This is a genomic window from Streptomyces sp. NPDC001843 (genome assembly GCF_042891955.1).
GTDB lineage: Bacteria > Actinomycetota > Actinomycetes > Streptomycetales > Streptomycetaceae > Streptomyces.
Window position 1 is genome coordinate 1 of the sequence record NZ_JBIATQ010000027.1, and the last position, 57,671, is coordinate 57,671.

Annotated in this window: 44 protein-coding genes (1 of these 44 running past the window's edge); 14 read left to right on the forward strand and 30 right to left on the reverse strand. The window is 69.6% G+C overall.

All coding sequences use genetic code 11. The features are described from left to right. Window positions 1-295: 295 nt before the first annotated feature. From ACFYZQ_RS38795 to thyX, 3 genes are all read right to left on the reverse strand, one after another. The gene (locus tag ACFYZQ_RS38795) at window positions 296-1,981 is read right to left on the reverse strand and encodes a ribonuclease J (RefSeq protein WP_389158695.1); all 1,686 of its coding nucleotides are present in this window, start codon (window positions 1,979-1,981) and stop codon (window positions 296-298) included. A gap of 166 nt (window positions 1,982-2,147) precedes the next feature. Further along, window positions 2,148-3,047 (reverse strand): 4-hydroxy-tetrahydrodipicolinate synthase, encoded by a 900-nt coding sequence (gene dapA / locus ACFYZQ_RS38800; RefSeq protein ID WP_389158698.1) that lies wholly within the window; start codon window positions 3,045-3,047, stop codon window positions 2,148-2,150. Window positions 3,048-3,265: 218 nt separating this feature from the next. Beyond that, a complete protein-coding gene (thyX, locus tag ACFYZQ_RS38805; protein WP_389158701.1) occupies window positions 3,266-4,006 on the reverse strand; it encodes an FAD-dependent thymidylate synthase in 741 nt (246 codons plus the stop codon). A 210-nt stretch (window positions 4,007-4,216) separates the two neighbouring features. Here thyX and ACFYZQ_RS38810 point away from each other — a divergent pair, with 210 nt between their 5' ends. Continuing rightward, on the forward strand, window positions 4,217-4,453 hold the full coding sequence (locus tag ACFYZQ_RS38810) for a hypothetical protein (protein ID WP_389158704.1): 237 nt from the start codon (window positions 4,217-4,219) through the stop codon (window positions 4,451-4,453). 90 nt (window positions 4,454-4,543) lie between these two features. Further along, window positions 4,544-5,098, forward strand: a complete 555-nt coding sequence (locus ACFYZQ_RS38815; protein ID WP_389158707.1) for a hypothetical protein — start codon at window positions 4,544-4,546, stop codon at window positions 5,096-5,098. 79 nt (window positions 5,099-5,177) lie between these two features. Here the strand turns inward: ACFYZQ_RS38815 and ACFYZQ_RS38820 are convergent, their stop codons facing one another. The 5 genes from ACFYZQ_RS38820 to rpsO all read right to left on the reverse strand — a co-directional run bounded on the left by ACFYZQ_RS38820 (window position 5,178) and on the right by rpsO (window position 10,671). Then, complete coding sequence (locus ACFYZQ_RS38820; protein ID WP_389158709.1) at window positions 5,178-5,630, reverse strand: hypothetical protein; 453 nt, start codon at window positions 5,628-5,630, stop codon at window positions 5,178-5,180. A 16-nt stretch (window positions 5,631-5,646) separates the two neighbouring features. Further along, window positions 5,647-6,399, reverse strand: coding sequence for a 4-hydroxy-tetrahydrodipicolinate reductase (dapB, locus tag ACFYZQ_RS38825; protein WP_389158712.1), 753 nt, complete (start codon window positions 6,397-6,399; stop codon window positions 5,647-5,649). A 36-nt stretch (window positions 6,400-6,435) separates the two neighbouring features. Beyond that, window positions 6,436-7,815, reverse strand: a complete 1,380-nt coding sequence (locus tag ACFYZQ_RS38830) for a M16 family metallopeptidase (protein ID WP_389158715.1) — start codon at window positions 7,813-7,815, stop codon at window positions 6,436-6,438. Continuing rightward, complete coding sequence (locus tag ACFYZQ_RS38835; protein ID WP_389158718.1) at window positions 7,812-10,046, reverse strand: polyribonucleotide nucleotidyltransferase; 2,235 nt, start codon at window positions 10,044-10,046, stop codon at window positions 7,812-7,814. Before ACFYZQ_RS38835 ends, ACFYZQ_RS38830 begins: the two co-directional genes overlap by 4 nt. A 337-nt stretch (window positions 10,047-10,383) precedes the next feature. After that, complete coding sequence (gene rpsO, locus ACFYZQ_RS38840; protein ID WP_133047446.1) at window positions 10,384-10,671, reverse strand: 30S ribosomal protein S15; 288 nt, start codon at window positions 10,669-10,671, stop codon at window positions 10,384-10,386. A gap of 359 nt (window positions 10,672-11,030) precedes the next feature. Between rpsO and ACFYZQ_RS38845 the strand changes: the two genes are divergently transcribed. Beyond that, on the forward strand, window positions 11,031-11,321 hold the full coding sequence (locus ACFYZQ_RS38845) for a DUF397 domain-containing protein (RefSeq protein ID WP_389158721.1): 291 nt from the start codon (window positions 11,031-11,033) through the stop codon (window positions 11,319-11,321). Window positions 11,322-11,388: 67 nt separating this feature from the next. Here the strand turns inward: ACFYZQ_RS38845 and eccD are convergent, their stop codons facing one another. Beyond that, on the reverse strand, window positions 11,389-12,894 hold the full coding sequence (gene eccD, locus ACFYZQ_RS38850; protein WP_389158724.1) for a type VII secretion integral membrane protein EccD: 1,506 nt from the start codon (window positions 12,892-12,894) through the stop codon (window positions 11,389-11,391). A 334-nt stretch (window positions 12,895-13,228) separates the two neighbouring features. On the opposite strand from eccD, the gene eccCa reads away from it, so the two are divergent. Then, window positions 13,229-17,203, forward strand: coding sequence for a type VII secretion protein EccCa (gene eccCa, locus ACFYZQ_RS38855; protein ID WP_389158727.1), 3,975 nt, complete (start codon window positions 13,229-13,231; stop codon window positions 17,201-17,203). A 69-nt stretch (window positions 17,204-17,272) separates the two neighbouring features. Here the strand turns inward: eccCa and ACFYZQ_RS38860 are convergent, their stop codons facing one another. The 7 genes from ACFYZQ_RS38860 to ACFYZQ_RS38890 form a co-directional block, all read right to left on the reverse strand. Then, window positions 17,273-19,348 carry a protein kinase gene (locus tag ACFYZQ_RS38860; RefSeq protein WP_389158730.1) on the reverse strand — a complete coding sequence of 692 codons (2,076 nt, stop codon included), beginning with the start codon at window positions 19,346-19,348 and terminating at the stop codon, window positions 17,273-17,275. Window positions 19,349-19,388: 40 nt separating this feature from the next. Then, complete coding sequence (locus ACFYZQ_RS38865; RefSeq protein WP_389158733.1) at window positions 19,389-21,599, reverse strand: protein kinase; 2,211 nt, start codon at window positions 21,597-21,599, stop codon at window positions 19,389-19,391. 10 nt (window positions 21,600-21,609) lie between these two features. Further along, window positions 21,610-22,554: a serine/threonine protein kinase gene (locus ACFYZQ_RS38870; protein ID WP_389158832.1), complete on the reverse strand. Its 945-nt coding sequence runs from the start codon at window positions 22,552-22,554 to the stop codon at window positions 21,610-21,612. 197 nt (window positions 22,555-22,751) lie between these two features. Further along, on the reverse strand, window positions 22,752-23,051 hold the full coding sequence (locus tag ACFYZQ_RS38875) for a WXG100 family type VII secretion target (protein WP_389158736.1): 300 nt from the start codon (window positions 23,049-23,051) through the stop codon (window positions 22,752-22,754). 96 nt (window positions 23,052-23,147) lie between these two features. Further along, complete coding sequence (locus ACFYZQ_RS38880; RefSeq protein ID WP_389158739.1) at window positions 23,148-23,492, reverse strand: WXG100 family type VII secretion target; 345 nt, start codon at window positions 23,490-23,492, stop codon at window positions 23,148-23,150. A 130-nt stretch (window positions 23,493-23,622) separates the two neighbouring features. Then, window positions 23,623-24,924: a S8 family serine peptidase gene (locus tag ACFYZQ_RS38885; protein ID WP_389158742.1), complete on the reverse strand. Its 1,302-nt coding sequence runs from the start codon at window positions 24,922-24,924 to the stop codon at window positions 23,623-23,625. Window positions 24,925-26,733: 1,809 nt separating this feature from the next. After that, window positions 26,734-27,165 carry a hypothetical protein gene (locus tag ACFYZQ_RS38890; protein ID WP_389158745.1) on the reverse strand — a complete coding sequence of 144 codons (432 nt, stop codon included), beginning with the start codon at window positions 27,163-27,165 and terminating at the stop codon, window positions 26,734-26,736. A 788-nt stretch (window positions 27,166-27,953) separates the two neighbouring features. On the opposite strand from ACFYZQ_RS38890, the gene ACFYZQ_RS38895 reads away from it, so the two are divergent. The 4 genes from ACFYZQ_RS38895 to ACFYZQ_RS38910 all read left to right on the forward strand — a co-directional run bounded on the left by ACFYZQ_RS38895 (window position 27,954) and on the right by ACFYZQ_RS38910 (window position 32,550). After that, window positions 27,954-28,406 carry a hypothetical protein gene (locus ACFYZQ_RS38895; protein ID WP_389158748.1) on the forward strand — a complete coding sequence of 151 codons (453 nt, stop codon included), beginning with the start codon at window positions 27,954-27,956 and terminating at the stop codon, window positions 28,404-28,406. A 3-nt stretch (window positions 28,407-28,409) separates the two neighbouring features. Beyond that, window positions 28,410-30,695, forward strand: a complete 2,286-nt coding sequence (locus ACFYZQ_RS38900; RefSeq protein ID WP_389158750.1) for a hypothetical protein — start codon at window positions 28,410-28,412, stop codon at window positions 30,693-30,695. 213 nt (window positions 30,696-30,908) lie between these two features. Next, entirely contained in the window at window positions 30,909-31,406 is a 498-nt protein-coding gene (locus tag ACFYZQ_RS38905) for a hypothetical protein (RefSeq protein ID WP_389158753.1), read from the forward strand. Between the two features lie 427 nt (window positions 31,407-31,833). Then, the gene (locus tag ACFYZQ_RS38910) at window positions 31,834-32,550 is read left to right on the forward strand and encodes a hypothetical protein (RefSeq protein ID WP_389158755.1); all 717 of its coding nucleotides are present in this window, start codon (window positions 31,834-31,836) and stop codon (window positions 32,548-32,550) included. 71 nt (window positions 32,551-32,621) lie between these two features. Here ACFYZQ_RS38910 and ACFYZQ_RS38915 read toward each other — a convergent pair whose 3' ends face one another. The 3 genes from ACFYZQ_RS38915 to ACFYZQ_RS38925 all read right to left on the reverse strand — a co-directional run bounded on the left by ACFYZQ_RS38915 (window position 32,622) and on the right by ACFYZQ_RS38925 (window position 34,724). After that, a complete protein-coding gene (locus ACFYZQ_RS38915; RefSeq protein ID WP_389158758.1) occupies window positions 32,622-33,137 on the reverse strand; it encodes a hypothetical protein in 516 nt (171 codons plus the stop codon). 32 nt (window positions 33,138-33,169) lie between these two features. Next, window positions 33,170-34,441 (reverse strand): putative T7SS-secreted protein, encoded by a 1,272-nt coding sequence (locus tag ACFYZQ_RS38920; RefSeq protein WP_389158761.1) that lies wholly within the window; start codon window positions 34,439-34,441, stop codon window positions 33,170-33,172. Window positions 34,442-34,508: 67 nt separating this feature from the next. Then, on the reverse strand, window positions 34,509-34,724 hold the full coding sequence (locus tag ACFYZQ_RS38925; protein ID WP_389158764.1) for a hypothetical protein: 216 nt from the start codon (window positions 34,722-34,724) through the stop codon (window positions 34,509-34,511). A gap of 432 nt (window positions 34,725-35,156) precedes the next feature. On the opposite strand from ACFYZQ_RS38925, the gene ACFYZQ_RS38930 reads away from it, so the two are divergent. Then, window positions 35,157-35,513 carry a DUF4333 domain-containing protein gene (locus ACFYZQ_RS38930; protein WP_389158767.1) on the forward strand — a complete coding sequence of 119 codons (357 nt, stop codon included), beginning with the start codon at window positions 35,157-35,159 and terminating at the stop codon, window positions 35,511-35,513. Between the two features lie 198 nt (window positions 35,514-35,711). Then, on the forward strand, window positions 35,712-36,224 hold the full coding sequence (locus ACFYZQ_RS38935) for a hypothetical protein (RefSeq protein ID WP_389158769.1): 513 nt from the start codon (window positions 35,712-35,714) through the stop codon (window positions 36,222-36,224). Between the two features lie 291 nt (window positions 36,225-36,515). Here ACFYZQ_RS38935 and mycP read toward each other — a convergent pair whose 3' ends face one another. Next, a complete protein-coding gene (gene mycP, locus ACFYZQ_RS38940; protein WP_389158772.1) occupies window positions 36,516-37,805 on the reverse strand; it encodes a type VII secretion-associated serine protease mycosin in 1,290 nt (429 codons plus the stop codon). Between the two features lie 25 nt (window positions 37,806-37,830). After that, entirely contained in the window at window positions 37,831-39,354 is a 1,524-nt protein-coding gene (gene eccB / locus ACFYZQ_RS38945) for a type VII secretion protein EccB (protein WP_389158775.1), read from the reverse strand. A 204-nt stretch (window positions 39,355-39,558) separates the two neighbouring features. Here eccB and eccE point away from each other — a divergent pair, with 204 nt between their 5' ends. The 3 genes from eccE to ACFYZQ_RS38960 all read left to right on the forward strand — a co-directional run bounded on the left by eccE (window position 39,559) and on the right by ACFYZQ_RS38960 (window position 45,052). Further along, on the forward strand, window positions 39,559-40,929 hold the full coding sequence (eccE, locus tag ACFYZQ_RS38950) for a type VII secretion protein EccE (protein ID WP_389158778.1): 1,371 nt from the start codon (window positions 39,559-39,561) through the stop codon (window positions 40,927-40,929). Beyond that, window positions 40,929-41,678: a hypothetical protein gene (locus ACFYZQ_RS38955; protein WP_389158781.1), complete on the forward strand. Its 750-nt coding sequence runs from the start codon at window positions 40,929-40,931 to the stop codon at window positions 41,676-41,678. Before eccE ends, ACFYZQ_RS38955 begins: the two co-directional genes overlap by 1 nt. Window positions 41,679-41,980: 302 nt before the next feature. Further along, the gene (locus ACFYZQ_RS38960) at window positions 41,981-45,052 is read left to right on the forward strand and encodes an SCO5717 family growth-regulating ATPase (RefSeq protein WP_389158784.1); all 3,072 of its coding nucleotides are present in this window, start codon (window positions 41,981-41,983) and stop codon (window positions 45,050-45,052) included. A gap of 77 nt (window positions 45,053-45,129) precedes the next feature. Here the strand turns inward: ACFYZQ_RS38960 and ACFYZQ_RS38965 are convergent, their stop codons facing one another. From ACFYZQ_RS38965 to rimP, 9 genes are all read right to left on the reverse strand, one after another. Further along, window positions 45,130-46,077, reverse strand: a complete 948-nt coding sequence (locus ACFYZQ_RS38965; RefSeq protein WP_389158787.1) for a bifunctional riboflavin kinase/FAD synthetase — start codon at window positions 46,075-46,077, stop codon at window positions 45,130-45,132. A 120-nt stretch (window positions 46,078-46,197) separates the two neighbouring features. Continuing rightward, a complete protein-coding gene (locus tag ACFYZQ_RS38970) occupies window positions 46,198-49,659 on the reverse strand; it encodes a trypsin-like peptidase domain-containing protein (protein ID WP_389158790.1) in 3,462 nt (1,153 codons plus the stop codon). 245 nt (window positions 49,660-49,904) lie between these two features. After that, window positions 49,905-50,810 carry a tRNA pseudouridine(55) synthase TruB gene (gene truB, locus ACFYZQ_RS38975; protein WP_389158793.1) on the reverse strand — a complete coding sequence of 302 codons (906 nt, stop codon included), beginning with the start codon at window positions 50,808-50,810 and terminating at the stop codon, window positions 49,905-49,907. Continuing rightward, a complete protein-coding gene (gene rbfA / locus ACFYZQ_RS38980) occupies window positions 50,807-51,259 on the reverse strand; it encodes a 30S ribosome-binding factor RbfA (RefSeq protein WP_388805089.1) in 453 nt (150 codons plus the stop codon). Before rbfA ends, truB begins: the two co-directional genes overlap by 4 nt. A 40-nt stretch (window positions 51,260-51,299) precedes the next feature. Continuing rightward, window positions 51,300-51,593: a DUF503 domain-containing protein gene (locus ACFYZQ_RS38985; protein ID WP_389158795.1), complete on the reverse strand. Its 294-nt coding sequence runs from the start codon at window positions 51,591-51,593 to the stop codon at window positions 51,300-51,302. 284 nt (window positions 51,594-51,877) lie between these two features. Continuing rightward, a complete protein-coding gene (gene infB, locus ACFYZQ_RS38990) occupies window positions 51,878-54,964 on the reverse strand; it encodes a translation initiation factor IF-2 (protein ID WP_389158798.1) in 3,087 nt (1,028 codons plus the stop codon). Window positions 54,965-55,109: 145 nt separating this feature from the next. After that, window positions 55,110-55,406, reverse strand: coding sequence for a YlxR family protein (locus tag ACFYZQ_RS38995; protein ID WP_389158801.1), 297 nt, complete (start codon window positions 55,404-55,406; stop codon window positions 55,110-55,112). 102 nt (window positions 55,407-55,508) lie between these two features. After that, entirely contained in the window at window positions 55,509-56,495 is a 987-nt protein-coding gene (gene nusA / locus ACFYZQ_RS39000; RefSeq protein WP_389158804.1) for a transcription termination factor NusA, read from the reverse strand. A gap of 2 nt (window positions 56,496-56,497) precedes the next feature. Beyond that, complete coding sequence (rimP, locus tag ACFYZQ_RS39005; RefSeq protein WP_389158807.1) at window positions 56,498-56,995, reverse strand: ribosome maturation factor RimP; 498 nt, start codon at window positions 56,993-56,995, stop codon at window positions 56,498-56,500. A gap of 278 nt (window positions 56,996-57,273) precedes the next feature. Here rimP and ACFYZQ_RS39010 point away from each other — a divergent pair, with 278 nt between their 5' ends. Continuing rightward, window positions 57,274-57,671 carry the 5' portion of a hypothetical protein gene (locus tag ACFYZQ_RS39010; protein ID WP_389158811.1) on the forward strand. Its footprint extends 145 nt past the window's final position, so only the first 398 of its 543 coding nucleotides appear in the window; its start codon is at window positions 57,274-57,276; the stop codon falls past the right edge of the window.

Below are 57,671 nucleotides of genomic sequence, written 5' to 3' on the forward strand. Positions count from 1 at the left end.
TTCCTCCGGGCGCTTCCCTTCGGTCTTGCGTTTCCGACTCTATCAGATCTTTTCTCGATCCGATTTCCTCGGTGCTTTCCAGGTTTCCCGCTCTCGCGGTTTCCCTTTCCGGCGGATCCGACTTTATCAGAAGTTCCGAGTCGGATTTTCCGCCCGGCCCGGGAGACCGACATGCAGCGCATGAAGCACTTGGGTTCCCGATCGGGCGGAGCCGTAAACGTACTGGAGCGGGGTGCCTCGATGCAAATCGAGGCACCCCGGTCCGGGTTCACGCCTACGAGGGGTCGTACGCGGGTCAGACCTCCACGACGACGGGCAGGATCATCGGCCTGCGGCGATACGTGTCCGAGACCCACTTGCCGAGAGTCCGGCGGACGAGCTGCTGGAGCTGGTGGGGCTCCACGACACCGTCCTGGGCGGACCGCTCGAGCACTTCCGTGATCCTGGGGACGACGTCCGCGAAGGCGGAGTCCTCGATGCCGGAACCGCGGGCCTGGATGTGCGGGCCGCCGGTGATCTTTCCGGTGGACGAGTCCATGACGACGAAGACCGAGATGATGCCCTCGTCGCCGAGGATCTTCCGGTCCTTCAAGGCCGGCTCGCCCACGTCACCGACGGAGAGGCCGTCGACGTACACGTAACCGGCCTGGACCTTGCCGGAGATCTTCGCCTTGCCCTCGACGAGATCGACGACGACGCCGTCCTCGGCGATCACGATCCGGTCGTGCGGGACTCCGGTGAGGGCGCCCAGCTCGGCGTTGGCCCGCAGGTGGCGCCATTCGCCGTGCACCGGCATCAGGTTCTTGGGCCGGCAGATGTTGTAGAAGTACAGCAGCTCGCCCGCGGAGGCGTGGCCGGAAACGTGCACCTTGGCGTTGCCCTTGTGGACGACGTTCGCGCCCCAGCGGGTCAGGCCGTTGATCACGCGGTACACCGCGTTCTCGTTCCCGGGGATCAGCGACGACGCCAGGATGACGGTGTCACCCTCCACGATCCTGATCTGGTGGTCGCGGTTGGCCATGCGGGAGAGCGCGGCCATCGGCTCGCCCTGGGAGCCCGTGCAGACCAAAACCACCTCGTGGTCCGGGAGGTCGTCGAGCGTCCTGACGTCGACCACCAGACCCGGCGGCACCTTGAGGTAGCCCAGGTCCCGGGCGATGCCCATGTTGCGGACCATCGAGCGGCCGACGAAGGCGACCCGGCGGCCGTACTCGTGCGCCGCGTCCAGAATCTGCTGGATGCGGTGGACGTGGCTGGCGAAGCTCGCCACGATGATCCGCTTGCGGGCGCCCGCGAAGACCTGGCGCAGGACGTTGGAGATGTCCCGCTCGGGCGGGACGAACCCCGGGACCTCGGCGTTCGTCGAGTCGGCGAGGAGGAGGTCGATGCCCTCCTCGCTCAGCCGCGCGAACGCGTGCAGGTCGGTCAGACGGTTGTCCAGCGGGAGCTGGTCCATCTTGAAGTCGCCGGTGTGGACCACCATGCCGGCGGGTGTGCGGATGGCGACGGCCAGCGCGTCGGGGATGGAGTGGTTGACCGCGACGAACTCGCAGTCGAAGGGACCGATGCGCTCCCGGTTCCCCTCCGCCACCTCGAGGGTGTACGGACGGATGCGGTGCTCCTGGAGCTTGGCCTCGATGAGCGCGAGGGTCAGCTTGGAGCCGATCAGCGGGATGTCCGGCTTCTCGCGGAGGAGGAAGGGGACGCCGCCGATGTGGTCCTCGTGGCCGTGCGTGAGGACGATGCCCTCGATGTCGTCGAGGCGGTCTCTGATGGACGAGAAGTCCGGCAGGATCAGGTCGATTCCGGGCTGCTCCTCCTCGGGGAAGAGCACTCCGCAGTCGACGATCAACAGACGGCCGCCGTACTCGAAGACCGTCATGTTCCGGCCGATCTCGCCGAGGCCGCCGAGCGGGGTGACCCGCAGGCCGCCTTCGGGGAGCAGTGGGGGCGGACCCAGTTCAGGATGCGGATGACTCAAAAGACCCTCCTCACCACGCGCGCCACGTACCGGTGGGGCACGTGGCGCGCATGACGTTCGTGCAGAAGCAGTTGTCGTTGTGGAATGCGGGCACCGGTGGCCCGCTCATTCAGTTGGTGTTCAGTTGTGGAGCCCTGGTGCGCGGCGGGCCGCGCGAAGTCTGTTGTCAGAGCTGTACCCCGCCGGCAGCAAGATCGATCTTGAGCTGGGCGACCTCTTCCGGTGTGAGCTCGACCATGGGGGCGCGCAGTGGTCCGGCGGGCAGGCCCTGGAGCGCGAGCGCCGCCTTGGTGGTCATGACGCCCTGCGTGCGGAACATGCCGGTGTACACCGGGAGCAGCTTCTGATGGATCTCGGTCGCCTTCTGGACGTCACCGGCGACGAAGGCCTCCACGAGGGCCCGCAGGTCGGGTGTGACCACGTGGCCGACCACCGAGACGAAGCCGACCGCGCCCACGGAGAGCAGCGGCAGGTTGAGCATGTCGTCGCCGGAGTACCAGGCGAGGCCGGACTGGGCGATGGCCCAGCTGGCGCGGCCGAGGTCGCCCTTGGCGTCCTTGTTGGCGACGATTCTCGGGTGCTCGGCGAGGCGGACGAGTGTCTCGGTGTTGATGGGGACGCCGCTGCGGCCGGGGATGTCGTACAGCATGACCGGCAGCTCGGCGGCGTCGGCGACGGCCTTGAAGTGCCGGTACAGGCCCTCCTGAGGGGGCTTGTTGTAGTACGGGGTGACGACCAGCAGGCCGTGGGCGCCCACCTGCTCGGCGGCGCGGGCCAGCTCGATGCTGTGGCGGGTGTCGTTGGTGCCGACACCGGCCACGACGTGGGCACGGTCGCCGACCGCCTCCAGTACGGCTCGTACGAGGTCCGTTTTCTCCGCGTCGCTGGTGGTGGGGGACTCGCCGGTGGTGCCGTTGATGATCAGGCCGTCGTTGCCTGCGTCCACCAGATGCGAGGCGAGCCGCTGCGCGCCGTCGAGGTCGAGTGCGCCGTCCGCCGTGAAGGGCGTGACCATGGCGGTGAGGACCCGCCCGAAGGGGGTCTGCGGAGTGGAGGTCGGAGCCATGGCTTACACGCTACTCGCTGCTCAGTGAGTGGTCTGCCCACGGGGTACCGGAGAAGTCCGGACAAATATGGAACCCGGCACTGCCTGCTCGGGGGTTCAAGCAGTGCCGGGTCCGTTCGATCAGGCTAGATGAACTTCTCCAAATGCCGCAATACGGACACTTCGCTGGGCTGGCCGTACATCTGTGTCGGACCAGGGCCTGTCCGACGGATCAGGCCCTAGGGGGCCACCCGTCCGTTGGCGTTGAAGGCGGCGTAAGTGAGCGGCATGAGCTTGGCCCACTCGGCCTCCATCCGTTCGCCGACCATCTCGATCTCCCGCTGCGGGAAGGACGGCACCTTGGCCAGCTCGTGCTGGGTGCGCAGGCCGAGGAAGTGCATCAGGGAGCGGGCGTTGCATGTGGCGTACATGGAGGAGAACAGGCCGACGGGGAGGACCGAACGGGCCACCTCGCGGGCGACGCCGGCGGCGAGCATCTCCTGGTAGGCCTCGTAGGCCTGCCGGTAGGAGTCCTCCATGACGCGGCCGACCAGCTCCTGCTGCGCCTGGGTGCCCTCGACGAAGACGTACTTGCCGGGGCGGCCCTGCTGGACGAGCTTGCGGGACTCGTCGGGGACGTAGAAGACCGGCTGCAGCTCGCGGTAGCGGCCGCTCTCCTCGTTGTACGACCAGCCCACCCGGTGCCGCATGAACTCGCGGAAGACGAAGATCGGGGCGCTGATGAAGAACGTCATCGAGTTGTGCTCGAAGGGGCTGCCGTGCCGGTCCCTCATGAGGTAGTTGATCAGGCCCTTCGAGCGCTCCGGGTCCTTGTTCAGCTCGTCCAGGGACTGCTCGCCGGCCGTGGAGACACGGGCGGCGAACAGCACGTCCGCGTCGGACGCGGCGTGCTTGACCAGCTCGACGGTCACGTCACTGCGGAAACTCGGCTTGAGGTCGTCGGAGGGGGTGTCGGTCACGGCTCGGAGGGTCCTTCCCATTACTTCTGTCGGGCGGCGCCCACTCTACGGCCCGGCACTGACATCGGGGCGTTCGGTGCCCGGACGCGACTTTTCGGTGAAGTTCTGTGAATCCGGGGCAAGCGGGCACCTTCTGGGGGACCCGTGCGTCTGTGCTCTAAGAGACATCCGTTCGACCCAAGATTCGACCCAAGAGGAGATGCGACCCCGATGTTCCGTCGGCGCGAGCCCGTACCCTTCGCCTTCCTCGCCGAAGCCGACAGTTTCCGCAGTAACGTGGCGCCCCCGGCCCCTGAGCGGGCCTCCGCCGGCCAGATAGCCGGGCGCTGGCTGCTGGCCCTGACCATCATCGCGGGGCTGGTGGGCTCCCTGGTCATCGGCATGCCGGCGCTGTCGACCCCGACCGCCACGCAGACCCAGCAGTCACAGGCGTCGCAGGGGCACTGACCCTTCCGGACCCCCTCGGGTGGTGGGCAGGGACACAGGCGGATAGCCTCACCGGGCACAGCTTGTGCATGGATTGAGTGAGGACCAGCCATGCCCCTGCCCTTCCTGACGGTCGACCGCACCTTCGAGGCGGCATCCGACAGCGCGCTGCCGTACGACGACCGCGAGCGCTGGCGACGGCCCTACCGGCCCGGCCCGTGGCGCGTGGCCGTGGCGGCGCTGTGCCTGATGCTCGCCTCGTTCGTGCTCTTCGCCGCGGTCCTCATCGCCCTGACGGGCTCGGCGTCCTCCGCCGGGACGGTCTTCGCCATCGCGCTGGTGATCATCGTCGGCGCCCTGCGGCTGCTGCGCATGGGTGTGTGGGTGAGCGGGCGTGGGGTGCGACAGGTGGGCTTCTTGCACACGCGCACGGTTCCCTGGGAGCGGGTCGTCACGGTGCGCACGTTGCAGCAGCCGGTGCGCTGGCTGGGGCTGCCGCGCACGGTGCAGGGGCAGGCGCTGACCCTCGTACGCAGGGATCGCGGCGCACAGGACGCGCCGCCGCTGCTGACCACGCACGGCCTGGACTTCCTCGCCCGGGTCTCCGCCTTCGACCGGGCGGCGGGCGCGGTGCAGGTGTGGGCGGCGGAGTACGCGCGGGGCTGACCTGCTGGTTCCGAGGAACAACGTGAAGGGGGCCGGTCCGCAGCGGTGCGGACCGGCCCCCTTCGCGTCGGCGTACGGCTCAGACCTGGACGGCTTTGCCGTCGTGCAGGGCGATCGCCCGTTGCATCGCCTTGCGGGCGCGCGGGGTGTCGCGGGCGTCGTGGTAGGCGACGGCGAGGCGGAACCAGCTGCGCCAGTCGTCGGGGGCCGCCTCCGTCTCGGCCTTGCGCTTGGCGAAGACCTCGTCGGCAGAGTCGCGGTCGATGCGGCCGCCGGGGGTGCGCTTCAGCTCGTCGACGGGCAGCCCGCCCTCGGCGTCGAGTTCGGCGGCGAGCTGGTTGGCCTTGCGGACGAACTGGGTGTTCTTCCACAGGAACCACAGGCCGATCACCGGCAGGATCAGGACCGCGACCCCGAAGGTGACGGTGAGGACCGTGCCGGACTGGATGAGCATGACGCCGCGGCTGCCGACCAGGACGAAGTAGAAGACCAGGACGGCGGCCGTGACGGTGTAGGAGATCTTCGCGCGCATGTCGGCAGGCCCCGTGTCACCCGAGGTCCAGGAAGTGCTCCAGGCCGAAGGTCAGGCCCGGAGTGGTGACCACGCGGCGCACGCCGAGCAGGATGCCCGGCATGAAGCTGCTGTGGTGGAGGGAGTCGTGGCGGATGGTGAGGGTCTCCCCCTCGCCGCCCAGCAGCACCTCCTGGTGGGCCAGCAGACCGCGCAGGCGGACGGCGTGCACGGGGACACCGTCCACATTCGCCCCGCGGGCGCCGTCCAGGGCGGTCGCCGTGGCGTCCGGAGCCGGCGCGGTGCCGGCCTGGCGGCGGGCCTCGGCGATGAGCTGGGCGGTGCGGGTGGCGGTGCCGCTGGGGGCGTCCACCTTCTTCGGGTGGTGCAGCTCGACGACCTCGACGGACTCGAAGTACGGCGCGGCGATCTGCGCGAACTTCATCGTCAGCACGGCCCCGATGGAGAAGTTCGGCGCGATGAGCACGCCGGTCTCCGGGGACTGGGCCAGCCGCTCCGTCAGCCGGGCGACGCGGTCGTCGGTCCAGCCCGTCGTACCGACGACCGCGTGGATGCCGTGGCGCACGCAGAAGTCGAGGTTGTCCATCACCGAGGCCGGGGTGGTCAGCTCGACCGCGACCTGGGCTCCGGTCTCCGCCAGGGTCTCCAGCTTGTCGCCCCGGCCGAGGGCGGCGACCAGCTCCATGTCCTCGGCGGCCTCGACGGCCCGTACCGCCTCGGAACCGATGCGTCCCTTGGCTCCGAGGACCGCCACACGCAGCTTGCTCATGTCTGTTGCTTCCTTAGCGAGGGATGGCGGAGGGATTCACGCCACGGCTTCGTGCAGCCGTGCGGCCTGCTTGTCCTTCAGCGGGCCGATGACCGACAGCGACGGGCGCTGTCCCAGGATGTCGCGCGCCACCGCGCGTACCTCGTCCGGGGTGACCGCCGCTATGTGGGCCAGCATGTCGTCGACGGACATCTGCTCGCCCCAGCACAGCTCGCTCTTGCCGATACGGTTCATCAGCGCGCCGGTGTCCTCGAGGCCGAGGACCGTGGAGCCCTGCAGCTGGCCGATGGCGCGGCCGATCTCGTCGTCGGACAGACCGTGCCCGGCCACGTGGTCGAGTTCGTCCCGGCAGATCTTCAGCACGTCGTGCACCTGGCTCGGGCGGCAGCCCGCGTACACGCCGAACAGGCCGCAGTCGGCGAAGCCGGAGGTGTACGAGTACACGCTGTAGGCCAGGCCGCGCTTCTCGCGGACCTCCTGGAACAGGCGGGAGGACATGCCGCCGCCGAGTGCCGCGTTCAGTACCCCCATGGCCCAGCGACGGTCGTCCGTGCGGGCGATGCCGGGCATGCCGAGGACGACGTGCGCCTGCTCGGTCTTGCGGCTGAGCAGCTCGAGGCGGCCCGCTGTGCGGAGGCCGCGCCGGCCACCCCGGGGGGCGACGGGAGTGGCGCTGTCGCCGTTGAAGGCGCCCGCCTTCTCGAAGGCGGCGCGGACCTGTCGTACGACCTTGTTGTGGTCGACGTTTCCGGCGCACGCGACCACGAGGTGGGTGGGGTCGTAGTGCTTCTTGTAGAAGCGGCGGATGCGGTCGGCGGTGAGGGCGTTGACCGTGTCGACCGTGCCGAGGACGGGACGGCCGAGGGGGTTGTCGCCGAACATCGTGTGCGCGAACAGGTCGTGCACGCAGTCGCCCGGGTCGTCCTCGGTCATGGCGATCTCTTCGAGGATCGCGCCGCGCTCGACGTTGACGTCCTCTTCGAGGATCAGCGAGCCGGTCAGCATGTCGCAGACCACGTCTATGGCGAGCGGCAGGTCGGTGTCGAGCACGCGCGCGTAGTAGCACGTGTACTCCTTCGCCGTGAACGCGTTCATCTCGCCGCCGACGGCGTCGATGGCGGCGGAGATGTCCAGGGCGGAGCGGCGCTGCGTGCCCTTGAAGAGCAAGTGCTCCAGGTAGTGCGTGGCGCCGTTCAGGGACGGCGTCTCGTCGCGGGAGCCGACGTGCGCCCAGATGCCGAAGGTGGCGGAGCGGACGGAGGGCAGGGTCTCGGTGACGATGCGCAGGCCACCGGGGAGGGTGGTCTTGCGGACCGTGCCGATGCCGCTGGTGCCCTTGATGAGGGTTTGGGTACGGGCGACGGCCCGCGCCTCGGAAGAGGTGCGGGCCGTCGCCTTGGAGCTACGGGACGTCACTGCTCGGCGTCGTCCTTCTTCGTCTCGGAGCCGCTGTCGGCGGCGTCTTCCTCGCCCTCGATCACCGGAACGAGGGAGAGCTTGCCGCGGGAGTCGATCTCGGCGATCTCGACCTGGACCTTCTGGCCCACACCGAGGACGTCCTCGACGTTCTCCACGCGCTTGCCGCCGGCGAGCTTGCGGATCTGCGAGATGTGCAGCAGACCGTCCTTGCCGGGCAGCAGGGAGACGAACGCGCCGAAGGTGGTCGTCTTGACGACCGTACCCAGGTAGCGCTCGCCGACCTCGGGCATCGTCGGGTTGGCGATGCCGTTGATCGTGGCGCGGGCGGCCTCGGCGGCCGGGCCGTCGGAGGCGCCGATGTAGATCGTGCCGTCGTCCTCGATGGTGATCTCGGCGCCGGTGTCCTCCTGGATCTGGTTGATCATCTTGCCCTTGGGGCCGATGACCTCACCGATCTTGTCGACCGGGATCTTCACGGTGATGATCCGCGGCGCGTTCGGGGACATCTCGTCCGGCTTGTCGATCGCTTCCATCATCACGTCGAGGATGTGGAGACGGGCGTCGCGGGCCTGCTTCAGCGCCGCGGCCAGGACGGAGGCCGGGATGCCGTCCAGCTTGGTGTCGAGCTGGAGGGCGGTCACGAAGTCCTTCGTGCCGGCGACCTTGAAGTCCATGTCGCCGAAGGCGTCCTCGGCACCGAGGATGTCGGTGAGGGTGACGTAGTGCGTCTCGCCCTCGATCTCCTGGGAGATCAGGCCCATGGCGATGCCGGCGACCGGGGCCTTCAGGGGCACACCGGCGTTCAGCAGCGACATGGTGGAGGCGCAGACCGAGCCCATGGACGTCGAGCCGTTGGAGCTCAGCGCCTCGGAGACCTGGCGGATCGCGTAGGGGAACTCCTCGCGCGTCGGCAGCACCGGCACGAGGGCGCGCTCGGCGAGGGCGCCGTGGCCGATCTCGCGGCGCTTCGGGGAACCGACGCGGCCGGTCTCGCCGGTGGAGTACGGCGGGAAGTTGTAGTTGTGCATGTAGCGCTTGCGGGTCACCGGGGAGAGGGTGTCCAGCTGCTGCTCCATGCGGAGCATGTTGAGGGTGGTGACGCCCAGGATCTGGGTCTCGCCACGCTCGAACACCGCGGAGCCGTGCACCCGCGGGATGGCCTCGACCTCGGCGGCCAGCGTGCGGATGTCGGTGACACCGCGGCCGTCGATGCGCTTCTTCTCCTTGATGACGCGCTCACGCACCAGGGCCTTGGTCAGGGAGCGGTACGCGGCGGAGATTTCCTTCTCTCGGCCCTCGAACTCCGGCAGGAGCTTCTCGGCGGCGAGCTGCTTGACGCGGTCCAGCTCGCTCTCGCGCTCCTGCTTGCCCGCGATGGTGAGCGCCTGGGCGAGCTCGGGACGGACCGCGGCCGTCAGGGCCTCGAAGACGTCGTCCTGGTAGTCCAGGAAGATCGGGAACTCGCCGGTCGGCTTGGCGGCCTTGGACGCGAGGTCGGCCTGGGCCCGGCACAGCACCTTGATGAAGGGCTTCGCGGCCTCCAGACCGGCGGCGACGACCTCCTCGGTGGGCGCCTCGGCGCCGCCCTCGACCAGCTTGATGGTCTTCTCGGTGGCCTCGGCCTCGACCATCATGATCGCGACGTCGCCGTCCTCCAGGACGCGGCCGGCGACCACCATGTCGAAGGCGGCGTCCTCGAGCTCGGTGTGCGTCGGGAACGCCACCCACTGGCCGCGGATCAGCGCGACGCGGACGCCGCCGATCGGACCGGAGAAGGGCAGACCGGCCAGCTGGGTGGACGCGGAAGCGGCGTTGATCGCCACGACGTCGTACAGGTGGTCGGGGTTGAGCGCCATGATCGTGGCGACGACCTGGATCTCGTTGCGCAGGCCCTTCTTGAAGGACGGGCGCAGCGGACGGTCGATCAGACGGCAGGTGAGGATCGCGTCCTCGCTCGGCCGGCCCTCACGGCGGAAGAAGGAACCGGGGATCTTCCCGGCCGCGTACATGCGCTCCTCGACGTCGACCGTCAGCGGGAAGAAGTCGAGCTGGTCCTTGGGGTTCTTGGAGGCGGTGGTGGCCGACAGCACCATGGTGTCGTCGTCCAGGTACGCCACGGCGGAGCCGGCGGCCTGCTTGGCCAGGCGGCCCGTCTCGAAGCGGATGGTGCGGGTGCCGAAGGCGCCGTTGTCGATGACGGCCTCGGCGTAGTGGGTCTCGTTCTCCACTAGCGTCTTCTCCTCGTCTTCGTCCCTCCTCGCCCGTGTGGCGGGGGGACGGTGGCGGAAAAGCGCTCCGTCTGGTGCGGGCCGGTCTTCGATCGAAGCACCCGGGGCTCCCCCCGGGGGCCACTACCGAGGACCGGCGGCGGCGCGGTGCGCTTCTCCATTTCGTTGTCGTGCTCTGTTGTCGTGCTCTGTTGTCGTGCTCTGTTGTCGTGCCGTGTCGTCCGTATTGCGTTGTGCTACCACACTACAAAGCGCCAGGGACACTCTGCACGTTTCCGCACGTACGGCAAAGGGAGCGGCCCCCGATCCTTCCGGGAACCGCTCCCTTCACGGCGTCTTACTTGGCGCCCGCCGCACCACGGCGGATGCCGAGGCGGTCGACCAGCGCACGGAAGCGCTGGATGTCCTTCTTCGCCAGGTACTGCAGCAGGCGACGGCGCTGACCGACCAGGATCAGCAGGCCGCGGCGGGAGTGGTGGTCGTGCTTGTGGGTCTTGAGGTGCTCCGTCAGGTCGGAGATCCGACGGGACAGCAGAGCGACCTGGACCTCGGGGGAGCCGGTGTCACCCTCCTGGGTACCGAACTCGGAGATGATCTGCTTCTTCGTAGCGGCGTCGAGCGACACGCGTACTCCTCGTAGTCTGTGAGTGGCCACCGAGTGCCCCCGGTCTTCATCTCGGGGAGCTTCCGTTACTCGGGAGCCCGGGATCCGCCGGCGCGGCCTCCAGCGCCCGCAGGGGGTGCCCGCGTGGCTCCGAGGGTGCGTACACGAACGGCCGTCACTCAGGGTACCAGGGTCGACGCGCACTCCTGACAGGGGCGCCAGGTGCGCTCCGGGCGAGGGCCGGCGGCCGCGACGGCGTCGCCACGCTCCGTCACGAGTGGACATCGGCAAACGTCTGAGCTGGGACAACAATGACAAGTAGGGTGTCTGCGCAGCTCGTTGGTACAGCTCACTGGTACTGAAGGAAGGACCTGGTCACGATGGCCGACGCCGAGGAACTCAAGGCACGCAAGGAACGGGAGCGGGACGAGCTGTACGCGCTCGACATCTCCGGCGTCGAGTGGCACTGCGCGCCGGGCACGGAGGAGCACGAGGAGCGGGTCGAGATCGCGTACCTCCCCGAAGGCGCGGTGGCCATGCGGTCCTCCCTCGACCCGGAGACCGTCCTGCGGTACACGGAGGCGGAGTGGCGGGCGTTCGTCCTGGGGGCGCGGGACGGGGAGTTCGACCTGGAACCGGCGCCGCACAACGGGGGGCTCGCGGCGGAGTGAGCCAACCGTAGAGAAAGGGCGGCACGCGTGCGTGCCGCCCTTTGGCTGTCCCCTCTGGCTGCGGCCTCTAGCTGGTCATCGCCCGAGCCTGCGCGTACACGTCGAACACGGCCAGCGCGAGCGGGATAAGCGTCAGCAGGACGAAGCTCTCGGCGACCTCCAGGAAGCGCCCCCAGAAGGGGGTGAGACCGCGCCGTGGGGTGATCAGGCCGATCGCGGTGACCAGGACGGTGGCCGCGCCGACCGCCGCGGCGAGCCAGACGCTGCGGATGTCCAGGGCGTTCGCGTCGCCCTGGAGGGCCTCGATCACATAGCCCCGGGGCGGGTTCAGGGCGAGCCCCAGGCCGAGGAAGACGATCGCGGCGAGACCCGCGGCCAGGGTGGCGCCGACCTGCGCGGTGTAACGGAATAGGTGTGCCCGCATCAGCATCGCCACACCGGTCGCGAGGGCCAGGAGCTGGGCCCAGGTGTTGCTGGAGAAGCCGAGGACGATCGACGCGCCCACCGCGACGAGGGCGCAGCCCCCGACGAGGCCGACGAGGAGTTCGTGGCCGCGCCGGGCCTGGGCGGCCACGCGCTCGGCGTCCACGGGCTCGTGCCGGGCGGGCTCGCCGGTGTCGTAGCCGCCGCGGGAGGGGTTGGGCGGTTCGAAGCCGATGGGCAGCCGTGCGAAGCGCATGGACAGGCCCGGCAGGAAGGCCAGCGCGACGACGGACAGCGGGGCGCAGACGGCGGCCGTCTCGATGGGCTTCAGCTCGGTGAGGATCGCGATGAAGGTGGTGACCAGACCGATGGCGGAGGCGAAGAGGAACGCCACGAAGGGCCCGTCGCCGCCCGGCGACACCAGGGTGAGCACCAGGGAGGCGACGAGGACCGCGGTGCAGGCGAGCAGGAACTGAAGCCGTCCGATGCCCTGGCCGTCGGAGAGCGGCAGCAGCCCCGAACCGGCCACGGCGACGTTCGGCAGGGCACCCAGTCCCAGTGCGACGGCGGAGCCCCGGTCGTCGTACACACGCGCGCGTACACACGCGATGGTGATCAGGAGGACGCCGGCGACGCCCGCGATGATGCCCTGCAGGCTGTTCATGTCGTGGCGGATCTGGGAGCTCCAGGCCACGAACGCGAGCAGCGCGGGCAGGATGCCGCCCGCGACGAGACCGGCGGCACGGGTGAGGTCGCCGCTCCACAGGGCGCGGTCGCGGGTGACGGCGGAGGCCACCGCCTCGGAGACGTCGTCGACGACGGCGGGCGGCAGCGATTCGGCGAACGGGCGCAGGGTGAGCAACTCGCCGTCGAGGATGCGCTGCGCCGTGAAGGACCGGGCCCCGTCGAGGACGGTGCCGTCACGCCGTACGAGGTGGTAGCCGACCGGCGCGCCCTCGGCGGGGTCCTGCTGGGACAGGCGAAGGATCTCCGGGTACAGGTCGGCGACCGGTACGTCGTCGGGCAACGCCACGTCGATACGGCTGTCGGGCGCCACGATGGTGACCCGGCAGAAGCCGAATCCCATGCCCGACCCGGAAACCGCGGTGCCCGGTCCACCGGTCGCGCCGGCCGGCGCGGAGGCCGTCATGCTCACCTGATGTTCCCCCTCGTCGGTGGTGAGGCGGTCAACGTGCGCTCCGCACCTTCCGCCCGTAAAAATCCTGTGTAGGTTGTGCGTTGCCGTCCCCTCTACCCGACAACCGAGCGGTCGCATCCGGGGTTTACGGGGACGCACTTGCTTCGGACCGTTGCGGATTGCCCGGGTTTTCCCGGAACGATTCGCAACTGCTCACCCGTCTCCTCGGCACCCTACCGCCCGACGTCGTCAGCCGTTGTCAGTAGGATCGCGCTTCGCGATCGACGTCCGTCTGACACGGGGCGGCGGACGAGAAATCTCGGTCCGGCAAGGGAATTGGTGCGTAGTGAGCCACATCGTCGTCAAGCGCCCGCCGCGGGCACTGCCGAAGGAAGTGCCCACGGACGAGGTCGTACTGCAAGCTCCGCCGGAACTTCCGCGCGGGCAGCAGGAAGGCGCTCTGATGCAGCTCCTGCCCATGCTCGGCATGGGCGGGTCCGTGGTGTTCTTCTTCAACCCCCAGGCCCAGCCCTTCATGAAGATCATGGGCCTGGTGATGGTGGCCTCGACGATCGCCATGGGCATCTCGATGCTCGTCCGCTACCGACGCGGCAACCAGGGGCAGATGGCCGACATGCGCCGTGACTACCTCCGCTACCTGTCCCAGACCCGGCGCTCCGCCCTGGGCACCGCGAAGGCCCAGCGCGACGCCCAGTACTACCTGCATCCTTCACCGGAGCAACTGTGGGCGCTGGTCGCCGAGGGCAGCCGGGTGTGGGAACGACGCACGGGTGACGAGGACTTCGGGCAGGTGCGGGTGGGTCTCGGCCCGCAGGCCCTGGCCACTCCCCTGATCCCGCCGCAGACCGCCCCGGTGGACGAGCTGGAGCCGCTGACCGCGGGCGCCATGCAGCGTTTCATGGCCACGCACAGCACCCTCGACGACCTGCCGATGGCGGTGTCGCTGCGCGCCTTCTACCACGTGACGATCAGCGGCGAGCCGGACGCCGTGCGCGGCACCGCCCGTGCCGTCTCCGCCTCCCTCGCCTCGCTGCACTCCCCCGAGGACCTGGTCATCGCCGTCGTCACCGGGCGCGCGTCGGCGCCCGAGTGGGAGTGGGCGAAGTGGCTGCCGCACGTGCAGGCCCCGGGCCTGGCCGACGGCGCCGGCAGCATGCGCCTGATCACCACCGACCCGGTGGAGCTGGAGGACCGGCTCGCCTCCCGTCTGCAGGGCCGCCCTCGCTTCCATCCCGATGGACCACCCGTCGCCGAGCAACCGCACCTGGTGGTCGTGCTCGACGGCATCTCCCTTCCGCCCTCGTCGTTGCTGGCCAGTCCCGAGGGCCTGCAGGGCGTGACGGTCCTGGAGGTCGTGCCGGGCGACCTCACCACCGGCCGCGGCGACCTCTCCGTCATCGTCCATCCCGACGAGCTGCGCCTGGAGTCGGCGCACGGCATGGTCTACGAGGGGACGCCGGACGTCCTGTCGTACGAGGCCGCGGAGGCTCTCGCCCGCCAACTGGCCCCGCTGCGGGTGGCGTCGGGCGGTGACGACGACGAACCGCTGCTCGCCAACCTGGAGTTCACGGATCTGCTGAACCTGGGCGACGCGGCCTCCGTCGACCCGAAACGGACGTGGCGGCCGCGCTCGCAGTCGGAACGGCTGCGCGTGCCGATCGGCCTCGGCGAGGACGGCCGGCCCGTGATGCTCGACCTCAAGGAGGCGGCGCAGGAGGGCATGGGGCCACACGGCCTGTGCGTCGGTGCGACCGGTTCCGGCAAGTCGGAGCTGCTGCGTACGCTGGTTCTCGGTCTCGCGGTGACCCACTCCTCCGAGACGCTGAACTTCGTCCTCGCCGACTTCAAGGGTGGTGCCACGTTCGCGGGCATGGCCCAACTGCCGCACGTGGCGGCCGTGATCACCAACCTCGCGGACGACCTGACCCTCGTCGACCGCATGGGTGACTCGATCCGAGGTGAGCTCAACCGCCGTCAGGAGATGCTGCGCGACGCGGGCAACTACGCGAACATCCACGACTACGAGAAGGCCCGGGCGGCGGGCGCACCCCTCCAGCCGATCCCGTCGCTGGTCCTGGTGATCGACGAGTTCAGCGAACTGCTCACCGCCAAGCCGGACTTCATCGAGATGTTCGTGCAGATCGGCCGCATCGGCCGTTCGCTCGGCGTGCATCTGCTGCTGGCCTCGCAGCGTCTGGAGGAGGGCCGGCTGAGGGGCCTCGAGACCTACCTGTCGTACCGGATCGGTCTGCGGACGTTCTCTGCGGCCGAGTCACGCGCCGCGCTCGGCGTCCCGGACGCCTACGAGCTGCCGAACATCCCGGGTTCCGGTTTCCTGAAGTTCGGCACGGACGAAATGGTGCGCTTCAAGGCGGCGTACGTCTCCGGGGTGCATCGGACGAGTTCGCAGCAGGCCGCGGCGCTCGGCGGCCCGATGCCCGTCGACCGCAGGCCGGTCCTCTTCACGGCGGCCGAGGTGCCGGTGCAGTACGCGCCGATCCCGCAGCAGCGCCAGGACTCGCCCGAAGAACGGCAGGACGACGCGCTCGCCGACACCGTGCTCGACGTGATCGTGCGGCGTCTGGAGGCGCAGGGGCCGGCCGCGCACCAGGTATGGCTGCCCCCGCTGGACAGCCCGCCGTCGCTCGACGCGCTGCTGCCGGGGCTCGCCCCGGTGCCCGGCCGCGGCATGACCCAGCCGGGCTACGAGGGCGCGGGCCGCCTCGTCATCCCGGCCGGTCTCATCGACAAGCCCTACGAGCAGCGGCGCGACCCGCTGATGGTCGACTTCGGCGGCGCCGCCGGCCACATGCAGATCATCGGCGGCCCGCAGTCCGGCAAGTCCACGCTGGTGCGCTCGATCATCGCGGCTTTCGCACTCACCCACACCCCGCGGGAAGTGCAGTTCTACGGCCTGGACTTCGGCGGTGGCGGCATGGCCGCGGTGGCCGGCCTGCCGCACGTGGGCGGTGTCGCCTCGCGCCTGGACCCCGAGAAGGTCCGGCGTACGGCCGCCGAGGTGTACGGCATCATGACCCGCCGCGAGGAGTACTTCCGCTCCTCGGGCATCTCCTCCATCGCCGAGTTCCGCTCCCGCCGCGCCCGGGGCGACATCTCGGTGACCGACCAGCCCTGGGGCGACGTCTTCCTGGTCATCGACGGCTGGGGCAACTTCCGCACGGACTACGAGGCCCTGGAGCCGCTGGTCCTGGACATCGCCGCCCGCGGCCTCGGCTACGGCATCCACGTGATCATCACGGCGTCGCGCTCGATGGAGGTCCGCGCCAACCTCAAGGACCACCTGATGAACCGCCTCGAACTGCGGCTCGGCGACCCCATGGACTCCGAGATCGACCGCAAGGTGGCGGCCAACGTCCCCACCGGGGTCCCCGGGCGCGGTCAGACCCCGCACAAGCAGCACTTCATGGCGGCGGTCCCCCGCATCGACGGCCTCTCCTCCGACACGGACCTCGCGGAGGCGACGACCGCCCTCGCCGCCGAGGTCACCCGCCACTGGCAGGAACCCGGCGCACCCGAGGTACGCCTCCTCCCCCGCGAGCTCCCGGCGGCCCAACTGCCCCCGGGCGACCGTTTCCCCCACCGCGGCATCTCCTTCGCCCTCGACGAGGACAACCTCGAGCCGGTGTTCGTGGACTTCGAACAGGACCCGTTCTTCCTGGTGTTCGGTGAGAGCGAGTCCGGCAAGTCGAACCTGCTGAAGCTGCTGATCAAGCGGCTCACCGAGCGCTACGACGGCAACACCTGCAAGCTCTTCGTCGTGGACAACCGGCGTTCGCTCCTCGGGGTGACCCCGGAGTCCCACCTGGCGGCCTACATTCCGATGTCGAACCAGATGCAGCACCACATGGACGCCCTGTCCGAACTGATGCAGCGCCGCACCCCGACGGCCGACGTGACCCCGGAGCAGTTGCGCAACCGCAGTTGGTGGCGAGGCCCCACGGTGTACGTCGTCATCGACGACTACGACCTCGTGTCCACGTCGAGCGGCAACCCGCTGGCGGGCCTGACGGAACTCCTGCCCTTCGCCCGCGACGTCGGCGTCCGCTTCATCATCGCCCGCTCCACGGCGGGTGCGAGCCGCGCCGGCTACGAGTCCTTCATGCAGCGCATCAAGGAACTCGGCGCCCAGGGTGTGGTCCTCGCGGGTGATCCGGCCGAGGGCGACCTGCTCGGAGGAGTGCGGCCGCGGCCGATGCCGGCGGGGCGGGGCGTCTTCGTGTCCCGGAAGCGGGGGAAGCCGATGGTGCAGGTCGGGCTGGTCGAGGACGAGAACGTGTGAGCAGGTGACGAAGCCTGCAGTTCCTGCGAGGTCGCGAAGGCTCTTCTCCTGCCTTCGCGACCTCGTGGGTCAGAAGACCGGTAGCGCGCAGAGCAACTCGTCGTTCCGGATGAAGGCTCTGTTGCCGTCGACCGCGATGCCGTGGTGCTCGGCTTCGGGCAGTTCGTAGGACCAGACCGGGTATCCGTTGTCCACGTTGACGGTGTTCACCTGAGTCTTGTAGGAGTCGTCGATCGTCCACACACCGGTGCCCTGTACCAAGACGGGACTGCCGTCTTTACGGGAAGTCCAGATGGTATTGCCGTCGCTGCTGCGGCGACGTTCGGGAAACATCCCGCCGAGTGCGTAGACGGAGTCTCCATGGACGCTCGGCGGGCCCCACTCCGCGCGCGCCTTGTACATGTCCCTGGTCGCGCGGGACCAGATCTCCTTGCGGTCGGTGATCCTCAACGCGGTCAACGTCTTGCCGTTGACGTACACGATCCCGTCCTGCGCGACGGGGCTGAGCGAGGCCTTCTCCGCTTGGTGGCGCAGCTCCCAGACCAGATGGCCGTTGGCCGTCGCCACGGCCAGCACATGACCGTCGACCGTCGAGAGCACCAGGCGCCCGCTGTCCACGGCTGCCCTGACGGAGAGCTTGCCCCGATACCGCGCCGGAACCTCGGCGGTCCAGCGGATCCGGGCGTCCGAGCGTCCCACACTGCGCAGCCGATGGTCCTTCGTCACGACGTACACCGCATGCTCGTCCGCGGTCAGCAGGGCCGCCGCATCGGCTGCCGCCGTCCATTTGGGTTCACCCGTGGAGGGGACGTACGTACGCAACACCCCCTTGGCGTCGAGGGTCACGACGAGGCGGTCGGACAGCGACAGGTAGTGGTCGGGCTGTACGTCCTCCACCTTCCACCGCAGCTTTCCGTCGACGACGTTGTAGGCGCCGATACCGCCGTAGAGCCCGATCACGACGACGTCCCTGACGGGCAACGGGGCGCGGGACTTGCCGTCCACCGCCGCATCGGTGCTCCACAGCGGCTTCGGGGAATCATCGACCATGTAGTCACCGTCATCCGCCACCAGCAGACGGGCGTTCGGTGTCTTCACGGCAGTAGGGATGTCGAACAGGTTGTCCTTCTTCTGGCTCGCCCGCGACCGGAGCAGCCACCACCCCGTCGTGCCGCCCCCTGCGGCGAGCACCGTGCCGCCGGCTGCCAAGCCGGTGAGCAGACGCCGCCTGGTCACGGTCGTCACCGTGCCCGTCGTGGGCGGCGCGGTGAGCTCTCGGACCAGTCTTTCCCGTTCCTTGATGTCGTCCGCGACCAGGCCTCTTCGCCACACCCGGTCGCTGTTCTTCGGCGGCGCGAACGCCGTGGCGATCTGCCCGGGGACGGGCCGGGACGCACTGTCCTTGGCCAGGCAGGGAGCGATGAGCGCGTACAGCTCAGGAGTCAGGCCGTCCCAGCGCGGCTCGCCATGGACCACCTCGTACTGAACGGCGGCCACGTGCCCGCCCTCGAAAGCGCGCCGACCGGTGGCCGCGTAGACGAGGACAGCGCCCAGGGAGAACACGTCGGCGGCAGGTGTCACGCGCTGGCCCAGCACCTGCTCAGGTGCGCCGTACCCGGGCGTGACGGGGATCTGGCCGGTCGTAGTCAGCGTCAGGCCGTGCTCGGGGCGCGCGATGCCGAAGTCGATGACCCGGGGGCCGGTCGACGTCAGCACGATGTTCTGGGGTTTGAGGTCGCGGTGGATGAAGCCTGCGGCATGAATGTCCGCCAGGGTGCGCGCGATGGACGCCGCGAGGGCGCGTACGCCCGTCTCGTCGAGTGGCCCGTGTTTCTCGACCGCCTCGTCCAGGGTCGGGCCGGTGAGGAACTCGGTGGCGATCCAGGGGCGACCGCCCTCGGTCTGTGCACCGAGGACCGCGGCGACGCCCGGACTCCGTACCGCCTGTGCCGCGAGCGCCTCCCGCACGAAGCGCCGACTGAGACCGGAGTCGTGGGCGAGTTCAGGGCGCAGCACCTTCACCGCGGCGGCCGTCGCAGCACCGTCCTGGCCGACGTACACCTTGCCCATACCGCCTTCGCCCAGGACTCCGAGCAGACGGTACGGGCCGAGACGGATAGGATCGCCGACACCCAGGGGTTTCATCGTTGGCTGCCTTCTGTTCTCTTCATCCGCGGACGGCCGCTCATCTCAGGGGGAAGGCCGCGAGGAACTTGCCGCCCAGCGCCACGGTCACTTTGGCCTTCTCGTGCGCGAGGAAGCGGTCGCCGGTGGTCCTGTAGGAAGCCACGGGCCTGCCCGCGGAGATGTCGACCGCCCAGAGCGCCGAAGACCGCTTGCTGTACACGCACTCGGTGCCGATCACCGGTGCGGCGGACACATCCGCCGTCGTTTCCCCGCCGCCCTTCTCCTCCCACCGCACCCGCCCGCTGCCGGCGTCGAAGGCGACGAGGCCGAGGCCCTTCTCCACGGCGTAGACCGAGCCGCCCTTGACCGCCGGAGGGCCGTACGTACGCCCGGGACGCTCCTTCGCGGAGTCCCACACGTCAGCGCCGTCACTCAGCCGCAGTGCCCGCAGTCGGCCGGTGCCCAGGAACAGGTTCTCGGTGTCCGTCGCGAGCGGCACTTGTACGCGGTCCGGGGCGACGCCGTCGAACGGCTTCTCCCAGCGGACAGCACCCGTACGGGTGTCCCGTACGACGACGCGTACCTTGCCGTCGTTCGTCTCCTGGAGGGCCACCAGGCTGTGCCCGACCGCTCGGGCGGAGAGGAAGTGCAGGCGATCGGTGTGGTCCGGTCGAGAGGGCAGCGGCTTGGTCCACAGCGTCTTCCCCGTGCTGATGTCGACGGCGAAGACGGACCAGGACTGGGACGCCAGGAAGTACTCGTCGAACTTGCCCTTGCCGGCCGCCGCGTACACGATGCCGTCGGCCGTGCACAGCACCTGGTTCTGGCTGATCACCCCGTTGAAATCGGTGAGCTGGGCGAAGGGCTCGGTCGCCACGCCCGTGCCGATGTCGACGGACGCGAAGATCAGCGGAAAGCCCCCGGGCTTACCGGCGTTGTTCTCGGACCCCTCCGGCGCCACCATCCGGACGAGGCTCTCGCCGTCCGTCGCGATCTGCCAGTGGATCTCCATCTGGTCCGACGCCCACCGGATTCCTCCCGAGGCGGCGTCGATTCCGGCCAGACCGGTTCCGACCACTACCGTGACCAGGTTTCTCACGGCGAGCGGCTGTGCGGGCGGGACCGTGCCGTACGGCGGATCGGCGACCTGATGCTGCCAGACCGAGTCGAGCCGCTTCTTCGGCAGCAGGCTGTTGCTGGGACCCGGCACGGGCGGCTTCGGCTCGGACACGGACCGCCGGCTCCAGGCCCAGGCTCCCGCCCCGACGGCCATGGCGCCGAACGCCAGTCCGCTGCCCGCCAGCAGCAGTCGACGACGGGGCATCGGCGCGGCCGATGCTGTCGGCGATTCCGCGTGCTGTGGAAGAGGCGCGGGGAGTCGCTGCGGTGTGATCTGCCAGACCTCGGTGGCCCGCCGGGCGATCTCCGCGAGCAGTGAGTCCGGCAGGTGCTCCGCGAACTCGCCGGATCCGTCGTGGAGTTCGGTTGCGAGTTCTGCCGTGGTCGGCCGCAGGAACGGGTTCTTGTCCAGGCACCGCCTGAGAATCGGAACCAGGGCGACGGGTACGTCACTCAGATCCGGGGCACTATAGCGGACGCGGTAGAGAAGATCCGCGGTCTGGCCGTGACCGAACGGGGCGCGCCCGGTGGCGGCGAATACGAGGACCGCGGCAAGCGCGAACACGTCACCCGCCGAGGTGTGTTCCTGACCGGTTGCCTGTTCCGGTGACATGAAGGCCGGGGTACCCATGGCCGCGCCGACTCTGGTGAGCCGTTCGTCGCCGATCGCCCGGGCGATGCCGAAGTCGATGACCTTCGGTCCGTAGGCCGTGATCAGGATGTTTGAGGGTTTTAGGTCGCGGTGGACCACTTCGCTGCTGTGTAGCTGGCCCAGCGCCCCGCACAGAGCCGCTCCGAGAGCACGTACGGTCGCCTCGGCGAGCGGCCCGGCCAGTTCGACCGCCTCGTCGAGGGGCGGACCGAGTACATACTCGGTGGCGATCCACGGTGTCCCGGTCTGTGTGTCCGCTGCCACGACCTGTGCGCCGTATTGCCCTCCGATGACGCGGGCGGCATCGACCTCCAGGCGGAACCGGGTTCGGGCACTGGGATCCGCGGCGATGGCGGCGTGCATGGTCTTGACCGCGACGGTCCGTCCGCCGCCCGAGCGCGCCAGGTAGACCGTCCCCATGCCGCCGCTGCCGAGGCGGGCGATCGGACGGTAGGGGCCGAACACCTCGGGATCGTCGTGAGTGAGCGGAGTGGGCATGCGGTAGTCGTCAGTCCTGGCGTGAAGAGGGCACGGTGGCGTGCGGGATCTCGGCGGCGAGTACGGCGACCGACTGATGAGCGATGGCGGCGATCACCGGGCTCGGCAGCCATCCCCGGCCGAGCAGTGGGGCGGTCCTGGTCGCGAACGCGGCACCGGCCGGCTCCTGGGCCATGGCGGGGTCGACGGGGTGTGATGCCGAGGAAGCGGTCACCGAGGTGGGCGCGAACTCGTCCATCACTTCTGCCAGTTGCGGGCGGGCGCCGGGGTCCCGGGTCAGACAGCGGCTGACGATCGTCCGCAGCGAGAAAGGAAGCTCGTCGCGTTCGGGAGCGGTGTACCCGGTAGCGGCGTACGCGAGCGTCGCGCCCAGAGCGTACACATCGCCCATTGGGCGCGGTCGTCCGCCGGATGCCTGCTCGGCCGGCAGGCTGCCCGGCTCCAGTCCCGGCAACCCGGAACGAGCCGTACCGTCCGGGGCAGCGGCCCGTACGGCCCCGAAGCAGGTGAGGCGCGGCCCGTCGGCGGCGAGCAGCACGGCCGCCGGGGACACACCGGCGTACGCCAGTCCCTGCCCGTGCACGATGCTCAGGGTCTCCGCAAGGGCCGCTCCAAGGGCCCGGACGGTCCGCTCGGGAAGTGGGCCGCCGTGGACCGCGAGTGCGGTGGGCAGGGGCAGCGCGGGCACATAGGGGCGGGCGTGCCAGGCGCTCTCTCCAGGGGCGGCGCACGTGACAGCGGGCGCCGCGAACTGACCGAGCAGATAGCGAGAGGCTTCGGCTTCCGCCATGAAGCGTTGGGGATCGGCGCCCGGGAGCGGAGCACCGAGCAGGACTGTGTGCTCACCATCGGCGCTTCGGGCTATATAGCGCCGTTCCGGCACCGGGACATCGCTGCGGGGATCGTCCAGCGAAGTGATCAGGACGTACGGGCCGATCCGTCGCGAGGCAGGCACGCCCCGCGGCGCTTCGCCGGTTGCGGCGGATGTCGCGTGCACCTGGTTCCCAGCCCCTTGTCTGTGCGGTGTCCGCGGCCCAACGGCCGTGCCGAAAACGGGAATCGAAACGCCGAGTACGACCGGACTACGGACCGACGAGAGGGTGGGCGCCTCCCGCGCACGCCCACCCTTGAGTTGCTCCTGCGAGCCTCGTCCTACCGGAAGTAGCTGGCCGCCTTCTTGTCGCCTTCCATGTACGTACCGCCGGACTGGGCGACGACGTGGCCAATACCGGCCAGCGCCTGGTGGATGTCGTTGGCTTCCTTGTCCCAGCGCTGCAGCTTCTCGTTGAAGGTGTCCTGCGCCTGGCCCTCCCAGTACTGCAGGCTGCTCACCACGAGCCTCCTGAGCTCCTGCAGATCCTGCTCGAGCTGGCTCGCCTCGTTACCGATCTTGGTTGCCGCGACGTCGAGCCCGTCATAAGTGACTGACAGCCCATCAGCGTTGCTGGCCATGTCTGATTACCTCGTCTCGCTGGTGTGTGCCTGGAGTGCCTGGAGTGCCTGTTGTATGCGCCGGCTGTCCGGCAGTTGTCCTGAGTGCCGCTCGACTCAGTACGAGCTCAGGGGGGACACCGTGGGAGCGCCGTCCTGGACGTCGATCTTGTTGACGGACGCGCGCACCTCGTCTTCCTTGCTGTCCTTGATGTTGCGCGTCGCGGTCATCGCCTCGATCACATCGCCGAGGATGTTGCCGATGTTCTGCAGCGACTCGTTGATCTCGTACTGCTTCTTGTCGAACGCGGCACGGCCGACACCCTGCCACTGACCTTCAAGGCCGTCGATCACGCCCTGGAGCCCGTGCACACGCTTGCGGATGCCCTCGTACTTCTCGGCCATCTGCTTCTCGAGATGAATTACTGCGGCATCTTCGAGCTTCTGCTTTCCGCCGGCCATGTCTGCCCGCCCTTCTCTTTCTATCTTCTTGATCCAACGGTCTAGCTCACCGACCCTCAGCGCAGTACGTCGGTGAGCGTCTGCTGCATCCCCTATCCGAAGGATGAAGGGCTACAGGAGGTTGACGGCGTCACGTGGCACGCCGCGCCCGCATCACGGCCACCCCGGCACCGGCGAGCACGATGACCGCGGCCACAGACCCGAGCGCGATCCACAGGGTGTTGTTGTCGCTCGACGATTCGGTGCTTGATCCTGCCGCTGAAATCCCGCCCGAAGAACCCTTTTCCGGAGCTTGTGACGGGGTTGATGCAGAAGCAGAGGGTGCGGGCGATTTTGAACTCGAGGAAGAACGTGCGGATTGTGCCAGCAGATTTCCGCCGTTCTCCTTCGCGAGCGGGTCGACGTCTGCCGGTCCAGCATCGTAATCACGCTTCTCGAGAACCAGGCGAGGACGAACCATTCCATAGCCGGCGTATTTACTCGGATTGCCCCTCGCCCACTTGCGACCAGCAGTGTCGATCAGGGACCGCACAACCTGGTTCACCGACCAGTCGGGGTGAGCAGACCAGATCAAGGCTGCGGAGGCCGAGGCGATCGCAGTTGCCGGGCTCGTACCCTTTCGGTCGCAATACGAGCGGAAGCTCGTGTCGCACCACCCGGGGAAACCTTCACCAGGCGCAGAAAGGTCCACGTAGTTGCCGAATGACGAGAACTTCGAAACAGTGAGCGACTTGTTGGTCGCGGCTACACCCACCACATAGGGGTAAGCAGCAGGGTAGTCGATTTCGCCGTTGCCTTCCCCAGCATTACCAACAGCGGCGATCATCAACTTGCCTTTGGACGCGGCATACTTGATTGCCGCCTCCTCTTCCGGATCGACCACGCCTCCGATGGACATACTGATGATCTTCACGTCGGTGTCGGCGGCCGCCCTGATCGCCTGCCAGGGCTGGGGTGTTTTCTTCTCCTCTTCCTTCCCGCCTGGCAGACCTTCGAGGTCGACTCGATACGGAACGATCTTAGCCCCTGGCGCCAGCCCCTGAAGGCCGCCATTAGCCCCGGTACCGGCGATCAGTTCGGCCATGGAAGTTCCGTGCCCCTTGTAGTCGTCAGTGGCCCGGTAAGCAACCTTTTTGGGAACTTCGTCAGCCAGCACCTGCCCCTTCAGCGAAGGCGTGTTCGGGTTTACACCGCTATCCACAACGGCAACCTTGACGCCCTTCCCCGTACTGACCTTCCACATCTGCTCAGCCTTCATCGGCCCCAAGTACCACTGCTCAGACTTGGCGTCATACGCATTGGAACTCGGTGCAAAGCCCACACTGAAAGCGGCCAGGGCGCCGAGAATCGCGCCGAGATCACGCGCCCGTCTCCCGAAGGGCGTCTTGAGGCGCGCAGCCCGCCCGACTCGTCGGCTGGTCCCTGACTTCATCGTGTCCTGTGTCCTCGCTGTCTCAGTTGACAACCGGCGGCACATCGCGCCGGGGTTTGTCGGGCAGGTGTGTCTCTTCGTCTTCGACGAGGTAGTCAGGGCGCTGCGATCCCTGCGCCTCCCCCTCGCCTCCCGGCTTCCCGTTCTGGCCAGCACCCCGCACAAGACCCGATCCACCGCGAGTCATACCGTTGCGCTCTGCTCCCGCGAGGGAGTTGCGCGCGATGGGCCTGCCGGTGACGGGCTCGGACGTTCCCGAGCCAGCGCGAGAGCCGGTCGCTGTCGAACCGCTCCTCGCCATGGACTCGGACGATCCGAAGACACCTCGCTGCCTGGGTCGACCAGTCGGCTGGGAGTTGGCCGCTCCTTCACCACCGATGACCGTTCCACGGGGGATCCTTGCCCCACCCTTCGCCGCAGCATCACCAGCGACCGAGGGGCGCCCCCCAACGACTCCGTTGGACCGACCAGCGCCAGTGGCCGGCCCACCGTTCACTCGTGGTGCCGCCGTGCCGGAGGGCCGCGGCGTACCGCCGGTGACCCCACGGCCCATCGAGGACGGTTTCGATCCCGGAGTGGTGCCCCTGGCAGCCGACTGGCCGGTCGACGCGGCGCGCTCTGTCTGGTCCACGATGCCTTGCCCCGTGGCCCGATAGCCCGGCCCCGATCTGCTACCGGGTACAGCAGCGGTGCGCCCCTGCGCGGACACCGGGGTACGGGGACCGCCGGCCCCGCTCCAGCTTCTGCCTGACGTGCGGTTGGGGATCGGCAACCCGGGGCCACCATCGAACGGACCTGCCTGGTCACCGCCAACGACAGGAGTACTCGTCATCGGCGGGGTGTGGCCGGTCACAGGTGTGGTGGTGCTCGGCGGGAGCGTGCCGACGCTGTCGATGTTCGTACCTACGGGGTGGTCCGGGACCGCGATATGCCTCCCAACGTCCGCCGTGGGCGTCGAGACATCACCGGCGTGCGGGCGGACATTAGCAGCGGTGGATGCGACCGCAGCATGATGAGACGCAACGGGGTTCGTCCCAGCCCCTTGAGCCGGGTTGGAGCCAGCATCTCCCGAGGGGTCCCACTTCGCCGAATTCGGCTTGGGCATCCCTACATCCGGCACACTCTTGAACGTAGGCGCATTGTCGTTCAGGCCTTGCAGTTGCTCTCTGGACACTGCGTAGTACGACGCCAATCGATTCATCTGATTGATCGCCTCCTGGCGGTGCTTCTCCACCTGGACGGCAGCGGCGTACTCGCTGTTGCTCGCGATCCTCGCAGGGGTGGGGATGTCCCTGGGATGCGTCGCAACCGTCCGGGAATCACGAGGGGGCATTGCTTTCCGAACAGACGCCAGCCCCACAGCAGCGGCGGTGATCTGATCGCCCGCCCCTCCGGCGAAAGCACTCAGGTCGTACGTGCTCGTGACGAGTCCCGCGCCCCAAGCGCGGAAGTCATCGCCCGCCTTTCCGACCCATGGCACCGAGTCGAAGTGCCCCTTGAGTTCATCAGCCGCCGCCTTGATGGCATCGCGCGCGTCCCAGAGTGCCCGGCCGGACGACTCCAGATCCTCCGGGTCTGTCTGATCGACCAGGTCGACCATCGCATTGAGCTCATAGCCGTCAAACTCCGTACGACTGACCATGGCCTCTGAGTACGGGGTCCCCTGAGCCGCTCCGCGAATGGCGCTGTTCAGGACGCCTTTGAGGAAACCACCCTCATGAGGGTGCTGCGCAGCGTCCCGAGCGAGGTCCGCGAAAGCGTTCTGGGTGGAGGCCCGGTCCAGGTCCCCCTTGTGCTTGTCGGTCATCGTCACATCACCACATCGGTGCCGTCGCCGGTACGCTGCGCGCCTGGCGCGTCCTGCAGTTGCCGGATCTCCGCCTGGATCTCCCAGAACCGTCGGCGTTGCTCCTCTTCGACCTCGTCGAAGGTTCCCTTTGCGCCCAGAACCGCGATACCCATCGCCTCGATCTGCAAGTGCAGCGTCTTGGACAGGGTGGTGAGGCTCTCGTGCACCGAGTTGAACGTGGCGTACAGGGCATCAGCCTCATGGAAAGTACCGGCCCCGCTACTGAGCGATCCCTGACGGATCGCTTGCGCTCCGAGCCGCTTCGGATTGCCCGCCGACGCCTCCAGGTCCCGCAGTACCGCGTCCACCCGACTCACGAACTTCTTCAGCGCGTCACCACTCGCCTCCAGGTTCGCCGCCGACACGCCCCCACCCATGTCTGCCGGAAGCACGACGCTCCTCCCCGTTGCCCCGTTACATACATCGCCCCCGACTGGATCGGGACCGACCACACACACTCGCCGTACGATCGCAAAGCGAGCCGCGTCTCACAACGCCTTTACCACTCTAGTCAACCTGCCCAACCGGTCCAACCAGACTGTGCACCAACTCAGTTACACCACCGGGTTCGACGCCGCGCTTTGCCCGGTTTGCCGGTATGGGGAAGTGGTTACGCCGACTACCGGCCGTGTCACCGGGCAGGTGACGGCCCGTCGCGGCAACGATCGGCGCCGCTCGCGCGACGCCGTTTGCGACCTTCATCAAATTTCCACACGTGACTGATGGTGGCTCCACAGCAATGTGGTGAATCGCGAAACGGCTTGCTGGCGCACTCCAAGTCTGCTCGGCACCCTTGCTGTCGGCGGGAGGAGGAGGCAGCAGAACCCCCGGCAGTCAACGAGAAGAGCCCTGCAGATGCCATGGCGGGTGGAGCAACTGGGTTCACGGCGGCCGGGGGTGTTCGAGGCGCATGCGCCTCCACCAACTGCCGACCGACGACCGAGAAGCTGCGTTGGTGGAGGAGGGAGCTGCCTGGTCGTGCCCCTTGGCGGCCAGCGTTCCGTCGAGTATGAGGCACCAGCCCGAGCCGAACGTCGTCAATCCCGCGGACGCCCTCACCCTTGAGGGGCAACGCCGAAAAACCCTCAGCAGCTTGCCGGTTGCTAGCATGCTTCGAGCTCGCCATGGTGATCGTCGAGGTTTTCGCAGTCACCGAAACGTCGGGGGAAGGGTGCCGCAGATGGCATGGGACGAATGGGAGCAACTCCTGGACGAGGCGCAGAAGCGCCCGCAGAGCTCCACACACATGCAGCTCAATCAGCTTCCGGCCGATCCGGGCGGCGGCAGCACCCAAGGTGATCTCAAGGTCAGCCAGAAGGACCTCGCCGCGGTCGGCGACGCAGCCTACGCTTTGCACCAGGGGTTCTTGCACTTCAGCGACTTCGCCCGGCTGAGCTCCATCAAGGCCGCCGACGGCTTGGAGAGCGAAGGCTATGCGATCGGTTCGGCGTTGAACCATGTCGTGCAGCACTGGGTGGATCAAGTCCAGTCGCTGCTGGACGCCACGGCCCACATCTCCAACCACCTTGACTACACGAAGAAGGCACATGCCGGCGACGAGCAGTACATCGCAGGCACGATCAGCAGTATCGCCACGCTCGACCAGGGTTTCGACGAGCGGAAGGCCAACTGACCGGTGGACCTCGAAGCGCTCCGACACGGAAACTTCCACCAGCTCGGTGAGGCGATCTCCGACTGGCAGAACATGACGAAGCAGCTCAAGATTCTCGCCGACGAGGCCGACAAAAATCTCAAGGGTAAGGCCCGAAAGGCTGACTGGGCCGGCTTGAATGCGACCGTTACTCGTGAGTTCATCGACAAGACGGCTGGCGAGTTCTCCGACGCCCACATCCAGGCCGACACGATCACCAAGATCCTCAGCGACACCCGCGACGAACTCGTCGGATACCGCACACAGGTCAACGAGGCCATCGAACGGGGCCTGAAGAAGAATCTGACCGTGCTGAACATGGGCGACGGTGCCTTCATGGTCACCAGGTCGACCCGCCCCGACTGGGCGTCTGATCCCAGCGGTCAGGACGATGCGACGGCGCAGAAGGACGCCGACGACCTGCGTGACGAGATCCAGCGGATCCTCGACAAGGCCAACGAGAGCGACTCCACCGCCGGCAAGGCGCTGCGCCTCATTGTCGACCAGGCCAAGTACGGCTTCTCCGACGCCAGGTACGAGGACCGAGACTCGGCTGCGAAGGCTATCGCGGACGCCGACAAGTTGGCCCGAATCCTCGTGAAGAATCCGCACGACGTGACGAGCACGGAACTCGCCTCGCTCAACTCCAGTCTGGCGAAGTACAAGAACGACCCGCTCTTCGCCGAGGAGTTCGCCGAGCGGGTCGGGCCCAAAAAGCTCCTCACCTTCTACGCGGGGGTCGCTGATCCCTTCCAGGGCCAGTACGACCCCGACCGCGCCAAGCAGGTCAAGCAACTCCAGAAGAACCTCGGGATCACCATCGGTAAGGCGACGCTCTCCGACAGCGACAGGATGCAGAGCTGGGAGAAGCAGATGATCAAGCTGGGGCCAAGTCAGCTCGGAATCGACGACGCGAGCAACCCCACGGGCTACGCCGTGATGAGCAACCTGATGCGCTTCGGTGACTACGACGACCAGTTCCTCAACGACTACGGTGACAAGCTCCTCGCCTACGACAAGCACTTCAACGGCGAAGGCCTCAATCTCTGGGTCAACAACGCCCACCAGGATGACCTCAACTACTGGGGTAATAAGAACGACCGTGGCCGCGACCCGGTGACGGGTTTCCTGGAGGCTCTGGGACACAACCCGGACGCCTCGGCACAGTTCTTCGCCCAGCCCGACGGTGCGGGCGACACCGTCAACAAAGGGTCCGAGCTCAACGAACACCTCAAATATCTGACCCAGGAACGTGTCTGGTCTCCCGACTTAGGGCTGGGGGGCAAGGACGGCTATGTCGCGGGACGCGACTCCCTTGGCCACGCCCTAGAGGCCGCGACGACCGGGTACGCCTACGACGCGAGCGCAGACGCCATCAAGGCCGGCGGCGATCACCGCACGCCCGCAACCGCGGGTGTGATGGAACAGGTGGCATACCTCTACGGCAGCAAGGACGGCCCGAAACTGTTGCACGAGCAGCCCGAACTGGCTGACAGTCTGGGCAAGATGGCCGGCGCATACATCGACGACATCGACTACAACCTGTCTGGTGTCGGGGAGCACGAGATGGACGGTGGCACTTTCGCTGCGGCATATCAGGGGCGAGCCAACTTCACCAACGAGGGTGCGATCAACTTCCTGAGCGTGCTGGGGCAGGACGAAAATTGTCACCGCGCTGTCACCGCAGCTCAGCATTTGTACACGCTCAGTGCTCTCGATAAGTACCCGTCAACCAGTGCTGCCAACGTTGGCCATGCTCACGATGCACTGATTGCATCAGCGCAGGCGCGAGGCATCCTCGACAACGCCCGTGTCGAGCAGGCCGCAGCAGACTACGGCGAGAACTCCGAGAAAGCCAACAAGTCGCTCGGCCGCTCGGCCGACTGGATCAAGCTTGGCGTCGGAGGGGCCGTCGGGGTTGGTGTGGCCGCCATCCCCCTCCCAGGGAGCACCGCAGCGGCAATGCTCATCGCGCCGGTCGCCGCAGACACTGTTGGCGAGGCCGTAAACACCTTCATCGGCCACCAGATCGACAAGGAAGTGGACGACGCAGAAGGGCATCCGGAAGAACAGGCTCAGATCACAAGTAGCGACTTCTACAAGAAGGGCATCAACACACTGGGCGACGCCTACAGCACATACTTGCATGACAATCCCAAGGCCAGCGCCACTGGCGACGATCAGAACTGGGACCAGGACATCAACGCCGCTTACTACGGCACCGGCACGGGCGAAAACGAACAGCGTGGCCGCTCTCCATATAAGGACTGAGCTGTGCGACCGACAACAGAGCGTCTACGGGAAAGATTTATAGAGCTTGCGGCACTGCGCTCCGCGACGGGTGCCGCAGCTCTGCTGCTCGGACTTTCTGCGTGCAGTGGAGCTGACAACACCCAAGGAGGGGGGAGCCTCACGGCATCGCAGGTATGCGCCTCAACCCTGGACTCGTCGGCGGCTGCGGCACTCGAACGCATCGGCGGCACGGTGAAGTTCACTGAGCTGCCCGGCACCGGTGACGCCGGGAGGCCCAACAAATTCTCACTGAAGCGCGCCGCGAGCACGATCCGTAAGGATCAGACGCAGCGAAACCAGTGCGTCGTCTTCAAAGCAGGTGACAAGACCGGCCATCCGTTGATCAACGTGGATTTTTCGGCTGCCAAGTACGTTCCTAGCAAGGACACATCAGCAGCTGGCGGCGACTCGGGGCAAGCCTTCTATTCGATAGGCGCCTACGCCAAGACGAACAGAAACATCAGTGCTCTGCTCTATTTTAAGTGCTCCACTGTAAGTTCCCACGAGAGCATGTCACACATCAGGGCATCTCTCACCAGCGCGCCGGGGCAAATAGCCACTCAGGCCACGGGCCGGGACTTGATGACAGTACTCAACGGCATTTCGCTCGGCATGGCCAAGCAACTGGGCTGCGCGTCGGAGGCAGCCTTGCCGTCACGTATTCCGGAGGCCAAAGCAGAGACGCCCTGACCACCTCTGAGTCCGCGCGGACCGAATTCCCCGCCCGCGGGGGCGTTCTTCGCCGTAGGCGCGGTGCTCCTTCTTCTCTGCTACAGCGAGTCGTCGGACGGCAGGCAGGAGACAGCGGGAAACGGTGCTCGCCTCAACGCCCAGGGATGTGCGGTCGGCGAGCACCGGCGCGCCTTGCAGCTCATAGATCCGGCTGGGCCCGTCGGTGCGGGCAACGGTCAGGTCTTGAACGCCCCCGGGCCTGCATCGTCCGGACGGGGAACCTCGCCGCACTGAACACGGTTGACGCTATCAGCAGGCAGCGTACGGCGACGTCAAGGCGGTTTCCTGTGACCGCGGACGAGCCCCGCTTCACCACCTCCACACATATGCGTCAAGCGGAAGGCTCGGTTCACCGCGTCACCCGCGTCCGCCATAAGCTGGGGCCATGAATGGTTGGCTTGGGGAACTGATCAAGTGGGCGCTGTACGCGTTCATCGCGGGCATGTTCATCCTGGTGTTCACAGTGTCCAGGCGCGGACGCAAAAAGGTTGCGCAGATCAGGGAGGATTATGCGCAGCTCTCCCGGATCGCCCCGGAACGCGGATGGACGTACGAGGCACGCGCGCGTGGCAAGATTGACCAGCATTGCGGTGCTGGGCCCATGCCTGGGCGCGGGAGCAACCTGAGCGCTTACCACTACACCACAGGCGAGTTCCGGGGCCGCTCCTTCAAGTACTTCGAGTACCGCTACATCAACCCGATGTCAGGCGCTGACGCTGCGGATCGCAAGCAACCCATCATCGAGTCGGTTTTCATTGTGACAGCGCCTGGCTCGGGGCCGTCCGTCGAAATTCTTCTCCCCAGCAAGCTGGACGTGGTACTCGATCGGAGGGCCCGGATGCAGCTCGGGGTGCCTGAATTCGATCAAGAGTTTCGGGTCGTCACCAAGGATGAGGATTTCGTCCAGCGCGCCTTTGGTGGTGCCGTGGTGGACTTCCTGCTCTCGGACCCGCGCGCCAAGGAGTCCCCGCTCCATCTACGTGACAGCGAACTCTTCACTTGGTACACGGGCACCCTGTCCCCGCAGGCCGTCGACGAGAAGTTGAACTACCTGTGCGATGTCCTGGACCGGATTCCGGAACAGGCATGGAGCGCTGCCTGAGGAATCAGATTGCCCCTGGAGTGCCCTCTTCCCGTGACCAACAGGCACACAGGAAGAGGGCACTCCGTCGTTCACTCGGCATCTTCCTCAGCCGGCCGCACCGTCCGCAGGAACGCCTTGAAGTCGTCGATCACCCTTGCTAGCTGGAGCGGTTTCGCGGTGAGGACGAGTTCGATGACCGCGCGCTTCGCCGGATTCTTGACGTCTTCCATGCCGAGGTACACCTGACTCTGGCGCAACTCCAGCGGTTCACCCCTCAGGGTGGTGTGGAGGCGCAGGTTCTGGATCACGCCGGGGGCATCCGTCAGGCCTGGGATGTCCGGGGCACCCACTTCGGACTTCTTGACGACCTCGACGGTGCCCGCCTGCTCCAGCCGGTGCACCGACTCATCGGCGATCTGCCACATGGTGGCGTTGTCGTTGCGCATCCGCCCGGTGATGGTGATGTTCGCCGTGAACCCGTCGTCGATGGAGGCGGGATGGAGGGCGACGAAAGCGGCACCGGGCGCTCCCACCTCATCCGGCGGCGCTGCCTGCCAGCCGTCCGGCAACTCGAACGAGATTTTGACCGGCAACGTGGCCGTCATGGTGAACCTTTCCTTGATGTGCGTCAGCCAGCCTAGAACCAGTCACCGATCGCGTCGGCCGCGTCACCGAGCGAGTCGACGACCTTGTGGGGATCGACGGTGACATCGAAGGAGACTTTCCCCCCGACGCCGAGACCGACTCCGACCTCGCCACCGATGGTGAACTTGCCGTCCTTCATGCCCAGGTCGGCGCTGGCGGAGGCACCCGCGCCCGCCCACGCCTCGCCGCCGACACCGGCGCCGACGCCGGCGACATCGCCGGAGACCGACCCGGTGGCCTTGGCTCCGGCGAACGCCTCCGCGCCGGCGTGCAGTCCGTCCTTGCCGGCGCCGAGGGTCGCGGAGGCCTCGGCACCGGCATAAGCCTTCCCCTCGGCCTGGGCCGCGGCGTAGCCGTACTCCACACTGCCGTTCGCGGAGGCCTGTGCGAGGTACGCACTCCCGGAAAGACCGGCCTGCAGCCGCCCGTTGGTGATGCTCGCACCGGCGGATCCGTCGACCCCGAGCACCGAAACGCCGGCGCCCACCTTGTACTTGCCATCGCCCGCGAAGGACCCGTCCTTGCTGACGCCATCCGACCAGGCATTGGCGCCGCCCTGCCACTCGGCGAGCTTGACGGTCAGATTGGTGTTCTTCCCAGGATCGGCCGGGTCCGCCACCTCGGGATCCGCCGCAGGCTTGTTCCGGATGAACCAATTGCCGTCAGCGTCCTTACCCCACTCCTTTTCCTTGTGGAAGCGGCCGTCGTCACCGCCCCGCCACTTCTGCGTCTCCCACTTCCACCGGTTCTGACTGGTCTTACCGACGCCGTGATCCGCGAGCCACTTCCAGTCGTCCACCCGCTGACGCGCGTCTACCAACCAGCCAGGACTGTGCGACGTACCCCCCGCCAGGTCGCCCAGCTTCTTCGTCAGCTTCTCGAGTTCGGGCTTGAGTTGCTTGCGCGCGGCGTTCAGTGTCGTCTGTGCCGCTTCATGGTCGCCTGACTTCCACTGCTCGATCGCCGTCGAGGCCTGCTTCTGGGCCCACCCCAACGTGGAGGAGTACGAGGTGACCGCATCGGCCGCGCCCGACATCGCGTCGGACGCGAGGTACCAGTTGGTCTTCTCCTTGGACAGGGTGGGCCAGAAGGCGTCACTGGCCTGGCCCCTCCAGCCCGGGATCTTGACGTCGCGCAGGCCGTCGCCGATCTTGTCGAACTTCTTGGACCAGCTGGTGAGGGTGGAGGCGAGAGTGGCCAGCTTCCCGGTGTCTCCCGGGATGAGCTCCTTGGGGTCGGTCGTCGACCCCAACTCGGTTGCCATGGATACGGATTCCCCGTTTCTGATTCCGTCCCTGGATCTGGGTCTGATTCGGACCCTGATTCAGGTCTTAGCTCAAATCCGACTTGACCGAGTTCACCGCGTCGCGGATGGCCTGGTCCGTCTCCGTGAAGTTGTTGTTGGCCGAGTTCAGCCCCTCGGCCAGGGACGCCGCACAGTCGGCGAGGAACTCGGCTCCCAGCTCCCATGTGCCGCAGAACGTGACCAGCGCCTCGGCCGCCGAATCGTCCCCGAGCGCGGAGCCCTGCTCGGCCAGGCTCTGCATGTCCACCTTCTGAACTGACGTAAGGCATTCCAGAATGTCCGAAGCGCCCTTCTTCAGGACGCCTGGCCCTACTCCAAGATCACCCGACACGAGACCCCCGCCTCATTTCTTCAACACCGCCCGCATACACACGCTTTGGCGATCGACTTGCTAACGCTAACACCAGCATCGCGCCCTCGACGCCGAGCTCACCGGCCCCACACGACTCACCCGGGCTCATCACCGGTGTGCGCGAGAGGGACCGTCGACCTGGTCAGATTATGTGAAGATGCGTCAGACGCCGCGTGAGCGTGTTGGCTGACTCCTATGAAAGCAGGGGGCGTTCACGGTCGGGCGGAGACCACATGGTGTTCGTCTGCAACGTTCCGGGAGCTGTCGATGCCAGTATGCTTCCGCCGTTCCCTGTCCTGCTCAGCCGAATTGGAGCCACTCATGACCACAGCCCGCCCGTCCGCGACCGCTTGGAGCCTTACGGCCGTGGCCGCCGGCGTGCTGCTCGTCGGCTGCTCGGCCTCGGTGCATGCCGAAAAGGCCACCACGCCGAAAATGTCCAAGGACAAGCTGGCCAACACCGTCGCCGAAAGGCTCGCTGCCACGACGGGTCAGCCGAAGCCGGACATCGCCTGCCCTGAGGACCTCGACGCCAAAGTCGGCACCACCACCCGGTGCAAGCTCACGGCCAAGGACGGCAGCACCTTGGGCGTAACGGTCAAGGTGACCTCTGTCAAGGGAAGCCGGATCAACTTCGACTTCAAGGCCGACGACAAGGCCTCCCCCGCTCCGAACTGACCACCACGCCGTTCAACACCAGGGGTTGGCCCCTCGCCGCAGCCCGGCAGCCGTTCCGGCCGCCGGGCTTTCGCACGCCGAGGGGGATGCTCGTTCTCCGGTGTCGGCGACTGCGACTGCGACTTACAACGCGTGACTCATGAGACGCACGGGGCGGGCACTTTGTGCCGGGGGTGCGCTCCTTCATAGGTTGACCCCATGGGACTCTTCGACAAACTGACCGGCACCAAGCATCCGCCGGAGGGGATTGCACCAGTCCCAGGGGAGGAACTGCGGGCGGCGCTGCTCGGGCTCAACCAGCCCGACGTCCCGTACGTCATCCGTTACGGCGGCGGTGAGCAGTGCGACCTGGTGGCGGAGTGGCGGTTGGCTGAGCCCGCCTGGCAGAGCTTCTTCGTGCGGTCCCAGATCAGTCACGCCGTGCGGATCCGGATGCGGCTGGTCCGCAAGGAGCATGAGGTGCGTGCTCTCGAGGAGCAGTGGGAGCTCAGGCGGGTCGGGAGTCCGACGACGCTCCAGGTGGCGTCGGAGTACACGCGCGGGCCGAGCCGGACCGTCAGCCGCCAGTGGACCATCGGTCGTGGGGAAAGTGGTCGCCTCGAGGCGACGGAGACCTTCCGCTTCGACAGCTCCGAGCTGCGCGAGCCGCTGCGGGACACCGTCCTGAAGTCCGGCTGGGTCTGGCGGGGAGTTGTCTTCGGCAAGCTGTGAGGTCCAGCGCTCTTCACCGAAAGCCGTCCTGTCAGCAGCCGCTCAGCGTCCTGCCGGGGTCAGCGCTCGCCTTCCGTGACTCCACGGCAAGCTGTATCCCCGAGACGTCAACGGTGCAGACACCCCAGCCGGCCAGGACCTCGAAGAGGATCAGGGCGATCCCCAAGGCGGAGTCGGGGAGTTCGGGCGCCGAGGGATTGAGGCGCTCGCACCAGGGCCGGGCCCGGCCCCCCTCACGCAGGCCTGGGCCAGGAGTACGGCGGACACCCCGAACAGGACGGGCACGTCTCGTCAGGACGTGCCCCGCCCGCCCTCCAGCAGCCTCGCCCGCCTGCGCCGCGCGTCGCGGACCGCGACGGCCGTGCCGGTCAGGCCTGCCACGCCGACCAGGGCGCCCACGACCGCGTAGGTGGCCAGGCGGGTGTTCCGTTCGTCCGGTGTCTCGCCGAAGTGGAGGGGCGCGACCGACGGGGCCTCGGCTCTGGACACGCCGCCTTCGGGTTGCGGGGACTGGACGGGGTGTTCGGGGTCGACGTCCGTCAACGCCTTCACCGGGTCCACCACTCCCCAGCCCACCAGTCGGTCGTGTCCCGGGATCGAGCGTTCCGCCGTCTGTTCGATCTGGGCGACAACCTCCTGGGCCGTCCACTTGGGGTACTTGGCCTTCAACAAGGCTGCCACGCCGGCCACATAGGGGGCCGAGAAGCTCGTGCCGTTGTCCGAGCAGTGGCCGCCGCCGGGAACTGTGGAGATCATGTCGACGCCGGGCGCGGCGACGCCCACCGTGTCCTGCGATTGTGAGAACGGCGCCCGTTCGTTGTTGCGGTCGGACGCCGCCACCGCCAGGACGCCCTTGTACGACGCCGGGTACGTCACTTTGACGTTGCCGCCCAGGCCGTCGTTGCCGGCCGAGGCCACGATGACGACGTTCTGGGCGAGGGCGTAGTCGACGGCCTGCTTCAGCTGCGGGCCTCCCGCGACCGCGTTGGCCGTGTCCTGGGAGATGTTGATGACGTCCGCGCCCGCCTGGACCGCGTACCGGATCGCCGAGGCCAGTGTGAGCGTCGTACCGTCGCCTTCGGCGTCGTTCTGTTTGATCGGGATGATCGTCGCGTCCGGGGCCAGGCCCACGAAGCCCGTTCCCTTCGCCGGGCGGGCCGCGATGATGCCCGCCACGCGGGTGCCGTGGCCGACCGTGTCCGTGGTGCCCGAGTTGTTGCCGCGGTCGATCTTCTCGCCCTTGGAGTTCTTGGCGGGCAACAGGTTCTTGCCCTTGGACGCGTTCACGGCCTTGGTGAGCTGCGGGTTCTTGACGTCCACTCCCGTGTCGATCACGGCCACCTGGACACCCTTGCCCGTCGACTGCCCCCAGAGCTGGTCCATGTTGACGCGCTGCAGCGCCCAGGGCCGGCCCGCGTACTTCTTCGACGGGAACGTGCACTGGCCGTCGTCCGCCCGGGCCGGGGAAGCGGGAAGGGCGATCACCGTGGTCGTCGCGGTGATGACCACCCCGGCGGCCGACAGCGCCGCTCGGGCCGGGATGCCCGGCGTCCTCGTCCCTGGTGTCCTTGCCTTCAGCATGAGTCCCTTCTCCTCCGCCCCGTCTCTACGAACCCTGCGGTTGCCGTGCCGCCGACTCCGACAGGCGCGGGCCGGTCGGCAGGAACGTGGACCACTCCGCGGGGATGGGCGTGGGTGTCACCTTCTCGTAGCCGAGGCGGGTCTGGGCGATCTTCGCCTCGCTCAGCTCCTCCTTGCGCTGCTTGGCGGAGGTGCCGATGCCCTGGTCGTCGGTGGCGCTGTCGCTGTTGGACTGCAGGGCGTAGCGCAGGCCCGTGTCGGTGACCAGGAAGACGCCGCCGGCCGAGGTCTCCGTGCCCTTGAACTGGCGATAGAGCTGGCCGGAACCGGGGGTGACGTACGCGCTGGAGGAGCCGGTGGGCAATTGGGCGGGGAAGTCCGTACCCACCCAGGTCGACAGGGTGGTGGCACCCTTGGCGCCGACCGAGCGCAGGACGTTGCAGACCGTGTTGCGGCCGCTGGTGGTGCTGGAGCCGTCGTTCACCGTCTTCGGCTTGTACGTCGGCCACTTCTTTTCCGCGTCGAACGTCGTGCTGTCGGCGACCGCGCCGGGGCTGACCTGCTGCGCCTCACCGGCCTGTCCCGTGGCGATGAGGTCCCCGCTGTTCAGCAGGAGCGTGGCCGTGAACTCGGTGATGCGGGCCACCTTTCCCGGTAGTACGACGTAGTACTGCATCGTCTGGCCGTCGTACGCCTTGATGACCTCGCCGACCTTGTCGTACTGCCGCAGCAGGCCGGAGGCGCCGGCCTTTGCGCCGGGCGTGCCCTGGATCTTCGGGATGGAGATCGGGGCGCCCTTGCGGAGGGTGTCGAGCCACTCCTGGGAGACGCGCTGCGGGGCGCGGCCCTGGGTGTCGAGGGCCTTGAGCAGTTCCTTGTCGCTCGGGTCGGCGATCTCGTACGCCATGCCCCGTGCGTCGACGACGTACTGCGTCTTGCCGTCCGGGCCGACGACGTACATCAGGTCGCCGCGGGTGAGCTTGTTCGCGCCCTCCGTCTTGGACCATTCCTTCCTGGCGAGGACGAACGCCGCCTTCTGGATGGCCCGGCCACCGTCGCCGGGGCGCTCGCACACCGCCCAGCGTTTGGCGGCCTCCGCGTCGCCCGGGGAGGGCAGGCGGTCGGGGGCGTAGGGGATGCCGATGGTCGCGCCGTGCGGGGGTTTGCCGCTGTCGAGGACCTTCTCGTCGACGGTGATGACGCTGTCCTTGCCGGGTTCCAGGAGGAGCTTGGCCGAGGCCATGTTGAGGACCGGGTGCAGCTGCGTCTCCTTGCCCGTCTTCAACACCACGTACCGGGTGGTCGACTTGCTCGCGACGATGACATGCTCGTTCGGCGTGTCCCAGCCCTTGGGCGCCGTGGGGCTGAACATTCCGACCGCGCCGAACACGGCGAGGACCACCACGCCGACGACGAGGCCGGGAACCAGCGCGCTCAGCGGTTTGGGGGCGCCTTCCTCCGAGCCGGAGACGGAAGGCTGCAGGAAGGATGCGAGCGTGCGGCGCTTCGCGAAGGTGTAGGCGTTGAGTTCGTCCCGCCGTGATGCCATTTGTGTCCGCTCTCTCCCCGTTGCGGAGCCGTGGGGGACCTGTGAAGATCCGTCCCCCGCCTTCGGTTGCCTCTGGTGCCTCGACTGTCAGACCCGGCCCCTACTATGCCTGTTGCGTGGACATGCTTGTGGCACAGGTAGGGTGCTCAGGGCTTGAAGGGACCGGAGCGCCGGGTTTCAGGGATAGTTCGGGGGTTTGGAGTGGTGGCTTCCGCAACGCGGAGCCGGTCGCGATCGCAATCAGGGTCACGGTCGGAGGGCGCGGGCTCGCCGGACGCCCGCGGCTCTTCGTCCTCCCGACCGGGCGGCCGGCCGGCACGTACGCCCCACCAGGGCGCTTTCACGCCGCATCTGGAGTCCCGTTCGGGGCGCGGCGGCTCGTTCGCGGTGCAGCGGCTGGTGCTGCTGGAGATCGCGGGCGCACTCGTGGTGTGCGGATGGGTCGTGGGTACGGTCGCCCTGGTCGTCGCCGTCGCGATCGCGGCGGTGCTCGTGGTGCTCGCCGTCGTACGACGCCGGGGGCGCTCCCTGCCGGAATGGCTCGGCACCCTGCTGGCGCTGCGGGCTCGCAGACGGCGGGCCGCGAGCACACCGGTGCCGCCGGGAACCGACTCCGGTCTGGCGCCTGCCGTGGAGTGCGATCCGGCTCTGCGTACCTATAGCTACAACCGCGGCGACGACCGCGATCAGCGGCCGGTCGGCATGGTGGGTGACGGCGGCTTCCTGACCGTGGTGCTCCAGGTGGAGTCGGACGCCGGCGCGCTGCGCGCGGAGCGCACCCACAGACCGCTGCCGATGGCGCTCGTACGGGATGTCCTCGAAGTCGACGGGATCCGGCTGGAGTCGGCGCAGATCGTGGTGCACACACAGCCCGCGCCCGCGCTGCACCTGCCCCAGCAGTCGGTCGTGGTCAGCAACTACGCGCCGCTGCAGGCGCAGACCGGCTCCCCCGCCGTGCGCATCACGTGGATCGCGTTGAAGCTCGATCCCGAGCTGTGCCCGGAGGCGGTGGCCGCGCGCGGCGGCGGGCTGCTGGGGGCGCAGAAGTGCCTGGCCCGCTCCGCCGAACACCTGTCGAGCCGGCTCACCGGGGCCGGGTTCCGGGCGAGCGTGCTCACGGAGGAGGAGCTGACGGCCGCCATCGCCACTTCCGCGTGCGCCAATCCGATGGTGACGGCCCAGGCGGCCCAGGCAGGTCGGGGCGAGGCGCCGCAGCGCCGCACCGAGGAGTCCAGCCGTAGCTGGCGCTGCGACAACCGCCGGCACACCACTTACTGGGTGCGCCGCTGGCCCCAGTTGGGCGGATCGGGTGGCTCGCTGGCGCAATTGGTGGCGCAGCTGACCGTGGTGCCGGCGCTGGCGACGACGTTCAGCCTGACGTTGGCCAAGGGTGCGCGGCAGGACGTGACGGTCACCGGTCATCTGAGGATCACCGGCCGCAGCAACCAGGAGTTGACCGACGCGCGGCGCGAACTGGAGCGTGCGGCGCAGCAGGCGCGGACCGGGCTCGCGCGCCTGGACCGTGAACAGCTGCCCGGCGTTCTGGCCACCCTGCCGCTGGGAGGTGCCCGCTGATGGCCGTGACGACTTCCCCCACTCCGTCGGCGTCGGGTCTCGGCGAGCGGCTGCGCACCGGCTTCGGCCTTCTGGGCCCCCGCCACCCGCGGCACACGCTGCCCGTGGAGCAGTTCGACGCGCTGTCCCTGCCCATCGGCGACGACGGCGTGGTGGCCGGCGTGGACGCGGAGGGGCAGCCGGCCGTGCTGGGGATCAACCGGCCCACACCGTACGACGTCGTGCTGATCGGCGGTCTGTGGACGGCGCAGGTGCTGGCGCTGCGTACGGCGGCGACGGGTGCGCGGGTCGCGGTCGAGACCGGCCGGCCGCAGGCCTGGATCCAGATGGTGCACGCCATGGGCGGCGGGCAGAACGGGCTCGCCGTGTACGAGGTGGGGCAGGTGCCGCCGCAGGGTGCGTCGGCCGGGACGCCCGTGCTGGTGGTGCGGGACTGCGGTATGCGGCCGCCCCGCGGGCGCGTGGTGTCGGGGCCGTGGCAGTCGGTGCTGACCTTGCTGCCCTATCTCAGTCCCGTCGCTCCCCGGTTGCTGCGGCAGGCGCGGCTCGCCGGCATTCAGCGGGTCTCGCCGGACGAGGCGGCGGAACTGGGACGCACCATGGGTCTGTCCCGGACCGAGGTGGACTCGCTGCCGGCGCTGCCCGACGGCGTCACCCTGTGGTGCACCGACCGCGACCGGCAGTACGCGATGACTCAACCCACCGATGCCGAGATCGGATTGTTGGGGACCCCGAGGCGAATGGACTGAACTGGCTGCCTTTGCCTGCTTTGTTCGCCGGTTTTCACGGCAAAGCAGAGGGCGGCTCGGGCATTTCCGGTGCGGTGTGACCTGGTGTGCGGGTGCTGAGGGGTGGACGGGCCTGCCCGGGTGCGGCTCGTGGTGATTAGGCTGGTACCGGGCGCGATGCCAGAACCCGTGGACCGGGCATCGACTGTCCAGGGGGAGAACCGGTGGATCCGACTACCTCTAACGACTACGGACGACTGAGAACGACACGACATGGTCGCCCCGGCACGGCATGAGGGTGCTCGACCACATCAGGAGGAACTGTGAGCAGCGATCGGGACGGGATCCGCGGGGGCTGGGCCACACCCGGCGATGACCAGCCCGACGCGGAGTCCGCCTTCGAGACGACGGGCGAGTTCACCATCGACTACGCGCCGCCGGCCTGGTACACGCAGAACGCGGCGCAGACTGGCGGGGCCGCCGGGGGGTCCGAGCAGGGCCCTGGAGCCGGTGGGCCCTCCGGGGCCGTTCCCGGTCCGGCCGGTGCGCCCGGTCCGGCCGGCGGGGCGCCCTTCACCCCGGCTCCCCCTGTTCCCCCGGCTCCCCCGGCTCCTCCAGGGCCTGTGCCCGGGGCGCCGTTCACACCACCCGCGCCACAGACCGGGGAGCCCGGTCCGGTGCCGAGGCTTCCGATGTCGAGCGGGTTCGAGCCACAGACCCCGCAGCAGCCGCAGCCGGAGACTCCGGCCCAGGGTTGGGCTCCGCCCGTGCCGCCCGCTCCGCCCGCGAACGCGCCCGCCGAGCCGGAGCCGGACAACGGTGACCTGGAGAGCGGCGCCACCATGCGGTTCTCGGCCGTCGCGTTGAAGCGTGAGATGGCCGCCATCGCGGAGCATGCCGCCTCCAAGGACGACGACTCGGCGGAGCCGGGTGCTTCGGACGAGTCGAAGGATGTGGCCGAGGCGGAGGCACCGGGTGCGGACGGGGCCGACGAGGGCGAGCCCCGCGGTGCTTCCGATGGTGCCCTGGCGTCCGCGGACGCCGATCACGCGGCCGTCGGCTCCGACGAGGGCGCCGAGGTGGTGACGGCAGAGGCGGACGCCCCTGCCGGGGCGGTAGCGCCTGCCGAGGAGGTCTCCCCTGCCCCGGCGGTCGCCCCGCAGTCCGCGGCTGCGGTGGAGGATGCCGAGGCCGCGGACACCGACGACGAGCCGGCCGGCGTCCCCGCCGGTGACGCGGAATCCACGGCCGAGGAGACCGTGAAGCCGGAGGCCGAGGCCGAACCCGCCGAGGCCCAGTCCGCTCAGGCTCCCTCCGCTCAGAACGAGGCCGAGTCCGCGGAGGCCGCCCCCACGGACGCCGCACCGCCCGCTCCGCAGGACGCCCCGCCCGCCTGGGGTCCCCCGCCGGCGCCGCAGACCGGGGTGCCGCCGCTGCCGCCGTCGTACCAGCCCGCGGCCCCCGTCCCGGCGGCCCAGTGGCCCGCGCAGCCTCAGCAGCAGCCCCAACCCCAGCAGCCGCAGCCCCAGCCCCACGCCCAGCCCCAGCCCCAGCCCCAGCCCCAGCCCCAGCCCCAGCCCCAGCCCCAGCAGCCTCCGTTCCAGCCGCAGGCGCCGCAGCCCGCGCCCGCCGCCTGGAACCAGCCCCCGGCGGCGCCGACCGCACCCCACCCGGGCCAGCCGTACACCCCTGGTGCCCCGGCGGCACCCCAGCCGCCCCATGCCCCCGTTCCGGCCCCCAACGCCCAGGATGGGTACGGCTTCCCGCCGCCCCCGGCACCGGTCGGCGCGCCGCCCGCCCAGCCGGACCAGGGCTACGGTTTCCCGCACCCCGGTCCCCCGGCCCCGCCGGCACCCCAGCCGCCGCACGCCCCCGCCCCTGCTCCCAACCCGCAGGCCGGCTACGGCTTCCCCCCGCCGCCCGCTCCCCACCCGCAGGCCGGCTACGGCTTCCCCCAGCCCCCCACCCCCAACCCGCAGGCCGGCTACGGCTTCCCTCCGCCCCCCACCCCGCAGGATCAGGGCCAGGGCCAGGGGCAGCCGCAGCCCCCGCACGCGCCCCAGCCGCAGGTGCCGCAGGCCCCGGCCGATCCCCGTGCCGGTGCCGCCTGGCCGCAGCCGATACAGCACGACCAGCGGCAGATGACCAACCCCGGTGCGGCGCCGCTCGGTTACACCGCGGCCGTGGAACTGTCCTCCGACCGGCTGCTCAACAACAAGAAGCAGAAGGCGAAGAGCGGCCGGCCCGCGGCGGCGACGTCGCGGTTCAAGCTGGGCGGGAAGAAGGAGGAGGCTGAGCGGCAGCGGAAGCTCGAGCTGATCCGGACGCCGGTGCTGTCCTGCTACCGGATCGCCGTCATCAGCCTCAAGGGCGGTGTGGGCAAGACGACCACGACGACCGCGCTGGGCTCCACCCTCGCCTCCGAGCGGCAGGACAAGATCCTCGCCATCGACGCGAACCCGGACGCCGGTACGCTCGGCCGCCGCGTGCGCCGCGAGACCGGGGCGACCATCCGGGACCTCGTCCAGGCGATCCCGTACCTCAACTCGTACATGGACATCCGGCGGTTCACGTCGCAGGCGCCGTCCGGCCTGGAGATCATCGCCAACGACGTCGACCCGGCCGTCTCCACCACGTTCAACGACGAGGACTACCGGCGCGCGATCGACGTGCTGGGCAGGCAGTACCCGGTCATCCTCACCGACTCGGGCACGGGTCTGCTGTACAGCGCGATGCGCGGGGTGCTCGACCTGGCCGACCAGCTCATCATCATCTCCACGCCGTCGGTGGACGGTGCGAGCAGCGCCAGCACGACGCTGGACTGGCTGTCCGCGCACGGGTACGCCGACCTCGTCTCGCGGTCCCTCACCGTCATCTCCGGGGTGCGCGAGACCGGCAAGATGATCAAGGTCGAGGACATCGTGGCGCACTTCGAGACGCGCTGCCGTGGCGTCGTGGTCGTCCCCTTCGACGAGCATCTCGCCGCCGGTGCCGAGGTCGACCTCGACATGATGCGGCCGAAGGTGCGGGAGGCGTACTTCAACCTCGCGGCGTTGGTCGCGGAGGACTTCATCCGGCACCAGCAGATGCACGGCCTGTGGACGAACGACGGCAACCCCCCGCCGGTGGCCGCCCCGCCGATGCCGGGCCAGCAGTACGCCCCGCCCGCACAGCAGCCGCTGTACGGCGCGGGTCAGCCCTATCCGGCGGCGCCCGGTCAGCCGTACCCGCCGGTCCAGGGCCAGCCCGGTCAGCCGTACCCGCCGGTCCAGGGCCAGCCCGGTCAGCCGTACCCGCCGCAGCCCGGCTACCCGCAGCCGGGGCAGTCCGAGGCGCAGCCTCCGCAGGGCCCGCCCCCGCAGGGCCCGCCCCCGCAGGGCCCGCCCCCGCAGTAGAGCGGCGTGAAGAAGGGCGGCCGGTGCCCCTGCGGGCACCGGCCGCCCTTTCCGTCGTACGGGCGAAGGCCGCGTCCCTACCGGTCCGCGGCGATCAGCTCCCGGCAGCGCTTCACGTCGTCGGCCATCTGCTCCAGCAGGGCCTGGAGCGACTCGAACTTCGCCTGTCCGCGCACGTACGCCAGGAAGTCGACGGCGACGTGCAGCCCGTACAGGTCGAGGCCGACGCGGTCGATCGCGTACGCCTCCACCGTGCGCTCGGTGCCGTCGAACTGCGGGTTCGTGCCGACGGAGATCGCGGCCGGCATCACCTCGCCCTGCGCGTGCAGATAGCCGGCGTACACGCCGTCGGCCGGGATGGCGGTGTGCGGGAGGGTCTCGACGTTGGCCGTGGGAAAGCCCAGCTCGCGGCCGCGCTGGGCGCCGCGGACGACCACGCCCTCCACACGGTGCGGGCGGCCCAGGATCTCGCGGGCACCGCCGACGTCGCCCTCGGCGACCAGGCGCCGGGTCAGGGTCGAGGAGAAGGGCTCGCCGCCACCCGCCTCGCCGCTCAGGTACAGGTCGACGACCTCGACCTCGAAGTCGTAGCTCTTGCCCTGTTCGACAAGGAACTCGACGTTGCCGGCCGCCTTGTGGCCGAAGCGGAAGTTCGGGCCCTCGACGACCGCCTTGGCGTGCAGCTTGTCCACCAGGACCTTGACGACGAAGTCGGCCGGGGACAGCTTCGAGAACTCGGTGGTGAAGGGAAGGATCAGCACCGCGTCCACACCCAGCTCGGCCATGACCTCGGCACGGCGGTGGTGCGGGGCGAGCAGCGGGGGGTGGCTGCCGGGGCGGACGACCTCGCTGGGGTGCGGGTCGAAGGTGACGACGACGGAGGGGATGCCCAGCTCGAGGGCGCGGTCCACAGCATGCCTGATGATCAGCTGGTGCCCGCGGTGGACTCCGTCGTAGGAGCCGATGGTGACGACGCTGCGCCCCCAGTCCTGGGGGATGTCCTCCAAGCCACGCCAGCGCTGCACTGTGACCGCTCCTCGAACCCTTGTCCGTATCCATCATTGACCGATTGCGCAGGTCTAAGGGTGCCATGCCGCGCGTTCCGGACCCGCATCGGCATGGAGGCTGTGACCGGGCGCACGTCGTCACGCCGGCAGGACGGTGGGACAGCGCTCATGGGCCGGCAGGTGGTTCAGCAGCTCCTCGCGCAGGGGCCGGGACGCCGGGGTGCCGGGTGCGGCCAGGACGGCCGCGAGAGCCGCCCGGAGCGGTGCCGGGCCGCCGTCCAGGATGCCGGTGACCAGCGGCGGCAGCACGGCGCGGGCGGCCGGGCCCTGGTCGAGGCGGCGGTCGACGTACTGCGCCACCGGTTGGGCGGTCTCCGGCCACAGCTCGACCGTCTCGCACACGAGTGCGGCGACCTGGCCGGCCAGCGGGGGCGTGGTGACGTCGGCGAGGGCGCGCAGCGCCTCCGCCGGGTCCGCCCCGGCGCGCAGCCGGGCGCGGAAGGCGTCCAGCACCGGCCGGGGGTCCGTGGCCAGGGCGGGGGCCAGGGCGCTGGGCGGGAACCGGGGGTCACCGGTGGCGAAGTGCTCGACCGCCTGCGGGAGATGGCGGGCGCGGGTGTGCGGGTCGCGCACCAGCAGGGCGAGCGCGCCGCCGTGCAGGCCGCGGTCGGCGGGGCGGGCGAGCAGGGTGACGGCCGCGCGGCGCAGCAGCTCGCGGTCGGCCTCGGTGCGCAGACGGGGTGCGGCGCACAGGCCGTACGTGATGGCCGCCGCCCGCCGTGCCGGGCGTTCGTCGTGCACCCATCGGTCCACGGCCCGGCAGACGGCGGACGTCTCGTCCTCGGCGAGCACGGCGAGCAGTTCGTCGCCACGTCGGTGCGCGCTGTCCACGAGCACCTCGGTGAGGTCGTCCGGCGCGCCGTGCCGGTAGGTGTGCAACAGGGCCTGCGCGGCCGTGGCCACGGTGGCGTGCGGGGTGGCGGGCAGGGGCCGCTCGTCGTCGAACCACCGGGTCAGGTGCGGTTGTACGGCGGTGGGGTCGGCGGCGAGGAGCCGGGCGACGGCGTCCAGGTACCGGGTGCTGGCGGGCGGCGGCGTGGCGGGGGTGTCGTCGCCCCGCCGTGGCCATGGCAGCGGGCCGGGCCCGGTGGCCGCCCCCGCGGTGTCCGGTGGGGCCTCGTCGGCCTGGAGCAGGCGGCGCAGGAGGTCGAAGCGCTCGCGGTCCGGGATCGGCAGCGTGGTCCAGAAGGCGGGGCCGAAGTCCGCGGGCACGGGGCGCTGTCGGCGCCGCCGGACGACGATGTGGTCGGCGAGCAGGCGGAGCACACCGGTGTAGGGGGTCGCGTCGGGAACCTGGGACAGCACCCGGGCGAGGAGCCGGGCGGCCCACCACGATCCGGGGTCCTCCTCGAGGGCGTGGATCAACTTCTCGAGGTGCGCGGCGAGTTCGTCGGTGCCCTGCTGGCGGGCGAGGACGAGCAGGGCCTGGACGACGGGGCCGACGCGATGGTGCGGGACGGGCAGGGGGTGGCTCTCGTGCGGAACGGGCAGGGGGTGACTCTCGTGCGGAACGGGCAGGGGGTGGCTCTCGTGCGGGACCGGCAGAGGGCGGCGCGGGGCGGGGCGGTGGTGGACCAGGGTGCGCAGGGCCTCGTCCAGGTCGAGGTGCATGCCCTGGATCCAGTCGGCGAACTCCTCGTGGGCGAACCGGTAGCCGGTCCCGGCGGGCACCAGCAGCCCCTCGGTGAGGACGGCGGACGCCCAGCCGGTGACGCCGCCCAGCCAGGACGGGGCGGGCCCCCAGGGGAACACCGCCTCGAAGGTGGCCCGGTCCAGCCCGCCCTGTCCCGGGCCGAGGCTGCGTCGGGCGGCCTCGTGGACCTGACCGGAGACCCGGGCCGCGAGACGCCGTACGGCGGTGCCGCGCAGGCCGTTGTCCGCGGCCAGGCGGACCGCGATGCGCAGGCACATCAGGTCCAGGTGGGCCGAGAACACCTCGTGCCGGTCGACGCGGGGCGCCGGGGCGTCCCGCAGGGCGGCGCGGACCTCCGACAGCAGCCGGAGGGTGAGGGGGTGACGGGCGTCGCGGTCGGTGACGGCGCCGTCGGGGAGCGCGTAGCGGGCGCGGGCGGCGCGGGCCTCGTCCGGGGTGAGGTCGGTCAGGCGCACGCAGGGCGGGAGCGGGCGGGGCGGGTCGGCGGGGGCCGGCACGGGGCGGTACAGCAGTTCGGGCGGGAAGTGTGCCCCGGCGGTCTCCCAGTACTCCTCCCGGCATGCCACCACCAGTCGTGCGCCGGCCTCGCGCAGCCACTGGGCGGTCCCCGCTGTCCACTCGGGGAGCCGGTGGGCGAGGGCGGGGGGCATCTCCTCGGGGCCGTCGAGCAGGAGCAGCAGCGGACGGCCGAGCCGTGCGGCGACGCGGGCGAGGCGTTCCGGGGTGGTGTCCTCAGGGACGGCAGGGGTGGCCGGAGCGGTCTGGTCGGCGGGGAGGGGCGGCCGGGAGGCGGCGACGATGCGGGCCGCCCGGCGCAGGGCGCGGCGCGCGGCGTCGGCCACCGAGCCGTCGGTGTCCGTCAGGTCGGCGCCGCGCAGCCACAGGGTGGGCGCCGGTTCCGGTCCGCGGTCACGGCGGGTGGCGAGGGCCGCGAGTTCCGTCGTACGGCCGCTGCCCGGGGCGCCGACGAGGCCGAGGACGGCGGCGCCGCCGCGGGCCTCGGTGAAGGCCGTCAACTGCCGCACCACCTCGGGGCGTTCGACGGGCTCGACCGGGCCGGGGCCCACGGCACCGGGCCGGCCGGTGTACCCGGCGAGCGCTCCGGGCGGGCCGTCCTGGCCGACCGAGGTGGCGGTCAGTTCCAGGATGCCCGCCAGGTTCAGGTCGGCGCCGTACGCGGGCACGGTCGCGGCGTTGCGGTCGAGGAGTTCGGCGAGCGGGCCGCCGGCAGGGCGCAGCGGTACGGCGAAACTCGCGTCGCGGTCACCGGACCGCAGCGCCGTGCCGAGGACGCCGAGCACCGCGCCGGTCGCCGCGTCGAGCACCGGCCCGCCGGCCGCGCCGCCGCCGAGCCGCAGCGCGTCCCGGCCCGCCGTGCCCATCGCCAACTCCATCGCCTCGCCGAGGAGGTCGAAGCGGCGGCCCTGGGCCGTGGTCGTGTACGTCGCCTGGGCGGTGCCGAGCACCCTTGCCGCGCGCCAGCCTCCGGCGGCGATACGCACATAGGTACCGGTGGGGATGCGGTCCCGCGCGGTCACCGGGAGCGGGTCCACGCCGAGGCCCTCGGTGCGCACCAGGGCGAGGTCCAGGGCGGGCAGCGGGGTGACGGCGTCGGCGGTCACGACGCGGGTCCGCCCGTCGGCGGTGTGCAGCACGAGGCGGGCCAGACCGTGGACGGCCTCGTCGCTGGTGACGAGGGTGCCGTGGTGGTCGGCGAGGAAGCCGGTGCCTCGGGGGCGGCCGGTCATGTCGCGGATCCGGACCAGGCGCGCGTCGAGGGCGCGGTCACGGGCCTCGCCGGGGTGGTCCGGGCGCTGCTCCCGGCAGATCGCGTCCTCGGGGGTGCGTCCGGCGCCGCCCTCGCTGCGCGGGCCCCGTCCCGCCATGGTCGAACCTCCCGCCCGTGCACCCGTGCCCTGCCCACGACGGTAGGCCCGGGATGATCAGCGGAACAGCTCGAGCGGACAAAGCGCCCCCTTCCGCTCCCCCGGTTCACTCCGAGCGCCTGCTCGGTCGGGTGAATAGGCGGGGGCGGCTGGATAACCCTAGGGATGGGGGAACCGAGGGGGGACCGTGGAGCGGCGGCCACATCCCGTGGCCGCCGCTCCACGGGCACAGCCCCGGGGCCGGGTCAGCCGAAGACGGCGAGGCTCTTGGCCTTGCCCTTGTGCTCCTCGACCAGCGCGAGGAAGCGTTCCTCGGGGGCGAAGACGGCGACGGGTCCGGCGCCCGTGTACTCGTCGGGCATCTCCAGCCGCACGCCGTTGGTGAGCAGCCGGGCGCGTCTGGTGTCGACGTCCCAGCGCGGGAACGCGGCCGCGGCCGCCTGGGCGATCGGCATCACGGTCAGCTCCGTCTGGAGCTCGTCGAGGGTGCGGGCCGCGTCCAGCTTGTACGGCCCCACGCGCGTGCGGCGCAGGGCCGTGAGGTGCCCGCCGACGCCGAGGTCGGCGCCCAGGTCACGGGCGAGGGCGCGGATGTAGGTGCCGGAGGAGCAGACCACCGACACCACGAGGTCGAGGACCGGCGTGCCGTCCTCGGCGACCGCGTCCCGTACGTCGTACACGGCGAAGGACGAGACCGTGACGGGCCGCGCGGGGATGTCGAAGTCCTCCCCCTCGCGGGCCCGCTTGTAGGACCGTACGCCGTCGATCTTGATGGCGCTGACCTTGGACGGCACCTGCATGATGTCGCCGGTCAGCTTGGCGACCCCGGCGTCGACGGCGGCACGGGTGACCTTGGACGCGTCGGCCGACGCCGTGATCTCGCCCTCGGCGTCGTCGGTGACCGTGGTCTGGCCGAGGCGGATGGTGCCGAGGTACTCCTTCTCCGTGAGGGCCAGGTGCCCGAGGAGCTTCGTCGCCCTCTCGACGCCGAGGACGAGGACGCCCGTGGCCATGGGGTCGAGGGTGCCGGCGTGGCCGACACGGCGGGTCCTGGCGATCCCGCGCATCTTGGCGACCACGTCGTGCGAGGTGAAGCCCGACGGCTTGTCGACGATGACAAGTCCGTCGGGCGTGGTGCGCTTGTCGGTCATTCCGCGGTGTCGTCCGTCTCGTCCTCGGAGCCCGGCTTGCGGTACGGGTCCGCTTCACCGGCGTACGCGGCGCCCGCGGACGCCTCGCGTACCTTCTCGTCGGACAGGCGCGCCTTGTCGAGGAGGTCCTCGATGTTCTTGGCGGTGTCCGGGAGGGCGTCCGCGACGAACGCGAGGGTCGGCGTGAACTTCACGCCGGCCGCCCGGCCGACCTCGGAGCGCAGGATGCCCTTGGCGCTCTCCAGGCCCGCGGCGGCGGCCTTCCGCTCCTCCTCGTCGCCGTACACCGTGTAGAAGACGGTCGCCTCCCGCAGGTCCCCGGTGACCCGGGTGTCCGTGATGGTGACGTGCGAGCCGAGCCGCGGGTCCTTGATCCCGCGCTGCAGCTTCTGGGCCACCACCTCTCGGATGAGGTCCGCCAGCCTTTTCGCCCGCGCGTTGTCGGCCACTGGTCCGTCTCCCGTTCTTGTCTCTCGGTCGTTCTTGGGTCTAGTCGTCGTCGCCGTGGAACCGCCGTCTGACGGACAGCAGTTCCACCTCGGGGCGGGCGGCGACCAGCCGTTCGCACCGGTCCAGTACGTCGGTGAGGTGCGCCGCGTCGCCCGAGACCACGGCGAGGCCGACGAGGGCCCGCCGGTGGAGGTCCATGTGGTCCACCTCGGCCGCGCTCACGGCGTACTTCCGCTGGAGTTCGGCGACGATCGGGCGGACGACGGAGCGCTTCTCCTTGAGCGACCGTACGTCGCCGAGGAGAAGGTCGAAGGACAGAGTCCCCACGTACATGTGTGTAACCGGTTCACCCGCCGGTACGGGGTCGATGGCCCCGGGGCCGTGTGGCCGGGGGCATCATGAACGGTACCCCGTTCCTGCCGGAGGCTTCGACGGGGTTTTGCCGCGCTGCGGGCTGCCGGGCACGCCTGAAGGCTTCGCCCCCAGACCTCCGGTCCCCCACCCACCCGTGGCGGTCGGTCGAAACCGCGACCGCCGCGGGGGAGGCGAAGCATCCGCTACTACGGCGCACCGGCCGGCGGGACCGGGGTCCCGCCGGCCGGTGCGGACCGTGGGTGTTACACCCGCGGCTTCTCGCGCATCTCGTACGTCGCGATGACGTCGTCGACCTTGATGTCGTTGAAGTTTCCGAGGTTGATACCACCCTCGTAACCTTCGCGGATCTCGGTGACGTCGTCCTTGAAGCGACGCAGGCCCTCGATGTTGAGGTTCTCCGCGACCACCTTGCCGTCGCGGATGAGGCGGGCCTTGGTGTTGCGGCGCACCTCGCCGGAGCGGATGAGGACACCGGCGATGTTGCCCAGCTTGGACGACTTGAAGACCTCGCGGATCTCCGCCGTACCGAGCTCGACCTCCTCGTACTCCGGCTTCAGCATGCCCTTCAGGGCCGCCTCGATCTCCTCGATCGCCTGGTAGATGACCGAGTAGTACCGGACGTCCACGCCTTCGCGCTCGGCCATCTGCGCCGCGCGGCCGGCCGCGCGGACGTTGAAGCCGATCACGATGGCGTCGGAGCCCATCGCCAGGTCGATGTCGGACTCCGTGACCGCACCGACGCCGCGGTGCAGGACGCGGATGTCGACCTCTTCGCCGACGTCCAGCTGGAGCAGCGAGGACTCGAGAGCCTCGACGGAACCGGAAGCGTCACCCTTGATGATCAGGTTCAGCTGCTGGACCTCGCCGGCCTTCAGCACCTTGTCCAGGTCCTCCAGCGACACGCGGCGCGTGCGCTTGGCGAACGCGGCGTTGCGCTCGCGGGCGGCGCGCTTCTCGGCGATCTGACGGGCCGTACGGTCCTCGTCGACCACCAGGAAGTTGTCGCCCGCACCCGGGACGTTGGTCAGGCCGAGGACCTGGACCGGCGTCGACGGGCCGGCCTCGGCGACGTTGTTGCCGTTGTCGTCGAGCATGGCGCGGACGCGGCCGTAGGCGTCGCCCACCACCATCGTGTCGCCGACCCGCAGGGTGCCTCGCTGGACGAGGACCGTCGCCACGGCACCGCGGCCGCGGTCGAGACGGGACTCGATCGAGATGCCCTGCGCGTCCTGGGCCGGGTTGGCCCGCAGGTCGAGCGAGGCGTCGGCGGTGAGGACGACGGCCTCGAGGAGGCTGTCGATGTGCAGACCCTGCTTGGCGGAGATGTCGACGAACATCGTGTCGCCGCCGTACTCCTCGGCCACCAGGCCGTACTCGGTCAGCTGACCGCGCACCTTGGTCGGGTCGGCACCCTCGACGTCGATCTTGTTGACCGCGACCACGATCGGCACGTCGGCCGCCTTGGCGTGGTTGAGCGCCTCGACCGTCTGCGGCATGACGCCGTCGTTGGCCGCGACGACCAGGATCGCGATGTCGGTCGACTTCGCACCACGGGCACGCATGGCGGTGAACGCCTCGTGACCCGGGGTGTCGATGAAGGTGATCTTGCGCTCTTCGTCGTTGACCTCGGTCGAGACCTGGTAGGCACCGATGTGCTGGGTGATGCCACCGGCCTCGCCCGCGATGACGTTCGTCTTGCGGATGGCGTCCAGCAGGCGGGTCTTACCGTGGTCGACGTGACCCATGACGGTCACGACCGGCGGACGGACGACCAGGTCCTCCTCGGAGCCCTCGTCCTCGCCGAACTCGATGTCGAAGGACTCGAGGAGCTCGCGGTCCTCCTCCTCGGGGCTGACGATCTGAACCGTGTAGTTCATCTCGTCGGCGAGGAGCTGCAGCGTCTCGTCGGAGACGGACTGCGTGGCCGTGACCATCTCGCCCAGGTTCATCATGACCGCGACGAGCGACGCCGGGTTGGCGTTGATCTTCTCGGCGAAGTCGGTGAGGGAGGCACCGCGCGACAGGCGAATGGTCTCGCCGTTGCCGCGAGGCAGCATCACACCGCCGACCGACGGGGCCTGCATGGCCTCGTACTCCTGACGCCTCTGCCGCTTCGACTTGCGGCCACGACGCGCGGGACCACCGGGACGGCCGAAGGCGCCCTGCGTGCCACCACGGCCACCCGGACCACCGGGACGACCGCCGAAGCCGGGACGGCCACCGCCGCCACCACCGGGGCCACCGGGACGACCGGCGAAACCGCCGCCACCGCCACCGGGACCACCCGGACGACCGGCGAAGCCGCCGCCGCCACCGCCACCGGGACGACCGGCGAAGCCGCCGCCGCCCGGACGACCGCCGCCGCCACCGGGACGACCGCCGCCACCGGGACCACGGCCACCGGGACCGCCACCACCGGGACGCGGACCCGCGGCAGGACGCTGAGGCATCATGCCGGGGTTCGGACGCGGGCCACCGGGGCCGCCACCGCCGGGACGGGGACCGCCCTGCGGACGCGGCATCGAGCCCGGGGTCGGGCGCGGACCGCCGGGAGCCTGCGGACGGGGACCGCCGCCCTGGGCGCCGGGCGCCTGGGGACGGGGGCCGCCGCCGGGGGCACCGGGACCGCCGGGGCGGGGTCCGCCCTGCGGGCGCGGGGCCTGCGGGCGGGCCATGCCGGTGGAGCCACCGGACGTGAAGGGGTTGTTACCCGGACGCGGACCGGCCGGACGGGCGCCGGGACGCGCGCCCTGACCGCCGGGACGCTCGCCCCGCTGGCCCTGGCCGGCGGGTCGCTCGCCCCGCTGGCCCTGGCCGGGACCGCCCGGACGGGCGCCACCGGGCTTGGGCGCGCCGGGACGCGCGCCGGGGCGCGGACCCTGGGCGGCCGGAGCCTGCGGGGCCGGAGCGGCCGGCGGAGCGGTGAACTCCGGGGCGGCCGGCGCCGGACGCGGCGCGGGCTTGGGGCCCGGCACCGGACGCGGGCCGGGGGCCGGCGCGGGCGCCGACGGGGCCGACGGCTGCTGGGCCGCGGGCTGGGGTGCCGACGGCTGCGGGGCCGACGGCGGCTTGGGGGCGCCCGGCTTCGGTGCAGCCGGACGAGCCGCCTGCGCCGGAGAGGGCGCGGCGGGCCTGGGGGCGGCCTTGCGCGGGGCGGGCTTGCCGTTGCCACCGCCCTGGAAGGCGTCGGTCAGCTTGCGTACTACGGGCGCTTCGATCGTCGAAGACGCCGAACGGACGAATTCACCGAGTTCCTGGAGCTTGGCCATGACGACCTTGCTCTCAACGCCGAACTCCTTGGCGAGTTCGTAGACCCGGACCTTAGCCACTTCGCTCCTTTGAGGTCCGGGTTGCGGCCGGACCGTCGCTAGTTCATGGGCGTACTCATCGCGTACTCATCGAGTGCTCATCGCAATCTCGACCTGCTTTCGACTCGCGAGGTACCAGACCGCACGGGGTTCCGTGCGGCACGTCTTACGGTGTTGCCTGCTCAGCAACTGTCGTCTGCTCGACGTACCGGCGCAACGCCTTTGTGTCGAGCGCTCCCGGGGCGCGCAGTGCCCGCGTGAACGCCCGGCGGCGTACCGCCTGGTCGAGACAGACCAGGGCGGGGTGTACGTACGCACCCCGGCCGGGCAGCGTACCGCGAGGATCGGGGACGCACGCGTCCTCGATCGCCACGATCCGCAGCAGACCCGTCTTGGCCGCCCGCTCCCGACACCCCACGCAGGTGCGTTCAGGGCATGCTCGGGCATGCGTCCGGCCAGACACAGTTAAGTCTACCTCCCCGTACCGACCTCACCCCTCTGGGTGATAGATCGAACAGTTGTCGCGCATATAACTGTCGTGATCCAAGCGCCCTGCGGCCTGGATCTATTCCCCGGGCTGCTCCGTGTCCGGCCGGATGTCGATCCGCCAGCCGGTGAGCCGGGCGGCGAGCCGCGCGTTCTGGCCCTCCTTGCCGATGGCCAGCGACAGCTGGTAGTCCGGCACGGTCACCCGGGCGGACCTGGCGGACATGTCCACGACCTCCACCTTGGACACCCGGGCGGGTGACAGGGCGTTCGCGACCATCTCCGCCGGGTCGTCCGACCAGTCGACGATGTCGATCTTCTCACCGTTGAGCTCGCCCATCACGTTGCGCACCCGGCCGCCCATGGGGCCGATGCAGGCGCCCTTGGCGTTCAGGCCCGAACGGGTGGAACGCACGGCGATCTTCGTGCGGTGACCGGCCTCACGGGCGATCGCGGCGATCTCGACGGAGCCGTCGGCGATCTCCGGCACCTCGAGCGCGAACAACTTCTTCACCAGGTTGGGGTGGGTGCGCGAAAGGGTGACGGACGGACCGCGCACGCCCTTCGCCACCCGTACGACGTAACTGCGCAGCCGCATGCCGTGCGGGTACGTCTCCCCCGGCACCTGCTCCTGCACCGGCAGGATGGCCTCCAGCTTGCCGATGTCCACGAGCACGTTCTTCGGGTCGCGGCCCTGCTGGACCACTCCGGTGACGATGTCGCCCTCACGGCCGGCGTACTCGCCGAGCGTCGCGTCGTCCTCGGCGTCGCGCAGCCGCTGCAGGATGACCTGCTTGGCGGTGGTGGCGGCGATACGGCCGAAGCCGGACGGGGTGTCGTCGAACTCGCGGGGCTCCTGGCCCTCCTCGAGGTCCTCGGGGTCCTCCTTCGCCCACACGGTCACATGCCCGGTCTCCCGGTTGAGCTCCACGCGCGCGTGTCGGCGGCTTCCCTCGGTGCGGTGGTAGGCGATGAGGAGGGCCGACTCGATCGCCTCGACCAGCAGGTCGAAGGAGATCTCCTTCTCCCGAACCAAGCCCCGCAGGGCACTCATGTCGATGTCCACGGCTACGCCTCCTCTTCCTTCTTGTCCTTGCGGTTGAACTCGACCTGCACGCGCGCCTTGGCGATGTCCGGGTAGCCGAGTCTGCGGGTGGTGGCCTTACGGCCCTTGACTCCGGGCACTTCGAGGTCGAGGCCCTCGTCGTCGACCGTCAGGATCCTGGCGACCAGTTCGCCGCCCTCGGCCAGCTGGAACTTCGCCAGCCGGCCCACCGCGCGCGCGTAGTGCCGTTGTTCCTTGAGGAGGCGCTCAGCGCCCGGGGTTCCGACCTCCAGGTCGTACGCGCCCTCGCCCATCGCGTCCGTCTCGTCGAGCTTCGCCGAGAGCGCGCGGCTCACATCGGCGATCTGGTCCAGGTCCGCCCCGGTGTCGGAGTCGACGACGACGCGCAGCACCCGCTTGCGTCCGACGGAGTCGACGGCGATCTCCTCGAGATCCAGGCCCTGGGATGTGACGAGCGGTTCCAGCAGTTCTCGCAGCCTCTCGCTCTGGGTGGTGCTCATCCGGGTGACTCCTCGGCCGCGTGTGCTGTTGTGGGATGGGTCGCGTGTCTGGTCAAAGGGTATCCGGTCGCAGGGGGTGTTGCCGTCCACGTCCGCCTCCGGCGGTGCGGCCGGTTCGCCGGGGAGGGGAGCCCGGACGGCTCTGCCCGCCGACACGCTCCGACGCCCCTCAAGTGGGTCCACGAGCCGGTGACATGGGTCGGGCCGGTTCGCGGGTACCGTGATCAGCGGCGAGCCCCCGCCCGTGTGTTCGTACGAGCCCCCCGAGGACGTCTGCCGTGCCCCTCTCCTCACCGCCGCGTGCCCTCCCGTGGTCGCGCAGAAGAACACTGCTCGCCTCGGCCGCGGGAGCGGCCCTGCTCGCGGGCTGCTCCGACGGGGGCGGGGACTCCGGCGGCACGGGCGACGCCCCCTCGGCCTCCGCACGGGCACGCGCGCGTGCGTCCCGGGACAGCCGGGCCCTGGTGGCACGGTACGACGCGGTGATCTCGGCGCATCCGGCGCTGGCCGACCGGCTGGAGCCGCTGCGGGCGGAGGCGGCGGCGCACGCGGAGGCGTTCGGCGGCGGCACGGCGGCGCCCTCGCGCTCCCCCGGCGCCTCGGCGCCGGCCCCGACGTCCGCATCGGCAACGGCAACGGCAACGGTCGTGCCGGCCGACGAGAAGGCCGCCCGCGC

Excerpts from the sequence above, each read along its gene's own strand:
- dapA (WP_389158698.1), bottom strand. The coding sequence starts at position 3,047 with ATGGCTCCGACCTCCACTCCGCAGACCCCCTTCGGGCGGGTCCTCACC.
- ACFYZQ_RS38810 (WP_389158704.1), top strand. The coding sequence starts at position 4,217 with ATGTTCCGTCGGCGCGAGCCCGTACCCTTCGCCTTCCTCGCCGAAGCC.
- ACFYZQ_RS38815 (WP_389158707.1), top strand. The coding sequence starts at position 4,544 with ATGCCCCTGCCCTTCCTGACGGTCGACCGCACCTTCGAGGCGGCATCC.
- ACFYZQ_RS38820 (WP_389158709.1), bottom strand. The coding sequence starts at position 5,630 with ATGCGCGCGAAGATCTCCTACACCGTCACGGCCGCCGTCCTGGTCTTC.
- dapB (WP_389158712.1), bottom strand. The coding sequence starts at position 6,399 with ATGAGCAAGCTGCGTGTGGCGGTCCTCGGAGCCAAGGGACGCATCGGT.
- ACFYZQ_RS38845 (WP_389158721.1), top strand. The coding sequence starts at position 11,031 with ATGGCCGACGCCGAGGAACTCAAGGCACGCAAGGAACGGGAGCGGGAC.
- eccD (WP_389158724.1), bottom strand. The coding sequence starts at position 12,894 with ATGACGGCCTCCGCGCCGGCCGGCGCGACCGGTGGACCGGGCACCGCG.
- ACFYZQ_RS38860 (WP_389158730.1), bottom strand. The coding sequence starts at position 19,348 with ATGAAACCCCTGGGTGTCGGCGATCCTATCCGTCTCGGCCCGTACCGT.
- ACFYZQ_RS38865 (WP_389158733.1), bottom strand. The coding sequence starts at position 21,599 with ATGCCCACTCCGCTCACTCACGACGATCCCGAGGTGTTCGGCCCCTAC.
- ACFYZQ_RS38875 (WP_389158736.1), bottom strand. The coding sequence starts at position 23,051 with ATGGCCAGCAACGCTGATGGGCTGTCAGTCACTTATGACGGGCTCGAC.
- ACFYZQ_RS38880 (WP_389158739.1), bottom strand. The coding sequence starts at position 23,492 with ATGGCCGGCGGAAAGCAGAAGCTCGAAGATGCCGCAGTAATTCATCTC.
- ACFYZQ_RS38885 (WP_389158742.1), bottom strand. The coding sequence starts at position 24,924 with ATGAAGTCAGGGACCAGCCGACGAGTCGGGCGGGCTGCGCGCCTCAAG.
- ACFYZQ_RS38895 (WP_389158748.1), top strand. The coding sequence starts at position 27,954 with ATGGCATGGGACGAATGGGAGCAACTCCTGGACGAGGCGCAGAAGCGC.
- ACFYZQ_RS38910 (WP_389158755.1), top strand. The coding sequence starts at position 31,834 with ATGAATGGTTGGCTTGGGGAACTGATCAAGTGGGCGCTGTACGCGTTC.
- ACFYZQ_RS38915 (WP_389158758.1), bottom strand. The coding sequence starts at position 33,137 with ATGACGGCCACGTTGCCGGTCAAAATCTCGTTCGAGTTGCCGGACGGC.
- ACFYZQ_RS38920 (WP_389158761.1), bottom strand. The coding sequence starts at position 34,441 with ATGGCAACCGAGTTGGGGTCGACGACCGACCCCAAGGAGCTCATCCCG.
- ACFYZQ_RS38925 (WP_389158764.1), bottom strand. The coding sequence starts at position 34,724 with ATGCAGAGCCTGGCCGAGCAGGGCTCCGCGCTCGGGGACGATTCGGCG.
- ACFYZQ_RS38930 (WP_389158767.1), top strand. The coding sequence starts at position 35,157 with ATGACCACAGCCCGCCCGTCCGCGACCGCTTGGAGCCTTACGGCCGTG.
- ACFYZQ_RS38935 (WP_389158769.1), top strand. The coding sequence starts at position 35,712 with ATGGGACTCTTCGACAAACTGACCGGCACCAAGCATCCGCCGGAGGGG.
- mycP (WP_389158772.1), bottom strand. The coding sequence starts at position 37,805 with ATGCTGAAGGCAAGGACACCAGGGACGAGGACGCCGGGCATCCCGGCC.
- eccB (WP_389158775.1), bottom strand. The coding sequence starts at position 39,354 with ATGGCATCACGGCGGGACGAACTCAACGCCTACACCTTCGCGAAGCGC.
- ACFYZQ_RS38955 (WP_389158781.1), top strand. The coding sequence starts at position 40,929 with ATGGCCGTGACGACTTCCCCCACTCCGTCGGCGTCGGGTCTCGGCGAG.
- ACFYZQ_RS38970 (WP_389158790.1), bottom strand. The coding sequence starts at position 49,659 with ATGGCGGGACGGGGCCCGCGCAGCGAGGGCGGCGCCGGACGCACCCCC.
- truB (WP_389158793.1), bottom strand. The coding sequence starts at position 50,810 with ATGACCGACAAGCGCACCACGCCCGACGGACTTGTCATCGTCGACAAG.
- ACFYZQ_RS38985 (WP_389158795.1), bottom strand. The coding sequence starts at position 51,593 with ATGTACGTGGGGACTCTGTCCTTCGACCTTCTCCTCGGCGACGTACGG.
- rimP (WP_389158807.1), bottom strand. The coding sequence starts at position 56,995 with ATGAGCACCACCCAGAGCGAGAGGCTGCGAGAACTGCTGGAACCGCTC.